This is a genomic window from Williamsia sp. CHRR-6, from assembly GCF_018474015.1.
In the GTDB taxonomy this organism is placed as follows: domain Bacteria; phylum Actinomycetota; class Actinomycetes; order Mycobacteriales; family Mycobacteriaceae; genus Williamsia_A.
On record NZ_JAHCSG010000001.1, the window covers coordinates 230,687 to 288,357 of the forward strand.

Below are 57,671 nucleotides of genomic sequence, written 5' to 3' on the forward strand. Positions count from 1 at the left end.
AGGGCCCCGCAGGCAGCGAACCCGGGACGCCGCGCGACACCTCGCCGCGCGCCTCCAGCGATTCGACCATCACCGCATCTGGCCGACCCGCAACGCCGACCGGATCGACAGCCGCTGCATCGTGGGCAGCATTGTCGCGGCCGATCTCGACCTGCTCGGTCATTGTCGCTTCGCCGACCGCGACTTCGGCTGGACCAGACGCGATCCCGACCAGTCACCGAGGTTGATGGCCGAGGTCTGTGTGAGGCCCGCGGTGGGCGCGGCCTCGGCGATCTCGGCGGGATCGACGTAACCGGGGATGCCGGTCTTCGGCGACAACACCCACACGTATCCGTCGTCGGCGAGCGGCCCAATCGCATCCATCAACGCGTCGACGAGATCGCCGTCGCCTTCCCGCCACCACAGCAACGCCACGTCGATGACGTCATCGGAGTCCGGGTCGAGCATCTCGGCCCCGATGGTGTCCTCGATGTCTGCTCGCAGGTCGTCGTCGGTGTCGTCGTCCCACCCCAGTTCCTGCACAACCATGCCTGAAGCGAATCCGAGCTTCTCGGCGCGATTACCATCTGCGGCGGCAACCAACGCGTGCGACCTCCTGTTGTCGTGCGGCCCGCGCGCGATGACCCTCGAGTCGCGTTGCCGTCGATTACAAGACAACAGCCAACAAGGCCAAGTTGCAAGCCGAGTCCGCACCGCGACCCCCGCGAGACATCGGCGATGTCGGACCGACACCCGGGCGGCGAGAGCCTGCGGGCCCGAACACGGCTCCGCCGCAGCAACGACAGTCGGCTCAGCCGCAGCAACAACAGACGGCTCAGCCGCAGCAACAACAGACGGCTCAGCCGCAGCAACAACAGACGGCTCAGCCGCAGCAACAACAGACGGCTCAGCCGCCGGGTGCGGGAGCGGGTGTGGTGGACGCAGTCCGCGGCGCCGGGCGACGCGCGGCGAACGCACTACACGCGGCGACCACCGGATCGCGGGAGCGAGCCCAATTGCCCGATGCGGTGTTGAGGGCCTCGATCTTCTTGGTCCGGATCGCAGCCACCACATCTGCTCCGCGTGCGACCAACGCCTGAGCCGCGGTACGCAGCGCCTGGGTCGATTCGTCGGTGATGGCCCCGGTGATCGCAGCCCCACCCCGGCCGATCTGATCAGCCGCGCCGCGGTCGGCTCCGGCGAGTTCAGCGAAGGACTGCGTGGCGTTGAGTCGGTCGACGAAAGCGTTGTACGCCCGCAACATCGAGACCAGCTGCGTCCGCACCGTCGAGCAGAGTGCGTAGTCGGCGGCTTGGACGCGGGCCAGCTTGCGTGCCTGCTCGGTCGAGGCCGCATCGGCGCGATAGGCGCTGACCGCCACCTCGTTTCCGCGCGCAGAGCCATCGAGTTCGTCGGTACAGCCGGCCAGCGTGACCACGACCGCACACGCCGCGACCACCACGCCGACAAGCCGCACGGTGGTGCTGCGGCGTGGCGCGGACCGAGGTTTCACACGCTGCATAGTGCCCCAGCCCGACGATCAGCGACAACCGCGCAGTGGCTTCGCCGCCATTCGGTCGTCACATACGGCACGATTGGTGACGTACGTCGCGCTCGGCCGTTCACCTGTGACCGCACGCGCCGTCACCACGCACGGGCGATCACCCACTTGCCCGCGGCGGCGTCCGCGAACCGAACTCGGCATCACCCATGCCGATCACGAGAAGGAGTTGTCCACCAGTGACCCAGCAGAGCGCACCGGCCGCGCGTCCCGGCGGCGGAGACCGAGTCCGCGTCATCCGGGAAGGTGTCGCGTCCTATCTCCCCGACATCGACCCGCAGGAGACCGACGAATGGCTGGCGTCCTTCGACGGACTGCTCGAGAACGCCGGACCCGGGCGCGCGCGCTACCTGCTGTTGAGACTGCTCGAACGCGCCGGTGAGAAGCGGGTCTCCATCCCGGCGTTGACCTCGACCGACTACGTCAACACCATCCCGACCGAGAACGAACCGTGGTTCCCCGGCGACGAGGACGTCGAACGGCGGTTCCGAGCGTTCATCCGGTGGAATGCCGCGATCATGGTCCACCGCGCGCAGCGACCCGGTGTCGGTGTCGGCGGCCACATCTCCACCTACGCGTCCTCGGCCGCGCTCTACGAGGTCGGCTTCAACCACTTCTTCCGCGGACAGGATCACCCCGGCGGCGGCGATCAGATCTTCATCCAGGGCCATGCCTCCCCCGGCATCTACGCCCGCGCATTTCTTGAGGGCCGGATCGACGAGGCCCGGATGGACGGTTTCCGACAAGAACACAGCCACGCCGGCGACGGGGGTGGGTTGCCGTCGTACCCACACCCGCGGTTGATGCCGGACTTCTGGCAGTTCCCCACCGTCTCGATGGGGCTCGGGCCGATGAACGCCATCTATCAGGCGCGGTTCAACAACTACCTCCACGATCGCGGCATCAAAGACACCACCGATCAGCACGTGTGGGCGTTCCTGGGCGACGGAGAGATGGATGAGCCCGAGTCACGCGGCCTCGCCCACGTCGCCGCCACCGAGGGTCTGGACAACCTGACCTTCGTGGTCAACTGCAACCTGCAACGGCTTGACGGCCCGGTCCGCGGCAACGGAAAGATCATCCAGGAGCTCGAGTCCTTCTTCCGCGGCGCCGGCTGGAACGTGATCAAGGTGGTGTGGGGTCGCGAGTGGGACGCCCTGCTGCACGCCGATCGCGACGGCGCTCTGGTCAACCTGATGAACACCACTCCCGACGGCGACTTCCAGACCTACAAGGCCAACGACGGAGCGTTCGTGCGCGAGCACTTCTTCGGTCGTGACCCGCGCACCAAAGAACTGGTCCGCAACCTCACCGACGCCGACATCTGGAACCTCAAGCGCGGCGGGCACGACTACCGCAAGGTGCACGCCGCCTACGCGATGGCCATGGCGCACAAGGGACAGCCCACGGTGATCCTCGCCCACACCATCAAGGGCTACACCCTGGGCAAGCACTTCGAAGGCCGCAACGCCACCCACCAGATGAAAAAGCTGACCCTGCAGGATCTCAAGGACTTCCGCGATTCCACGCGCATTCCGATCAGCGACGCGCAGCTGGAGGAGAACCCGTACCTGCCGCCGTACTACCACCCCGGCCTCGACGCGCCCGAGATCCAGTACATGCTCGATCGGCGCGCCGCGCTCGGCGGGTTCCTGCCGCGGCGCCGCACCGTGACCCGGCCCTTGGAACCCAAGACCGACGGTGTCATCGCGGCGATGGCCAAGGGCTCAGGCAAACAGCAGGTGGCCACCACCATGGCTGTCGTGCGGGTGTTCAAGGAACTGTTGCGCGACAAGGAGATCGGGAGTCGAATCGTCCCGATCATCCCCGACGAGGCGCGCACCTTCGGCATGGACTCGTGGTTCCCGTCGCTGAAGATCTACAACCGGCACGGACAGCTCTACACCTCGGTCGACGCCGATCTGATGCTGGCCTACAAGGAGAGCGAGATCGGCCAGATCCTGCACGAGGGCATCAACGAGGCCGGATCGACGGCATCGTTCACCGCGGTGGGCACCTCCTACGCCACGCACGACGAGCCGATGATCCCGCTGTACATCTTCTACTCGATGTTCGGTTTCCAACGCACCGGCGACGGATTGTGGGCGGCGGCCGATCAGATGGCGCGCGGCTTCGTACTCGGCGCCACCGCCGGCCGGACCACCCTGACCGGCGAAGGCCTACAACACGCCGACGGCCATTCGCCACTGCTGGCGTCGACGAATCCAGCTGTGGTGGCCTACGACCCGGCCTACGCCTACGAGATCGCCCACATCGTCGTCGACGGCCTGCGTCGGATGTTCGGCCCGGACCCGGAGAACGTGTACTTCTACATCACGGTCTACAACGAGCCGATCGCCCAGCCCGCGCAACCGGCCGACCTCGACGTCGCTGGGCTGCTCAAGGGAATCTATCTGTGTCACCGGGCGCCGGCCGGCAAGACACATCGGGCGAACATCCTCGTCTCCGGGGTGACGATGAGCGATGCCAAGCGCGCCCAGGAATTGTTGGCCACCGACTTCGACGTCGCCGCCGACATCTTCTCGGTCACCTCGTGGAACGAACTCGCCCGCGACGGCATCGCTCACGAACGAGCGGTCCTGCGTCAACCCGACGGCGAGCACCCCGCACCGCATGTCACGACCGCGCTGGCCGACTCCCTGGGGCCGCTGGTCGGGGTCAGCGACTTCATGCGCGGTGTGCCCGAACAGATCCGGGCGTGGGTGCCGGGCACCTACCTGACCCTGGGTGCCGACGGGTTCGGATTCTCCGACACCCGACCGGCCGCGCGCCGCTTCTTCAACATCGACGCCGAGTCGATCGCGGTGGGCGTGCTGGTGGCACTGGCTCGGGACGGATCCATCGAACCGGCGGTGGCCGCCGAGGCCGCGCGTCGGTACCAGATCACCGACGTGCTGGCCGCACCAGAACAGACCTCAGACCCCGGCGTGGCCTGACCGGTCACGCACCGCTGATCGAGGTCCCATCAGGCGAGGTCACACACCCTCTACATTGGGTGTGTGACCGAGTCCTCCCAGGCAGCGTCCCCTCCACCGCCGTCCTCTCCAGAGCCGTCCTCTCCGGCGGTGTCCTCTCCAGAGCCGTCGACTCCGGCGGTGTCGACTCCGGGGATGGCCCCGCCGGAGTCCTCCGATCCCGCACCGTCCCCATCGGGCCAGAGCACGACCGAGGTGTTCCGGGCTCGCGGCGCCCGGGTGCCGGCGCCGGCCAACGTCCACGACGCGCTGCCCGACACGCTGTTGCGGCGCGTCAAGCAGTACAGCGGGCGATTGGCCACCGAGGCCGTGCACTCGATGCAGGAACACCTGCCCTACTTCGCCGACCTCGAGGCCGGGCAGCGCGCCAGCGTGCAGCTGGTGGTACAGACCGCAGTGGTCAACTTCGTCGAATGGCTGCAGGACCCCGAAGGCAACGTCACCTTCACCGTGCAGGCATTTCAGGTGGTGCCCCAGGACCTGACCCGACGCATCACGTTGCTGCAGTCGGTGGACATGGTCCGCGTCGCCATGGAGTTCTTCGAGAAGTGGCTACCTCTGCTGGCCCGCAACGAGGCGCAATTGCGCGCGCTGACCGAAGCGGTGTTGCGGTACGGCCGCGAGATCGGGTTCGCCGCTGCGTCTGTCTACGCCGCAGCCGCCGAAAGCCGGGGTGCGTGGGACTCGCGCCTGGAGGCACTCGTCGTCGACGCCGTGGTGCGCGGCGACACCGGACCCACATTGTTGTCGCGGGCTGCGGCCATCAACTGGGATGCAGACGCATCTGCCACCGTCGTCGTGGGATATCCGCCGCCGGAACAGAACGTGTCGGTTCCGTTGGTCATCCACACCACCGCTCGCGAACACGGCCGATCGGCACTGTCGGTCGTCCAGGGCACATATCTGGTCACCATCGTCAGCGGCGAACTGCAGAGCACCGATCCGTTCGCCGTCGAGCTGCTACGTCATTTCGCCGACGCTCCGGTGGTGTTCGGACACACCACACCCACGCTCAGCGCGGCTCACTCCAGTGCCACCGAGGCCCTCGCCGGCATCGAGGCGGTGGAGGGCTGGCCAGGTGCCCCGCGGCCGGTGCACAGCTGGGAGTTGTTGCCTGAGCGTGCGTTGCTCGGTGATCAGGCCGCAGTGCGCACGCTGAACGAGTCGTTCGTCATGCCGCTGGCCAAGGGCGGAGACACCCTCACCGCCACCCTCGACGCCTACCTCGACTCCGGCGGTTCGGTCGAGTCATGCGCTCGGGAGCTGTTCGTTCATCCAAATACCGTGCGCTATCGCCTCAAGCGCATCGCAGAGGTGACGGGTCGCGATCCGACCAATCCGCGTGACGCTTACGTGCTGCGGGTGGCATCAACGGTCGGCAGATTGGCACATGTTCGACACGAAAGGCGCACATAGGCCCCATGAGTCACACCAGTCACAGGCATTCTGGTCTCGGTTACACCGGAATCGATATGAGACTGTGCTATATCACGAGTTTCGATCCGATGACAAAGGAGACACACCCGCGCAGTCGTTTGTAGGTTCCCCACAAAACGCCGCGACAAGGTTCATCGCCCCCAACACCATCAAACGGGCACCCCAGGGTGTTCTCTTAGCGAGTGCTCAGTTTGCTAGCGCCCGGTCAGGGCTCACAGGTACCCGGAATGCTCGAGCCGTGGCTGGAGTTGCCCGGCGTCAGAGATCAGGTCGCCACGTGGTCGAAGCTGTCAGGCCTCGAGCTCGAGCGCCTCGGGACCACCGCGTCGGCCGAGGAGATCACCGACACCGCAGTCACGCAGCCGTTGGTCGTGGTCGCGGCACTGCTGGCCTACGACGAGCTGACCAAGCGGATCGGCATCCCTGAGCCCATGATTGTCGCCGGCCACTCGGTCGGCGAGTTGGCGGCCGCCGCCATCACCGGCGTCATAAGTCGCGACGAGGCCGTGACCCTGTCTGCGGTTCGCGGTCGCGAGATGGCGCGGGCATGCGCGCTCACTCCCACCACGATGGCCGCGATCCTTGGCGGCGAGGCAGACGTGGTCCTGGCCCGCCTCGACGAACTGGGGCTGATCCCGGCCAACCGCAACGCCGCCGGACAGATCGTCGCCGCCGGGCCGATCGCCGCGATCGAGGAACTCATCGCCCATCCGCCCGAGAAGGCGCGCATCCGGGCCCTGCCGGTGGCCGGCGCGTTCCACACGCGCTACATGCAGCCTGCGCAGCAGGCGGTGGCCGAGGCAGCTGCCGCGATCGTCCCGCAAGATCCGACCGCCACCCTGCTGTCCAACCTCGACGGTGTGCCGGTCGCCTCCGGCGAGGACGCTCTGGACAAGCTGGTCAACCAGGTGACTCGCCCGGTGCGCTGGGATCTGTGTTCAGCGACCATGCGCGCGGCCGAGGTCACCCACATCGTCGAGTTGGCCCCAGCGGGCACCCTCGCCGGCATCGCCAAGCGCGAGATGAAGGGCGTCCCGGCGATCACGCTCAAGACCCCCGACGATCTCGACGCCCTCTCAGAACTTGGATAGCGGCGACCGCAACGCGGTCGCCCCCGGAAGGACGAGCCCACCGGCCGTCTGTCCAAACGGTGCGTAGCCACGCACCGCTCCGGAGCTCATGTGCAGGACACGAACAAACAAGAAGGGAGCCACACAGTGGCGACTCAGGAAGAACTCATTGCCGGCATCGCGGAGATCATCGAAGAGGTCACCGGTATTGAGCCCTCCGAGGTCACGCTCGACAAGTCCTTCGTCGACGACCTGGACATCGACTCGCTGTCGATGGTCGAGATCGCGGTTCAGACCGAGGACAAGTACGGCGTGAAGATCCCCGATGAAGACCTCGCAGGTCTGCGCACCGTCGGCGACGCAGTGGCCTACATCCAGAAGCTCGAGTCCGAGAACCCGGAGGCCGCTGCAGCGATCAAGGCTCAGGTCGACAAGAAGGCTGAGTGACGTAATTGACCTCCTCGCTTCGCGAATTCTCAACTGCGGCAGGGAACTTCCCTAGCATTGTGGTGACTGGACTGGCCATCACGACGTCCGTGGGAGAGGATCTCGACTCCACCTGGAAGGGTCTGCTCGCCGGCGAGTCCGGCATCAAGGCCCTCACCGACGACTGGATCGTCGAGTACGACCTGCCGGTGCGCATCGGTGGCAAACTCGTCAAAGATCCCGCCGACGAGGTGTCTCGGGTCGAGGCACGCAGGATGAGCCACGTCGAACGCGTGGCTCATGTGCTGAGCAAGCGACTGTGGGATCAGGCCGGCGATCCCGATGTCGATCCCGACCGCCTTGCGGTCGTCATCGGCACCGGTATCGGCGGTGGCGACTCGCTCGTCGAAGCACACACGTCGATGATGAGCACCGGCAACTACCGCAAGATCTCGCCGCTGACCGTCCCGATGGCGATGCCCAACGGAGCAGCGGCAGTGGTCGGACTCAACGTCGGCGCTCGCGCGGGCGTCATCACTCCGGTCTCGGCGTGCTCGTCGGGATCGGAGGCCCTCGCCCACGCCTGGCGGCAGATCGTGCTGGGCGAGGCCGACATGGTCGTCGCCGGTGGCATCGAAGGGCTCATCGGGCCCGTACCCATCGCCAGCTTCGCGATGATGCGCGCGATGAGCACCCGAAACGACGATCCGGCCGCAGCATCACGCCCCTTCGACACCGGGCGTGACGGGTTCGTGTTCGGCGAGGCCGCGGCCATGCTGATCATCGAACGCGAAGACCACGCCCGCGCTCGCGGCGCACACATCCACGCTCGACTGTTGGGAGCGGGCATCACCTCCGATGCCTACCACCTGGTGGCTCCCGACCCCGAGGGCAAAGGCGCCGCTCGGGCCATGCAGCGCGCCCTGCAGACCGCCGGACTCGTACCGTCGGACATCACGCACGTCAACGCGCACGCGACCTCGACCTCCATCGGAGACATCGCCGAGGCGCGCGCCATCAAGTCGGCGATCGGCGACCAGGCTGCGGTCTACGCACCCAAGTCGGCGCTCGGGCACTCCATCGGCGCAGTGGGTGCACTCGAATCGGTCCTCACCGTCAAGAGCATCGAGGACGGGGTCATACCCCCCACCCTCAACCTCACCGACCAGGACCCCGAATGCGACGTCGACGTCGTTGCGGGCGAACCCCGCTACGGCGCAATCGACTACGCCATCAACAACTCATTCGGATTCGGTGGGCACAACGTTGCGCTCGCCTTTGGACGGTACTGACACCACCGCACCGTAGTTGCGTGCTCGCGGCACTCGCCGACACCCATAGGAGAAATCGATGACCACCATGGCTCCGATCACCACGGCCGAGGAATCTGCCGATCCGCGCGACCCCTTGCTGCGACTGACCAACTTCTTCGACGAAGGCTCGATGTCGCTGCTCCACCCCCGGGACAAGTCCGGAGTGCAGGCCGCTGTCGGACGCGTCAACGGAGTGCGGACCATCTCCTACTGCACCGACGGCACCGTCATGGGTGGCGCCATGGGTGTCGTCGGTTGTGCCCACATCGTCAACGCGATCGATGCCGCCATCGCCGAACAGGCACCCGTGGTCGGCATCTGGCACTCCGGGGGCGCTCGACTCGCCGAAGGTGTCGAAGCTCTCCACGCCGTTGGCAAGGTCTTCGAGGCCATGGTCCGCGCGTCGGGATACGTACCGCAGATCTCCGTGGTGGTCGGCTTCGCCGCCGGCGGCGCCGCCTACGGTCCGGCGCTGACCGACATCGTGATCATGGCTCCGGCCGGTCGCGTGTTCGTCACCGGACCCGACGTGGTCAAGAGCGTCACCGGCGAGCAGGTCGACATGGAGTCCCTCGGCGGCCCACTCACCCACGGCAAGAAGTCCGGCGTCAGCCACATCACCGCCGACTCCGAACCCGACGCCCTGTGGCGGGCTCGCCGGCTCGTCGGCACCTTCAGCCAGCAGGGCCATTTCAGTCGCCAGCACGCCGAGGCCGGCGACGCGGATCTCAAGGCGCTCCTGCCCGAATCGAATCGGCGCGCCTACGACGTCCACCCGATCGTCACCACCCTTCTCGACACCGAGCTCGCCGCCGACGGCGAGACCGAGATCTCCTCCTTCGAAGAGATCCAGGCCAAGTGGGCGCCGAACATCGTGGTCGGCTTCGGTCGGCTGTCGGGCCGCAGCGTCGGCGTCATCGCCAACAACCCCCTGCGCATGGGTGGTTGCCTCAACTCGCTGAGCGCCGAGAAGGCGTCACGCTTCGTCCGCCTGTGTGACGCCTTCGGCATCCCGATGATCGTGCTCACCGACGTCCCCGGATACCTGCCCGGCGTCGGCCAGGAATGGGACGGCGTCGTGCGCCGCGGCGCCAAACTGCTGCACGCGTTCGCCGAGTGCACGGTTCCTCGCGTCACCCTCGTCACCCGCAAGATCTACGGTGGCGCCTACATCGCGATGAACTCGCGCGCCCTCGGCGCCACCGCCGTGTTCGCTTGGCCCGGTTCGGAAGTCGCCGTCATGGGCGCCAAGGCTGCCGTGGGGATCCTGCACAAGAAGGCACTCGCCGCCGCACCCGAGGCCGAACGCGAAGCGCTGCACGATCGCCTCGCCGTAGAACACGAAGCCATCGCCGGTGGTGTGGGTCGCGCCCAGTCGATTGGCGTCGTCGACGAGATCATCGACCCTGCAAAGACCCGCAGCATCATCGCCGAAGCACTCGCCTCGGCACCCGCCCGACGTGGACGGCACAAGAACATACCTTTGTGATCTGCGCGGATCTGCCACGACGACGAATGCCCCCGGCAACCAGCCGGGGGCATTCGCGTTCTGCCACAATTCTGCGGGCTCGGGTCAGGACGGTGTGCGCGTGCTTGTGTCCGGGCTGACGAGGAGCGCAGCGACAACATGAGGGAGGCGGGAGGACGCGAGCCACGAGCGCGCAGACCCGCGCGAGAGAGGCGTCCGCGCGGACAACTCAGCCGACGCGCTGGTGCAGCCAGGTGACCTCAGCACCCGCGCCGCCCATCCGGTAGGGCTCCAACGCCTCGTCCCACGCCGTACCCAGGGCAATGTCGAGTCGACCCACCAGGCCGGCGCCATCGGATTCGGCGTCGATCATGGCGCGCAGCTGCAACTCGCCGATGATCACATCGCCGTTGGCGCTCATCGAACCCCGCCACAAACCGAGACCCGGTACGTGACAGAACCTTTCGCCGTCCACACCCTCGCTGGCGTTCTCGGTCACCTCGAAACGCAACGCCGACCACTCGCGCAGCGCGTTGGCCAACCGAGCGCCGGTGCCCACCGGACCGGTCCAGTCGACCGTGGCTCGCTGCAGACCCGGCGAGGCTTCCTGCGCGGACCATTTCAGGTTCGCGCGAGCATCGAGGGTCGACGAGAGAGCCCACTCCACGTGTGGGCACAAAGCAGTCGGCGACGAGTGCACGTAGACCACACCCGTCGTCAGATCAGCGAACTGCGACAGAGCACGCACTGTTCCCACCTCCGGTTTCGACGAGGATCGTCTTCCCCAACTACCTCGCGCGACCGATGTGGATAGCACAGACGCTGCGCTAAGTGTGCCTCATGTGGGCCGTGTTGCGCCAGTGTTTGTTGTGACGCATGAGTGGATACGCGATCAGCGGGACGCCTGGGATGCCCGGATGTCGGCGACCACCGCAGCGTTGAACTGCGACCACAGTGGCTTGGCCCACGATCCGAAGGGCCGATCGGTCAGCACCACGCAGGCGCCGCCGAGATCCGGATCGACCCACAGGAACGTACCGGCCTGACCGAAGTGACCGAAGGTCCGTGGCGAGTTGGTCGCCGCCGTCCAGTGCGGGCTCTTGTGACCGCGGATCTCGACACCGAGCCCCCAGTCGTTGGGACGATGACGTCCGAACCCGGGGACGAAACCGTCTAGGCCTGGGAAGTGAACCGACGTCGCATCGGCGAGCGTCTCACGTGCCAGCAGCCGCGGCATCAGCAGTTCGGCGGCAAAGCGGGCCAGGTCGTCGACACACGAGTACGCCCCGGCACCGGCCGTCCCGATCAGTCGAGTCGCCCCCAGCTCGAGGGGGCTACACACCGCCTCGGCCAGGTAGTCGGCGAAGCCGATCCCCGTGGCCCGTTCGAGCACCTGCGCCAACACGTCGAAACCGGAGTTGGAGTAGATCCGCTGCGTGGCCACGGCAGCCTGCGGCCCCGATCCCTCGAACGGCAGACCCGATGCGTGCGCTAGGAGGTGCTCCACCGTCGAGCCGGTCGGGCCCGCTGCGGTGTCGAGCGCCAGCGCCCCCTCCTCCACCCCGACGAGCACCGCGTAGGCAGTCAGCGGTTTGGTGACCGACGCCAACGCGAACTCCGAACCGGTGGGTCCGAACGTCTCGACCACCGCGTCCCCGACGATCACTGCCGCAGCCACGGAATCGACCGGCCAGGACGCGAGCTGATCCAACACAGTCATCCCCCGATCCCATCACGTCGCCGTCACGCGCCGCGCGCAGGAGACCTCAGATGCGATGTTCGGTCAGTGCCGAGTCCGATCCTCCGTAGGCGGCGCGCAGATCAGGTTTTCGGACCTTGCCGGTAGCCGTTCGGGGCAGTTCCGACAACACCACCACGTCCTTGGGATGTTTGAATCGAGCCAACCGCTGGTCGAGGAACACGGTGAGGTCGGCCACGCTCACCTGCTCACCGCTGGTCACCACGACTGCGATCGGCACCTCGCCCCAGGTCGGATCGGACCGGCCGATCACCGCCGCCTCCACGATCAGCGGGTGATCGGCCAGCACGTTCTCCAGCTCTGCGCAGTAGATGTTCTCCCCGCCGGAGATGATCATGTCCTTCTTCCGGTCGACCACGTAGACGAAGCCCTCGTCATCCACGCGCACCAGATCACCGGAATGGAACCAGCCGCCGTCGAACGCGGCCGCGGTGCCCTGAGGGTTGTTCCAGTACCCGAGCATCAAACCTGTTCCACGGTAGACGATCTCACCGACCTCACCGGGAGCCACATCGTTCATCTCGCTGTCGACCACGCGCGCCTCCACCGACTCGACAACCCGCCCTACCGAGCCGATCTTGCGCAGCGAGTCCACCCCTCGCAGACAACACGTCACCGGCGACATCTCGGTCTGCCCGAACATGGCCAGGTTCTCCGCATCCGGGAAAGCCTGTGCCATCGCTCGCAACACCGCGTCCGACGCCGGCGCGGCACCCCAGCTCAAGGTGCGCAACGCCAGTGTCCGCGGACGCGCGAGCTGAGCCGCACACACCAGTTGCCACTGCGCAGGGACCAGGAACACCGACGTGGTCCGATCGGCCTGCGCGGTGTCGAGGAAGACGTCGGGATCAAACGCCCCCAACGGCTGGATGAGCATCACAGCGCCCACGTGGATGCTCGGTGCGAAGCTGACGATGCCGGCGATGTGGAACATCGGCACCACACACGACGGTCGGTCCTGGGCGCCGATCGGACTCGCATGCAGCGCAGTCATGGTCTGCGACATGATGTTCGAGTACGACAGCATCGCGCCCTTGGGGCGTCCGGTGGTACCAGAGGTGTACATCAGCAGCATCACCGATTCCTCGGGGACATCGACGACCGGTGCGGGGTCGCCCACCTCGTCGGTCAGGGCCTCGAACGACTCGTGCTCGCCGAGCACGTCGGGCACCCCGGTGACGACGAGGTGCCGCACCGAACCACACCGTTGGGCCACTGCGGTGGCCAACTGCACCAGGGGCGCATCGGCCACGAGCATCTTCGCCGCGCAGTCGTCGACGATGAACGACACCTCCGCCGGGGTCATCCTGAAGTTGACCGGGACCGCGATCGCCCCGATCCGGTTGACCGCCACCACGATCTCGAGATACTCGGGCCGATTGAGCATGAGGACCACAACGCGATCACCGAAACCGATCCCGCGACGGGCCAACGCCGACGCCAACGCATCGGTGCGCCGTTCGAGTTGCGCCCACGTGGTCACCTCCCCGAGGAACGACAGCGCCGGTGCGTCCGGCGTCATCCGCGCATGGCGGCGGATGCTGGTGGTCCAGGTGTGCCGTCGCGACCGCATCGGCTCCCCTATCGGTGAGATGTCCGTGCGATCGACATGTGGTGCCACCATGGCTGATCTCCTCGACGCCGTCGGTTCGTGTCTCGATCATGCCCGCCAGTGCGATCAGACAGACACGAGTCGCCGATGTCGTTGTGGCCGCGACCAACTCGCGGGCCCAGAGGTCTGTGTCCAGCGGTATGCTCGTGAGCACTCGTCGCGGGCCGAGTGGATCGAGATGACCATGGCTGCGCTGACCGAACGATTCCCCGCCTACTGCCCACACGGCCATCGACTCGGTGCGCGACGGATGCTGGTGGGGTGGGACAACGTGTGTGACCCGCCCCAACGGATCTGGGTCTGCGTGCGCTGCAGTGCGGTGACCTACCGGGACACCGCCAGGCTCGACTTCGACCTGGACCCAGACCATGACCTCCACACTCCAGACGAGGTCTGATGTCTGGGGTCTGGGCGCGGCGTCGGAATGCCGCGCGCAACCGCCGATACGGTGCACGAGGGGTGCACGCCACAAGGCATAGTTGACCCGTGCACACCGAGGACCGACGCGAAGCGGCGACCACCGCCGCCCGTTCCGCCGGTGACTTGCCTGTACGTGGCTCGCTGGCACCGGATGCGAACACCGACGCCGCACGACCTGACCACGCGGCGGAGTCTGAGCGCACCTACCTGACGCAGCCCACCGCGCAGACCGATCCCGCCGCGCCCGGGTCGACGCACACGGCTGCGGCGTCTGCGGTGTCACGCCGAACGCGGTTCGATGGCTGGGCCCGAGGCGTCACCGGGCACTTCGATGCACGTACGGCCGCGGTGGTCCTGAGCACCAGTGGTGCGCTGCCGCTACCCCTGTTCGCGTTGGTGCAGCCCTCGCTGATCCGGCCCGGCGGGCTACCCGCACTCGGGGTCATCTGGTTGTTCACCCTGGTGGTGTTCACCACCTCGGTGCTCCTGGGCCGCCTCTCCGACCGGATGTTCAGCATCTTCGGACTCATCGGCATGGCCGGGATCGCCGGGTCGGCCTACCTCGTCGACGAACCCGCCACCTCGGGGGTCATCACCACTCTGCTGGCCGCCATCCCGGCCATCGCCGCCATGTCGTCGTCCCGCTCGGTGGTCATCGGGTTCTCCCTGTTCGCCGTCGCGCTGGCGGTCCTGGTGGCCTTCACCGCTGCCACTTCGATGGCCGGAGTGCTGGTGCGCAGCGGGGCGGGCGTGGCCAACGTGATGGTCCCGGTGTTCGTCGTCGCCGCACTACGCGGATCACTCGAGGTGACCATGCAGCGCTATGCGGTGTTAGGCAACACCGATCCGCTCACCGGGCTGCTCAACCGCCGCGGATTCCTCGAACGCAGCCCAGACGTACTCGCGACCATCGCCGGCGCCGGCGCTCAGGTGGGTTTCCTGCTGATCGACGTGGATCACTTCAAGTCCGTCAACGATCGCCTCGGCCACGCCGGCGGTGACGCCGTTCTCGTCGACACCGTGCAGGCGATCGTCTCGGCCGCACCGGCGGATGCGCTGATCGGGCGGTTCGGTGGCGAGGAGTTCGTCGTGATGTGCGCGACCAGCGGGCCGCCCGACCTCGCCGCAACGGCCGAACAGATCCGCAGCGCAGTCCCGCGCCGGTCACCGGTGACCGTCAGCATCGGCGCAGTGGCCGCAGCCCTCACCTGCGACCGCGCTGGGTCCACCAACGTGGCCGGCGTGATCGATCACCTGACACATCTCGCCGATCGTTGGGTGTACGTGGCCAAGAGCGCAGGCCGCGACCGGGTGGTGTGCCTGGGGTCCTCGCCGGTGCACGTGGTCACCGGAACCGCGACCCCCCCGCACCTACGCGTGCGCGGCTTCTCCTCGTGACACGCGCCGTGGACGAAGGCACGCGCGGACGCGCTCGGCGTCGGTGAGCATTCCCGGGGCGAGTTGCTCGGCCTCCAGGCACATCTGAGGCCAGACCCCGGGATCGGCATCGGACTCGATCTCGGTCCGATCCCACCACATCAGTCGAGTTCGGTACCGCTCATCCGGATACGCAGCCGGTGCCACGGTCTCGTCGATGCGGCCACCGGAACTCCCCCAGACCCGCAGGATGTAGTCGGCTGCCGTCGCCATCAGATACCGAGTGCCCAACAACCCCAGCGACGCCAGCGCCTGCCGGGCAAGCAGCGCCGACACCGCCGGGCCGTCGCAGACGCGGGGCGCGACCCAGGCTGTCTTCACCTCCGCCACCCCTTCGGCCAAGCGCTTGTCGACCGCGGCGACCACCGCCGACTGTGCGTGGTTGCCGGCCCACTCACCGACCGCATGTGATTGATCGACCGCGGTGTAGGGACCCTGGATCCGGACGCCGCCGCACACGCCGTCGGCGTCGAGTACGGCGTAGAAAAGCGCGGTGTCATGGCCGTCGAGGATCGCCGCGTGATCCAGCGCCACCTCTACCCCGCGAGCGCGATAGACCGCTCGTGCCCCGTCGAGGTAGTCCCGCCACAAACGAGGCTGCGACGCCGGCGTGGCGGCGATGAGTTCACATTTGCTGAGCGGATCCCGGAATCCGACCGGGAACTCCCCGGGCTCGAAATATGTCCAACCGGGAAACTGTGCTGCATTTGTGGCCACTGAGGTCATGGGGGATCTCTCTTCGTTGTGTGAACACCGGATGATGGACGTAACTGCGGTTCGGGCGGGTAATTTGCGATCATGCACAGCGAACTGTCCGCATGAAAATCGCGACGGCAGCATTTCCGACAACGGCCGTTGTCACTGATCTGATCGGGCCGATCCGAGGCGCCTCGGCAACGGCTAGTTCACTATCGTAAATCAGAGCGTCGGGTAATTCACGAGAGGAAGAATTCAATGAGGGAAACCGTGAGTGCACCATCAGACATCGAATTCGGTGAGGCCGAGATCCTCGACCCCGGTGTCGGCGCGGACGCCGAACGGATCGAATGGTTACGCCGGGACACCGGCGTGCGCAGCGTCGACACCATACGTGCTCAGCGGACGTCGCTGGCTGAGGTGCTTCCGCCCGCGACCGAGCTCCTCGACGAGCCCACCCGGTGGGTCCACTACCCGTGGCGGTCGACCCTGGTACACCTACTGGGCCCCATAGGTTTTCGTCGGTTGCGCCTTGATCGCAACCGCAACAAGATCACCCTCGCCGAGCAGGATCGGTTGGCCCTCCTCCGGGTCGGGGTGGTCGGACTCAGCGTCGGACACGTCGTGGCCCACACCCTGGCGATGGAGGGCTCAGCGGGAACCATCCGACTCGCCGACTTCGACCACCTCGACCTGTCCAACCTCAACCGGGTCCCCGGGTCGGTCTGCGACCTCGGCGTCAACAAGTCGGTGGCCGCGGCACGGCGGATCGCCGAGATCGACCCCTACATCACCGTCGAGGTCGTGCCCGGCGGCATCGACGCCGAGACGGTGGCGCGGTTCATCGATGGACTGGACCTGGTCCTCGAGGAGTGCGACTCGTTCGACGCCAAGGTGTTGGTACGCGATCAGGCACGTAGACAACGCATCCCGGTGATCATGGAGACCAGCGACGGGGGCGTGCTCGACGTCGAGAGGTTCGACCGCGAACCGCAGCGACCGCTGTTTCACGGCTTGCTCGGCGACATCGACGCATCGGCCGTGGCGGGATTGAGCACGGCTCAGAAGATGCCGCTGGCCATCGCCCTGCTCGACGCGTCCCGGGTGACCACTCGGATGGCGGCATCGGCGTTGGAGCTGGGGCGAACCATCGGCAGCTGGCCCCAGCTGGGCGGCGAGGTGGCGCTGGGCGGGGCGACGTGCGCCGCGGCGGTTCGTCGGCTGGCGCTGGGGCGCGAGCTGCCATCGGGGCGGGTACGCGTGGACCTGGACCGACTGCTCGACACCATCATCGAGCCTGCCGTCGCAGATCGGTCGACCACCTCGTCGACCGGGGAGCTCGTTGATCCGAGGAGCACCTTCGGTGAACTCGACGACATCGAGGCCGTGCTCTTCGCCGGACGCCGCGCTCCCTCGCCCGGGAACGCTCAGCGCTGGCGGATCACCGCGGTGGACAACACGATTCGCATCGCACTGGGCGACCAGCCCGCCGGACCCACCGACATCGACGACCGGGCCGGCATCGTGACGCTGGGCATGGTCGCGCACAACGTACGGGTGGCCGCAGCCGAGCGCTCGATCCTGGGCGCCGACCTGATCGCGCCCACCGCCGACGACCATCGCACACTGGTCGTCGAACTCGGTGATCGCACCGATCCGACGCTGGCGCGGCGCACCGACGCGATGCTCGCCCGTCACACCAACCGGATGCCTGGGGATGCAAGCGCCCTGTCCGATACCGAGACCGCCGCACTGCTCGGTGCCGTCGGCGACGTCGCACTGCCCAGCGGCACCATTCCCCCGGGGCTACGCGTGGTGGCCGATCCGCATGGCCTCGACAACTGCGCACAACTGTTCGCCGCCTACGAGCGGATTCGCTACCTCACCCCCGCATTGCACCGGGAGATGGTCGACGAACTGCGCTTGCCCGGCGCCACCGGCAATCCCGACACCGGGATCGCGCTACCGAGCGTCGGGTTGCCCCCGCAGATGGTGGTGATGCTCGACGTGTTGCGGCGGGCCGACGCGATGGCCGAGCTCGACGCATGGGACGCCGGGCACTCGCTGGGTGCCGCGGCCGCGGCTGCGGTGCAGTCGAGTTCGGCTCTGGTCGCTGTCGTCGGGGTAGACCACACCCCCGCCACCCTCGCGTACTGCGGCATGGTCGCTGAGGCTTTGTGGATTCGCGCCACCGAGATCGGCCTGGCCGTGTGCCCGATGAACCCGGTCTCGCTCTACGCCCGAACCGACGCCGAGCGGCGGTTGATCTCCCCAGGTCGTGCGCACGAGCTCGGCGAACTCGACCGCGCGCTCCATTCCGAACTCGGTGTGCTGGAGTCGGAGTCGGTGGCGATGATCGTCCGAATCCACCGCTCGACGGTGCGACCGCCGATCAGCCGACGACGCCGATACTGATCGATCGGACGGTCGGCGGTCGGGGGCGGGCTCGCCGGCCGGACGCCGCGCACGCACCGTCGGACAGGCCAGGTCGGGTGCGGACGGTCAGTAGGCTCCGTCGCTGCTCACCACGGCCCGGGCGGTACGCCAGAGGATGATGACGTCGGACATGATCGACCAGTTCTCCACGTAGGACAGGTCCAGGCGGACCGATTCCTCCCAGGACAGATCCGAGCGTCCCGACACCTGCCACAGCCCGGTGATACCGGGCTTGACCAGCATCCGTCGCGTCACCACGTGGTCGTAGGTCTCCACCTCTTCACGCAGCGGTGGGCGCGGCCCGACCAGGCTCATCGAACCGCCGATCACGTTGAACAGTTGCGGGAGTTCGTCGAGGCTGAAGCGGCGCATGAACTTGCCCACCGGGGTGACCCGGGGATCGTTCTGCATCTTGAACAGCACTCCGTTGCCCTCGCTGAGTTCGGCCAACTGCTGACGCTGGGCGTCGGCCCCGTCGACCATCGAACGGAACTTCCACATCCGGAACGGCTCGTTGTTGAGGCCCATCCGCTCGCCGCGATAGAACACCGGGCCCGGTGAGGTGGCCTTGACCGCGATGGCACACACCAGCAGGACCGGCGACAGCACCAGCAGGCCCACCGCGGTGACCGCGCGGTCGAAGGCCGACTTGAGGAACCGGTTCGCACCCTCATAGCTGGGCTTGTCGATGTGCAGCAGCGGCAGACCGGCCACCGGTCGCACCATCATCCGTGGACCGGCCACGTCGGTGACGCCCGGCGACACCAGCATGTCGACGTCCATTCCTTCGAGATCCCAGGACAATTCGCGCATCGCCGAGTGGCCCAACACCTCTGCGGAGGTGACCGCGACCGTGGTGGCACCGGACAGCGCCACCGCTGAGCGCGCGTCGGTGATGTCACCGAAGACCGGGACCGAGCGTCCGTCGAAGTCGATGACCTGATCGGTGTTCGGTTGCTCGGGTACGCACAGGCCGACAACCTCGTACCCCAGTTCAGGATGCGCGCCGAACCGCTCGATGAGGGTGCGGGCCGAACCGACGCTGCCGACGACCAACACGCGCTCGAGGTACCGACCCGAACAGCGCATCGCGATGAGGTGCCGACGCATGAACCAACGGGTGACGAGCAGCAGGACGGTCCCGAGCGGGAACGCGACGGCCAGGAAGCCGCGAGCGACGTTGAGGCTGAGAAGCTGATCGATGATGGCGAACACCCCGAAGGTCATCACCGACGAGGTCAGCACCCGGCTGTACTCGGTGGGGCCGCCGCCGAGCACCCGGCGATCGGAGCTCTGGGTGACGCGCAGCATCGCGAACCAGCAGACCGCGATGGCCAGAGCGACGATGATCGCGGGAAAGCTGAAGCGACCCAGACTGTGGTTGAGGTGATAGCCGAAGCGGGCCACCAGCGCGACGATCACCGCGGCGGTCACCACGATCAGGTCGACGGTGCGAGCCAGCGATGCGTATCGGTAGAGCCACGCCTGTGACCGCGGTTGGATGAACCTGGTGTCGCCGGGGATGCGCGCGTTACCTGCATGAGGAGTCGTCGAGGTTCGGCGAGGAGTGTCTCGAAAGGGGATCGCGTACACGCTTCTTCCTTCACAACTGATCGAACTCGGTGGCAGCGGGCGGAGGCTGAGATCCGCGGCTTCGGGATTCCGGACGAGACCGTGGCTGTAAATGTGAGTCCTCGGTGCGCGGTGTGATCTCTAAATCGAATTGTGGATCGGATGTGTTACCGATCGGTAGCAGCCAGGTCAGCGATACGCGACGACGGGGTGTGAAAAGGTTTAAAAGCGCAGTTCAGAAGCGTGAAGATGTGAGCGCTGCCACAGCCATGGACTGCAGCTGCAGGCGCAGTTCTGCCACCGGGATGACGCCTAGGCGTGGCGCGGAGTTGATCAACCCGAACACCGCCTGCGCTCGCACCATCGCGTGTGGCCGGTCGATGGCGACTGCGGCCATCAGAGCATCAGCCCACAGCCCGATGTAGCTGCGCTGCCGACGTCTGATCTCGGCGGCGCGCTCGTCGTCGAGCGCGCCGAGGTCTCGGTATTGCACGGTGATGAGATCTGGCTCGGTGGTGGCGAAGTCGACGTGCAGCTCGACGAGGCGATGCAGTCGTAGCACCGGGTCGGCGACGTCCACTGCGGTGGCCCCAGCGAGCAAACGGTCGGAGATGTCGATCAGCATTGCGGCCAACAGATCCTGCTTGCCCGTGAAGTGGCGATACATGGCCGGCCCACTCACACCGACGGCCGCCCCGATGTCTTCGAGCCGCACCGCGGCATATCCACCCACGGCCATCAGCCGCGCCGCCGCGGCCAACAACGCCTGGCGCCGTGCCGCTTTCGCCGCTGCCCGACCGACGCTGGCTGCAGTCGGGGCCGACTCGGGGGACTGCGGATCACTCGCCACAGTCAGGATGCGAACCGGGAGTCGCGGGTCGGGCATACGCACAGCACCAGCGCAGCGGCGAGGCCAGTGGCAGTCGCACAACCAACCTCCGGCCGCAACGACGCATCGAGGGCCCCTCGGCAAGCAGGCTCAGTCTCATCCCGATGACTGTAGTTATCGTCGGTTGCCGTCGCGGCATCTGAGCCCACTTGATGGAACGCGCCGAACAGCGTCTCAGTCAGCCGACATCGGAGCCCGATGTCGTCAGGCGTCGTAGCTGACCAACCCTCTGCCAAGAGCCGAGCAGCGTGGCTGCCGGGCGAGAACCACGCCGGGATTGTGCCCCCTGGTTCGAGTCGGATGGCACTGCGGCCCTGCGATGTCATCCCTGGGGCCATGGCGGACAGACCACGAGCGGCGATCGTCATGAGCGGGCGGGCCCACCGACACCCCGGCAGCTGCCGCCAGGAGTCGAGACATGGAAGTGTTACGAGCCGCGACAAGAAAGGACCCGATCTGGACCTATCGGGTTGAGGGGTGGGGCGGGCGGGGCTCGAACCCGCGACCAAGGGATTATGAGTCCCCGGCTCTGACCAACTGAGCTACCGCCCCAGGTTCGGCGCCACGGAGGCTCCCCCAACTGGACTCGAACCAGTAACCGTCCGATTAACAGTCGGAAGCTCTGCCAATTGAGCTATGGGGGACGGTGGATCGACAGCCACGCAACGCGTCCGGCGAACCGGGTACGACTCTAGCCCATCAGCACCGGGCTGCACCAAATCGCCGCCGCACTCCCTGTGGCTACGCGCCAACCCCCGGGGGTGTACACCGCCGACGATGGTCATAGGCCGACCGCCCCGCCCGGTACCCGACCACATCGGGCAGGATGGTCGGGACACCGACTGGCGAAGGAGCTTCACGATGGTCCGCATTCTTGCCTTCCTCGGCATCGGGTACGTGCTGGGTGCCAAGGCCGGACGCCGCCGCTACGACCAGATCTCACGCGCGTACCACGCGGTGACCGAGTCGCCCGCCACCAAGAAGGTCATCGACGTCAGCCGCCAGAAGTTGTCCGACAAGTTGAGCACCCAGCCGCAGCTGACCGAGGTGCACCACATCGACGCCGACACCACCGTCTACGCACCCCGCGATCCGCGCGACTGAACCCACCGGCACCGCCGCACACCGCCGCCGGACCGATGTCTCAGGTGACCGGCGCACCTGGATCGACCGCCTGCTCGAGCAGGCTGCGGCGGTAGGCCTCCAGGGCCACGAGATCACCGAACAGGGAGTTGTAGGCGTCAGGATCGTCGCTGGGTGACATCCGCCGCAGTCGCGACTTGATGTCGGCGATCTGCTCCCCCACCCACACCTCCTGCAGCCGCGCCAGCACGCTACCGATGTAGCGCGGTATGGCTGCTTCCCCGACGGGCATCGGCTCCACGGCCAACTCGGTCAGCAGCGACGCCAGTACCGGGTTGTCGAGCTCGCGACCGACCGCCTCCACCCAGGCTGCACCCCCGAGCCCGGCGCTGGTGCCGCCGACACCCTCGATCGCGGTGCGCACCAACGCATAGGCAGGTTCTGGGAAACATTCCACCGGCAGCGCATCGAACACCGTGCCTGCGATCGCCGGGTACTGCAGAGCCGCCTTGAGCGCTTCGCGCTGCGGCCACAGCCGCGGATCGGTCGGCGACGGCCGGGCCGCACCCGCTACCCCCGATGTGGGGCCCGACGGCGCCGATCCGGTCGCCGCGCGCGCCTGCGCCCGCGCGGCGGCACCGGTGCTGACCGCACCCGCGTTGGCCTGTTCACGAACCCGACGCAGCACCTGTCCCACATCGTCCCAGCCAACCCAGCCGGCGAGCTGTCGGGCGTATTCGTCCCGTAACGCCACGTCCTTGATGCGCGCCACCACCGGCACGGTGTCACGTAGCGCGTGCACCCGCCCCTCGGCGGTGTCGAGGTCGTGACCACCGAGAACCGCGCGAATCGCGAACTGGAACATAGGAATCCGGCGGGCCACCAGATCCCGCACAGCGGTGTCGCCACCGCGTTGGCGTAGCTCGCACGGATCCATGCCGTCGGGGGCGATGGCGACGAAAGTCTGACCGGCGATGCTCTGCTCCCCCTCGAATGCCTTGAGCGCAGCCGCTTTACCGGCAGCATCGCCGTCGAAGGTGTAGATCACCTCGCCACGGAAGTACGAGTCGTCCATCAACAATCGACGCAGCAGCGCCAGGTGGTCATCGCCGAAGGCGGTGCCACACGCGGCCACCGCCGTGGTGACGCCGGACAGGTGCATGGCCATCACGTCGGTGTAGCCCTCGACGATGACGACCTGATGCCCCTTGGCGATGCTCTTCTTGGCGTGATCGAGGCCGAACAGCACCTGAGACTTCCTGTACAGCATGGTCTCTGGGGTGTTCATGTACTTACCCATGGTGTCGTCGTCGAACAGCTTGCGCGCCCCGAAACCGATGATGTCGTTGCCCAGGTTGCGAATAGGCCAGAGCAGTCGCCGACGGAATCGGTCGATGGGCCCGCGCTGACCTTGCTTGGACAACCCGGCCGCCTCGAGTTCGGAGAACTCGAAACCCTGGCCCAGCAATGTCGTGGTCATCGCATCCCACGCCGATGGCGCATAGCCACAACCGAATTGGGTGGCAGCAGCCTGATCGAAGTCACGCTCGGTCAGGTACGCGCGCGCCGTCTGTGCCTCGGGGGTGAGCAACTGCTCGGCGTAGAACTTCTGCGCCGCGGCATTGGCCGCCACCAACCGCGCCCGGGTGCCGCGATCCCGCGCGACACTGGTGCCGCCACCCTCGTAGTTGATCTGGTAGCCGATCCGGTCGGCGAGTTGCTCCACCGCCTCGACGAACGAGATGTGTTCCTGCTTCTGCAGAAACGTGTAGACGTCGCCGCCTTCGCCGCAGCCGAAACAGTGGAAGTGACCGTGGTTGGGGCGCACGTGAAACGACGGCGACTTCTCGTCGTGGAAGGGACACAGCCCCTTCATACTGTCGGCCCCCGCCTTTCGCAGCGACACGTAGTCGCCGATGATCTCCTCGATCCGGGTGCGTTCACGGATGGCCGTGATGTCACGATCAGGAATTCGGCCGGCCACGGGCTCGAGTGTATCGCCGTGGGACGTGGCCCGAGGCCGGCGCCGGCCCCCCGGCCGAGGGTGATCAGCCCAGGTGCGCCTGGGCGCCGGAGTTCTGTCGGTCGGTGCGTTCGAGTCGACCCTCGGTCATCGATGCGATCTGGTCGACCACCACCCGCATGCGCGCACCGTCGTCGGTCGCCTCCCGCCACGCGGGTACGAACAGCGGGTCGAGCCCACCCGGAGCAGCCCGGGCCAACCATCCGGCCACCCGGTGGATGCGCTCGCGCTGACGTTCCTGGTGGGCGCGGTGGCGGCGATCGGAGAAGATGAACCGCAACGCCATCGTCTTGAGGACGGCCACCTCGGCCGCCACGGTGGGCGGCACACAGAGCCCGGCGCCGAACCGTCGGATCGGCTCGCCGTCGGTGGCCGCGCGGGTGCTGCTGATAGCCGCAGACGCGAATCGGCCCACGAGTTCGCTGGTGAGGCGCTTGAGCGCAACCGCTGAGCGCAGGGTCCCGTCGTAGGTGTCGATCGCCGAGACGATCTCCAACCCGGCCAGCCGCGCTGCGGCGTCGACGAGTTCATCGACGTCGAGACCGGAGAACTCGCGGACCCCGATCTCGGCGAGTTCGCGACGCTCGACCGGATCGGCGAGACCGCGCAGATCGATCCGACCGGCCAGCACCCCGTCCTCGACATCGTGCACCGAGTAGGCCACGTCGTCGGACCAGTCCATCACCTGCGACTCCAGGCACTGCCGCGACCCGATCGCACCGTCGCGCACCCATCTCAGCGCCGCGGCATCGTCCTCGTACGCCCCGAACTTCGACCCCGGCGCCTGCCGGGTCCACGGGTACTTCAGCATTGCGTCGAGCGACGCACGGGTGAGGTTGAGTCCCACGCTGTGGCCGTCGGCATCAAGCATCTTGGGCTCGAGGCGGGTCAGGATGCGTAGGTTCTGAGCGTTCCCCTCGAACCCGCCGATGTCGGCGGCCACCTCGTCGAGCGCACGCTCGCCGTTGTGCCCGTACGGCGGATGTCCGATGTCATGGGCAAGTCCGGCCAACTCGACGAGGTCGGGATCGCAGCCCAATCCCACGGCGATGCCCCGACCGATCTGTCCCACCTCCAGCGAATGGGTCAGACGCGTCCGTGGGGTGTCACCCTCGCGTGGACCGACGACCTGCGTCTTGTCCGCCAGTCGACGTAGCGCCGCCGAGTGCAGCACGCGAGCCCGGTCGCGGGCGAATTCGCTGCGGCTCTGGTCCTCGTCACCGGGCAGGATAGCTGCCTTCGGCGACTCGACGACCAGCCGTTCGGTGTCGTGCGCGTCATAGGTCGCTGCACCTGACGAACCGCCGGTCGGGACCCCTCGAGATGTCACCGCGTCAGTCGACGACCCAGCCGCGCGCCACGGCGAAGTCGGTGATCTTGCCTCGGATGGCGATGATCTGGGCGGCGGTGAGGGTGCCCGAAGCGTCGAGCAGCAGCTCGGTGATCTCCTCGGTGAACACCGCCGAATCCAACACAGCCGAGTCCGACGACCGCGAGGCCCGACGCGGGCGGTCGGATCGTTCCCCGCGATCTCGCTGATCGCCTCGGTCGCGGTGGTCGTCGCGGCGGCCGTCGCGCGCTCCCGCCGGAGCCGCACCGGTGACCGACACGTTGACCGCCTTGGAACCGCGATCGGTGTCCTGCACCTCGAACTCGACCTGCGCGCCCGGCTTCAGCGAGGCCTCGTCGAGGTCGGCGGCGTCGTTGATGTGCAAGAACACATCGGCCCCGCCCGAATCCGGTGCCAGGAAACCGAACCCGCGATTGGCGTCGTAATGCACGACCTTGCCTGTCACCACACCGTCACCGGACACCACAACCCACTCTCCGCGATCGTCGCATCGTGTCGGACCCCGTGCCCGGACCTGACGGCCGCTCAGACGATGATGTCAGACCACCGCTCGCAGCGACCATGGCGATCCGTGCGGCCGGGCCCCCGGCGACGCGCGCACCCGGCAGATCGGTGCCTGCACCGCCACGGTCGACGCCGACCTCAGCTGCCCAGCAACTCTCCGGCGAGATACGTGCTCACCTGGTCGAGGGCGACACGCTGCTGGGTCATCCCGTCACGCTCGCGGATGGTGACCGAGTGGTCGTCGAGGGTGTCGAAGTCCACGGTCACGCAGAACGGCGTACCGATCTCGTCCTGCCGACGGTAGCGCTTGCCGATGCCCTGGGCGTCGTCGAACTCGACGTTCCAGTGCCGACGTAGCTCCGCGGCGAGATCACGGGCCTTGGGTGAGAGTTGTTCGTTGCGCGAGAGCGGCAGCACCGCCACTTTCACCGGCGCCAACCGCCGATCGAGTTTGAGCACCGTTCGCGTGTCGGTGCCTCCCTTTGCGTTCGGGACCTGCTCATCGATGAGGGCGTCACACAGGAACGCCATCAGCGAGCGGGTCAGACCGGCCGCCGGTTCGATCACATACGGGGTGTAGCGCTCACCGGAGGCCTGATCGAAGAACGAGAGATCCTCGCCGGAATGTCTGGAATGGGTGGACAGATCGAAATCGGTGCGATTGGCCACCCCCTCGAGCTCACCCCACGGGTTGCCCGAGAAGCCGAACTTGTACTCCACGTCCACCGTCCGCTTGGAGTAGTGCGACAGCTTCTCCTGGGCGTGTTCGTAGAGGCGCAGGTTGTCGGGGTCGATGCCGAGATCGATGTACCACTGCAGTCGGTTGTCGATCCAGTACTGATGCCAGGTCTCGTCTTCTCCGGGTTTGACGAAGAACTCCATCTCCATCTGCTCGAACTCACGGGTGCGGAAGATGAAGTTGCCCGGGGTGATCTCGTTGCGGAAGCTCTTGCCGATCTGACCGATCCCGAACGGCGGTTTCTTACGCGCGGTGGTCATCACGTTCTTGAAGTTGACGAAGATCCCCTGCGCAGTCTCCGGACGCAGGTAGTGCAGACCCTCGGAGTCGTCGACCGGACCGAGGTAGGTCTTGAGCATCCCCGAGAACGCCTTGGGCTCGGTCCACTGACCGGGGTCGCCGGTCTCGGGGTCGCGGATGTCGGCGAGTCCGTTCTCCGGCGGGTGACCATGCTTGATCTCGTAGGCCTCGATGAGATGGTCTGCGCGGTAACGCTTGTGGGTGATCAGCGACTCGACCAACGGATCGGTGAACGTCTCCACGTGGCCCGAGGCCTCCCACACCTGACGCGGGAGGATGACCGACGAGTCCAGCCCGACGACGTCGTCACGGGAGGTGACCATCGATCGCCACCACTGCTTTTTGATGTTGTCCTTCAGCTCCACCCCGAGCGGGCCGTAGTCCCACGCCGACCGAGTGCCGCCGTAGATCTCGCCGCAGGGGAAGACCAGGCCGCGACGTTTGCAGAGGTTGACGACGGCGTCGATTCGACTCGGTGATCCGGCCACGGCTGGGTGTGCTCCATCATGTCGGTGGGGACGGGGGACGATCAGGCGCCCGCAACCGCCGAACGATCGGCGTTCACCTGAGCGTTGTGACAGCCTAACCGGCCGCATCGCGGCACCGATTCCGAGCGTCAGAACAGAGCGTGCGCTTGACATGCCCTTTCGTGCATATGAAAATGGTTGCAATTAAGCGGCGGTACGCGGTTGCATTGACCTACGAGCACCTCGAACGCCGCACCAGCACCACCGCACCAGCACCACCGGACCCAGAACAGGCCAGGAGCACCACACCGTGAAGACCGAGTCATCGTGAGCACCGAGATCCCCACCCCTGCCGATCAGTCGGGCCCACCCGCCGAGGGGCCGATGGAGCTGTCGGCTCCGGCGGTTCCGTCGCCTGACCGCGATGCACTCGACGATGCCGGTGATCTGCTGCGTGCGCTCGCCGCTCCGGTCCGGATCGCGATCGTGTTGCAGTTGCTACAGCACGACCGGTGCGTCCATGAGCTCGTCGGGGCCCTCGGTGTCACCCAACCGCTGATCAGCCAGCACCTCCGGGTGCTCAAGGCCGCCGGGGTGGTCCATGGGCAGCGCAACGGCCGCGAGATCATGTACCGACTCGTCGATGACCATCTCGCGCACATCGTCACCGACGCCGTCACGCACGTGACGGAATCACGCACCAACACAACAGTTTCCGGCGAAGCATGAGCACCACCGCGGGTTCTCAGCGGTCGGCCTCCCCGTCGGTCGACACCCGGCCGCGCCCCGACGAATCAGACTCAGATGAGCGTCCGACCCCGATGGTCACCGGTGTGCGCGCAACGCGGCAACGTCATGCGATCACCGCGCTGCTGAACTCGGTTGACGAGTTCCGCTCGGCCCAAGAACTGCACGACAACCTGAAGGCCGACGGCGAGTCGATCGGCCTGACGACGGTGTATCGCAACCTGCAGGCGCTGGCCGATGCGGGCGAGATCGATGTGCTGCGAACCGATTCCGGTGAATCGCGGTACCGTCGCTGCTCGGCCGGTCATCACCACCACCTCGTGTGTCGCGAGTGTGGCACCACCGTCGAGGTGCAGGCCGATGTGGTGGAGCGCTGGGCCGCCCAGGTGGCTGAGCAGAACGGTTTCCGAGATGTCGCCCACACTGTCGAGGTGTTCGGGCGTTGCGCGCAGTGCCTGAACTGATCAGGCACACACTGCGGCGGGATGGCACGGTTGGCGTGTCGACCAGCGGCACCACACCTGTTCCGTGTCCGGATTGCGCAGTATGCCGGAGCATCAAGGCTTTTCGCGCGCGCTGCACATGAAACTTATCGATCGATAGTTTACAGTGAGGTGCAAATCGTAACGTCTGTGATCCTGGCGAGGAGGTACCGTGTCCGGACTGATCAGTACCGATGTACGCCGGATCGCCACCGCTGAACCGGTAAGCCCGCCGGAACGAGTCTCGAAGCTGGCCACACCGCTGACCACACCGTCACGAGTCGATGACATCGAGTCGCGACTGGTCACCGCGATCGCCCTCGGGGAGTATCTACCCGGCTCTCGCCTGCCGGCCGAGCGGGAGCTCGCGGCCGCCTTGGGGACCGGTCGAGAAAGCGTCCGCCAGGCCCTGGCCCGACTGGTCGAGCGTGGCTTGTTGCGGACCCAGCGCGGCCGCGGCGGCGGCTCGTTCGTGCAGGACACAATTCCCACCGCATCAGCCGACATCGTGGCTCGCGAACTGTCTGATCGTTGGGAATCGTTGCGGGAGAACGTGATCGCGGTCAGCCTGTTGCAGGGCACCGTAGCCGAGGCGGCCGCAGACAACCGCACCGAGGCGGACATGGCGGTTATGCGCGCGCACGTCATCGCCTATCGCGATGCTCCGACGGGTATCGCCTCACAGCAGGCCGATTCTCGGCTACACCTGTCCATCATGGCGGCGGCACACAATTCTGCTCTGCGAGATGTCCTGCTGCAGTTGGAATCCCGCGTTTCTCTTGCCGCGCCCACGCACATCTGGGGCGACTTAGAGACCATGTCGGTGATGGAACCCCGCGCGGCCCGCGAGCACGATGCACTGGTCGAGGCGATCTGCGCGGGGCGTCGCGCTGATGCCGGCGCCATCGCGCGCGCGCACGCGCTCATCGACATCGAGGTCATCGAAGACATACGTCGGCGCGCCGGGAACTGAATCGGCGCCCGAGCGCGATCAGTCGGTGATCCGGCGCGACAGCTCGACCCCGGACGAGAGCACCAGGTGCATCATCGTCAGCAGCGCACCATCACTGAGCGTGCCGGCCGGAAACGTGTAGTGCAGCAACACATCCGTCGTCACGCCGGTGGAGGCGCGCTTCACTGAACCGAAGTTGAGGCCGCCCGACATCCGTTCGATGTCGGCGCGCAGCACGTCGGTGTTGGGAAGGTCCCACGCCAGCACCTGCGTCACCGACAGGACGTCGAGACCCTCGGCGAGCTTCATCGCGGCGACCGCGGCGCGAGAGTTCTCATAGGACAGGGTCAGCGTCGCGGCGCCGGCGTCCCGTGTCACCTCGGCGATGGTGCCCAGCAGGTCGGCGACCCGATCGATCAGGTCGGTCGCGGAATCGCTCACGCGCGGACCTCCGGTTGGCCCAGTCCCCCGAACCTGCGGTCCCGCGAGGCATATTCGACGCACGCCGCCCACAGGTCGCGGCGATCGAAGTCGGGGAACAGCTTCTCCTGATACACCATCTCCGCATACGCCGACTGCCAGAGCAGGAAGTTCGAGATCCGCTGTTCTCCCGACGGCCGCAGGAACAGATCCACGTCGGGCATGTCGGGCTCGTCGAGGTACCGCGCGAACGACGCCTCGGTGATGCGTTCGGGATCGAGCTGTCCGGCCGCCGCCCGGCGGGCGATCTCCCTTGCCGCATCGGCGATCTCGGCCCGACCGCCGTAGTTCACACACATCGTCAACGTCATGACGGTGTTGTCCTTCGTCAGCTCTTCGGCCACCTCGAGCTCGGTGATCACGCTGCGCCACAGGCGTGGTCGTCGACCGGCCCACCGCACGCGGACGCCCATCTCGTTCATCTCGTCGCGACGCCGCCGGATCACGTCCCGGTTGAATCCCATCAGGAACTTCACCTCATCGGGGCTCCGCGACCAGTTCTCGGTGGAGAACGCGTACGCCGAGAGCCAGGTGACCCCGAGTTCGATGCAGCCGCACACGGTGTCCATCAGGACCGCCTCGCCGCGCCGGTGGCCCTCCGTGCGCGGCAGGCCGCGGTCGGTGGCCCACCGACCGTTACCGTCCATGACCAGCGCGACATGTCGCGGGATCAGTTCGGGCTGCAGCAGTGGCGCAGTGGCCCCAGACGGATGCGGGTCGGGCGGACGAATCACCCGAACTGGCTTCTCAGCCGAAGGCGCTGATCGCCGGCGTGCTCTCACGCTTGTCCTCTCCCGACCGGTGCGGCGCCTCCCGCTCGATCAGCGGCAGCGTCCGCAGTTGGCGTTCCAGATGCCACTGCAGGTGCGCGGCGGTCAATCCGCTGGCTTGCCGACGCAGCCCGGGGGCGGCATCGGCGGTGTGTTCCCACTGACCACGGTAGAGCGCATCCATCAGGTCCAGCACACCCGGGGACGGAGTGGCTGAACCGGGTGGGCGACAGTGCAGACACACCGCTCCCCCGGCCGCGACGTGGAACGCCCGGTGGGGGCCGGGGACACCGCAACGAGCGCAGCTGTCCAACGCAGGCATCCATCCGGCAAAGTCCATGGCGCGCAGCAAGAAAGCGTCGAGGATCAGCTCGCGGGGACGCTGCGCTGCCGCGATCGCCCGCAGTCCACCGACGGTCAACCGGTGCAGTCGATCCGCCGGTGCCCGTTCCTCGCCGGCCAACCGTTCGGCGGTCTCCAGGATGGCGCAGGCACTCGTGTAGCGGCCGTAGTCGGCGACGATGGCCGACGCGAACGAGTCGATGCTGTCGGCGGCGGTGATCACGTCGAGGTTGCGACCGGGATAGAGCAGCACGTCCACGTGCGCGAACGGCTCGACCCGCGCTCCGAACTTCGAGCGGGTACGCCGCACACCTTTGGCCACCGCACGCACCAACCCGTGCTCGCGGGTGAGCAGGGTGATGATGCGATCAGCCTCCCCCAGCTTGTGCTGACGGAGGACCACAGCCTGATCCCGGTACACCCTCACACGGGACAGTCTTTCACCGTTGCTCTCGGCGCCCTCTCACCAACACGGTGTGGGATCACCCACGGGGTGCACTCGGCAACCGGCGATGCCAGCCCTTGCGGTCGTAGAAGACACTCACCGCGTACCCGGCCACCAGCCCGATCACCAGGTACACCCCGGTCTCCCACAGCGTGCGCCCCAGCCCGGAGGCAAAACTGCCGTCGAAGTAGAGGACCGACCGCACGCCCAGATAGATCGGCCGCATCGGCGCCACCTCCGAGATCCAGGTGAAGATCTTGGGTGAGGCCTCCAGCGGCACCGCCCCACCCGAGGACGGAAGGCCGAGCACCACAAAGAACACCAGGTTGATCAACAGCCCCGCCGTACCGAACACCGCCATCATCGTGGCCGCCAGGATCCCGACTGCGGTGATGACGAAGGTGGACAGCATCCACAGCTCGAACGGCCGGGGGTTGTCCATCCCGACGAGGTCGAGCACCAGAAGATACAACGCCGATTGCAGCATCGCGATGACGAACATCAGCCACCACCGGATGGCCAACCCACCCAGGCGGTTCAACGGTGGACGCGGACGCATCAGGTAGAGGGGCCCGTACTCAGCCGGGATGAACCCCAGCAACCCATCGGTCAACGACTGCACGATCATCGCCCCGGTGAAGCCTGCCAGCACCAGCAGCAGCGTGACGTACAACGCGCTCAGTCCGTTCGCGGCGCCATCGGGCAGTGGATCGGACTCGGTGGCCTTCATGACGACCGGCGTCGACAGCGCCAGCTGGGAGGCGCCGGTGAACGGTACCCGGGCCTGATCGAGGCGGCTGCGCGCCTGATCGATCAGCTGTGCCCCCAGCCGTTCGTTCAGCGTCACCGCCACCCGGTCGATGAACGTGGTCGCGATGGACGAGGCGTAGGCACCCGATCGGCGATTGGTAAAGGCGTCGATGGTGGGCCGCTGGGGAGCCGTGGTGGCCACCGTCGAGCCCGCGAGATCGATCACCGACTGCGAGAAATTCGCCGGGATCACCAGCATCGCGTACGACCGGCCGGTGTCCAACCGGTCGAGGGCAGGACCGCGATCGCTGCGACGCAACTCGATCCCGCGCCCCTTGGCGCCGTCGACGATCCCCTGGGCCACCTGATCGCCAAACCGTACCGGGGGCTTGCCGAGCTCGGTGACCGCGCCGTTGTCTTCCACGACCAGATCGATCCGGAAGTCGTGGAGGTTCTTCTGGGGCGCCACGATGCCTCCGACGTAGAGACCGGCCAGCAGGCACATCACCCCGGCGACCACGGCGACCGGAGCCAACCAGAACAACGGTGAGCGCACCGTGGCCCAGGGCCGATCCTGTGCCGCACCCGATGAGCCCGAGTCCGCCGAGCCCACGCCGACCGAGTCCGCACCTGCCGAGTCCGGGCCAGCTGAGTCCGGGCCAGCTGAGTCTGGGGCAGCTGAGTCTGGGGCAGCCGAGCCCGGCCGTGAAGGCGGGTCCTCATCCTTACCGTTCGTACCCGACTCGTGGTCGATCGATGACACGATGCGCTCCTCAGTCCCCTGAAACACCTACCGCCGCCGGTGATCCGGTTGCGGCTCCTCCTGCCCGGCAGCAGCCGCGTGGAACCGACCGCGCCCCCTAGAACCCCATCCGACGCAACTGCTTGGGGTCGCGCTGCCAGTCCTTGGCCACCTTCACGTGCAGATCGAGATACACCCGGCAGCCGAGCAATCGCTCGATCTGACTGCGGGCGGCGGTACCCACCTGCTTGAGCCGAGCACCCTTCTTCCCGATGATGATGCCCTTCTGGCTGTCACGTTCGACGAACAGGATGGCATGCACGTCGACCAGGGGCGCACGATCGTCGTGCTCATCACGATCACGTGGGATGACCTCCTCGATCACAACCGCGAGCGAGTGCGGGAGTTCATCACGCACACCCTCCAAAGCGGCTTCCCGGATGAACTCGGCCATCAGCACCTGTTCGGGTTCGTCGGTGAGCTCGCCGTCGGGATAGAACATCGGCCCCGGCTCGGCCATCGACACCAACACATCGGTCAAGATCTCGAGCTGCTGACCCGATGAGGCCGAGACCGGCACCACATCACGATCGGGACCGAGCAACGTCGACAACGCCAGCAGTTGCGCAGCGACACGATCCGGTGTGACCCGATCGATCTTGGTGACGATGCCCAGCACCGGGGTGCGCGCAGCCATCCGGGTGACCTGGTCGAGAATCCAGCGGTCACCGGGACCGATGGCCTCATCGGCGGGGATGCACAACCCGATCACGTCGACCTCGGAGTAGGTGTCGCGAACCAGGTCGTTGAGACGCTGCCCGAGCAGTGTCCGCGGTCGGTGCAGACCTGGGGTGTCGACGAGGATCAGTTGCGCATCGGGGCGATTGACGATGCCCCGGATCGTGTGTCGGGTGGTCTGAGGACGGTTGGAGGTGATCGCGATCTTCTCACCCACCAACGAGTTGGTCAGCGTCGACTTACCGGTGTTGGGCCGTCCGACGAAACAGACGAAACCAGAACGGAACTCGACGTCGGGGGCGGGTTGGTTCACGCGCCGCCGCCGCGGGCGAAGGCGATCCGCACCCGACCGGCCGGATCGGTGATGTAGGCAGTCGCTGAACTGTCGAACTCGCCCACCGCATCGAGCCCCGCATCGTCGACCTCGCCGCCGAGGACCACTGCGGCCTCCATGCCTGCGGCACCACTGGAGACCGCCATCGCCACCGCCACCTGCAACGCCGAGAGCTGTAGGGAGGGAAGGTTCACCCCGGTGGAGGCGTAGGTGCGTCCGTCGCCGTCACGCACCGCCGCAGCATCCGGGGCGCCGGCTCGCGCCATCGCGCCGCGCGCCAACACGACAAGCTTGGCGTCCTCGCCGGCGAGTTCGTCGGCGACCGAAACCGCCCGCCAACCGTCGGGCGGGGTGATGGAGGCGAGGTCGGTCATGAGGTCCCTTCACTGCTTCGGTGGCGAACCCGATCACGATCACGATCGCCGAGATCTGTTGCGGCGCCGGTGTCGTCGTCACCGTCGTCGGAGGGAAGTCGTTCCACCACGACGGTGGTGATGCGCAGGCGCCCCTGCCGGTTGGGTCCACCCTCGGCGACGAGTCCGATCCCGTGCGAGGTCACCCGCGCTCCGGGCAGCGGCACCCGGCCGAGTTCGAGAGCCAGCAGACCGCCGACGGTGTCGACGTCGTCGACGTCGATCTCGATGCCGAACAGTTCGCCGATGTCGTCGACCGGCAGTCGCGCCGACACCCGATACCGACCGTCACCGAGGTCCTGCACCGGCGAGGTCTCGTCACCGTCGTACTCGTCGTTGATCTCCCCGACGATCTCCTCGAGAACGTCTTCGATCGTCACCAGACCGGCGATACCGCCGTATTCGTCCACCAACAGCGCCATGTGATTACGGGTGCGCTGCATGTCGGCCAGCACCCGGTCCAGAGATTTGGAATCGGGGATGAACTCGGCCGGGCGCATCAACTCCGACACCGCGACCACCGCGCAGCGATCCGACTGACCGGCCGGTGTGATGAGTTGCTCGACGATGTCTTTCAGATACACCACGCCGAGCATGTCGTCGGGGTTCTCGCCGATCACCGGGATCCGGGAGTGCCCAGAGCGCACGGCGAGGCTGGCGGCCTGGGCGACCGACTTGTCCGACTCGATCCAGATGATCTCAGGTCGAGGCACCATCACCTCCCGAGCGATGGTGTCACCGAGGTCGAACACCGACTGGATCATCCGCCGCTCGTCGGCGTCCACCACGCCGCGGGCCTCGGCCATGTCCACCAGTTCGCGCAGCTCAACCTCAGATGCGAACGGGCCGTTGCGGAATCCCTTACCAGGCGTGATCGCGTTGCCGAGCAGGATGAGCAGCCGAGTGATCGGACGGACCAGGAAACCCAGCGCCTGCAACGCGCCGGCCGAGGCCAGGGCGATCGAGTAGGCGTGCTGGCGGCCGAGGGTACGCGGCCCCACCCCGACCATCACGTAGCTGACCACCGCCATGACCACGATCACCGCGACGATGGCCCACCCGGTGGCGAGCCGATCCAGCGCCACCACCGCGACCATCGTGGTGGCGCCGATCTCGCAGACGATGCGCATCAGCGTGGTCAGACCGATGTATGTGGCCCGATGCACCAGCACCTGACGCAACCGGGCCGCGCCTGCCCGCTGTTCGCGGATCATGTCGTCCACCCGCGCCACCGACACGGTGAGCAAGGCGGTGTCGATGGCAGCGAACAACCCGCCCAGCGGGATGAGAGCCAGGGCGGTCAGCACCAGGGCGACGTCGTCGGACACCGATCACCGCTCCGAGGTGGCACCGGGTTCGTCGCTGGTGAACCCGATCGTGTTGAGCAGGGACGCATCTCGCGCCTGCTGTCGCTGAGCCTGCCCTTGCGCGCGCAGGTGGTCGTACCACCGCTCGATGATCCGCCCCTGTAGGCCGAACATCTCCTTCTCCTCGTCGGGTTCGGCGTGGTCGAACCCCAGTAGATGCAACACCCCGTGCACGGTCAACACCACCAGCTCGTGTTCCACCGGGTGCCCGGCCGTGGCGGCCTGGGTGGCGGCGAACTCAGGGCAGATCACGATGTCACCCAGCATGGCCGGGCCCGGATCGGGTGCGTCGGGACGTCCACCCGGGGTGAGCTCGTCCATGGGGAAGCTCATCACGTCGGTGGGTCCGGGCAGATCCATCCACCGCATGTGGAGTTCGGCCATCGTCTCGGTGTCGACCAGCGCCATCGACAGCTCGGCTCCGGGATGGACGTCCATCGCGGCCAGCGCGAAGTCGGCGACGTCGACCAGGGTGCGTTCGGGCACCTCGATCCCGGACTCGTTGGAGATCTCGATGCTCATCGGCGCGGACTCCGGCGCCGATCGCCGCGGCGTGGGTTCACGATCGGCGGCCGTTCCCAGCGGCGCGACGATCGGCTCGGTTACCCACGAACCCACGCGACTCCGCGTCCCGCCCGTAGGCGTCGACAATGTCGGCCACCAGCCGGTGACGCACCACATCAGCGCTGGTCAACGTGGCGAAATGGATGTCGTCGATGCCGTCGAGGATGCGGGCGGCCGCACGGAGTCCGCTCTCGGCCCCGCCCGGCAGGTCGACCTGCGTCACGTCACCGGTGACGACCACCTTGGACCCGAATCCCAACCGGGTCAGGAACATCTTCATCTGTTCACCCGTGGTGTTCTGCGCCTCGTCGAGGATGATGAACGCGTCGTTGAGGGTGCGGCCACGCATGTAGGCCAGAGGGGCAACCTCGATCACGCCTGCGGCCATCAACTTCGGGATCGCGTCGGGATCCATCATGTCGTGCAGCGCATCGTGCAGCGGCCGCAGGTAGGGGTCGATCTTGTCGTGCAGGGTGCCCGGCAGGAAGCCAAGCCGCTCACCGGCCTCCACGGCCGGGCGGGTCAGGATGATGCGGCTGACCGCCTTGGCCTGCAGCGACTGCACCGCTTTGGCCATGGCCAGATACGTCTTGCCGGTACCTGCGGGCCCCATACCGAACACGATGGTGTTGGTGTCGATGGCGTCGACGTAGCGCTTCTGGTTCAGCGTCTTGGGTCGGATCGTCTTGCCACGACGGGAGATGATGTCGAGACTGAGCACTTCGGCCGGGGACTCGCCGGATCCGTCGGTCAACATCGACACGCTGCGCCCGACCAGGTCCGGGGTGAGCGCGGTCCCACGCTTGACCACCGAGATCAGTTCGGCCAGAACACGTTCGGCGGTGGCCACGTCGGTACCCGAACCAGTGAGGGTCACCCGGTTGCCGCGTACGTGGATGTCGGCTCCGAGAGCGGCCTCGATCGCGCGCAGATTCGCATCCCGCGTGCCCAACAGCCCGAAGATGACATCCTGGGAGACCTCCATCGTGGACTCCACCCGAGCGGGGCGTCCTGCTGCGTCGGCGTCGGTCACGTGGTGGATCGCTCCTCGTCGGGTCGGACACGAACCGCGAACGCGGTGTCGGGTCGAGTATCGGCATCGAGGTCGGTCGTGACCCCGATCGCATCGCACCTGCAGTCTACTGCCCCTCGATCGACGGGCTCGTGGAGTTTCCTGCTCAGACCGCACCCTCCCCCGCCGACGACCGGTTCTCAGATGCCCAGCCGGCGCAGGGTCTCGCGATGACCTCGGCTGTTGGGGTCGACGAACGCATCGTGTCCCTCACCGGCGACGATCACCATCTCCGCCGACTGACCCCGGGCCCGTACCGACTCGACGTAGGCGCTGCTGACCCGATGGTCGATCGCGTCGTCGAGTTCCCCGTGGATCGCCACCACATGCGCGTCGAACACCCGTGCGCGGATCGGGGACGCGTCTCGATACCGATGCGGAGTGTCGGCATAGGGCGCTCCGATGAAGCGTTCGAGCGCCAGATGACCGCGCTGACCCGCGGCCTCGAGATCGGTGGCGGCCGCCTGCAGGATCACCGTCCGCACCCGGGTGGTCTGGGTCCGGGCACCCAGACGAGCAACGGCCCACAGTGCGAGTTGCCCTCCAGCGGAGTGCCCCACCACCGCGACGTCGTCCCAGGCGACTCGCTGGGCGAGCTCGACCGGCAGCGCGCACCGGACCGAGGTGTCGAGGGCCGACAACGCGTTGGCGACGTCGTATCCCGTGCGGGGCCACCCACCCCCGTGCTCGCCCACGCGTCGGTATTCCACGTTCCACACGACCGCGCCGCGAGCGGCCAGATCGCGCGCGACCGGTGTCTCGACCACCAGCGCGAACTCGGTGGACCAGTACCCACCGTGTACGACGACCACCAGCGGGACGGGGCGACCCTCGGCCGCCGAAGCCGGATCGGCCACCGGGAGGTAGAGATGACCGAACTGAGATCGACTGTCCCCGTAGCTGATCCGCTGTCGGATCATCTCAGCGGTCCCGTCCGCGGGCCCATCGATCGGTGAGGACGCCGATGGCGCCCAGCGCGACCGCCGCTGCCGTGGAGGTCCGCAGCACCTCCGGTCCCAGCGCCACCGGGATCCCACCGAGAGCGCGGAAGTCCTCGAGCTCGCCGGGATCGATCCCACCCTCCGGGCCCACGATCAACACCACCTCGTTCGCTGCGTTCAGCGGCAGATCAGCCAACGACCGCGCCCCGTCCTCGTGCAGCACCGCCACCACTCCGCCACCTCCGACCACGTCACTGACCAGCGACCGCACCGACGCCGTGCCGGCCGGACCTTCGACGAGTGGAACACACGGACGGCGGCTCTGCTTGGCTGCGGTGCGAGCGACCATGCGCCACTTGGCGATCCCTTTCTCGGCACGCGGACCCACCCAGCGGGTGACACACCGCGCGCTCTGCCAGGCCACGATCCGATCGACGCCGGCCTCGGTGGCCAGCTCCACCACCAACTCCGATCGCTCCGATTTCGGCAGGGCCTGCACCAGGGTCACCCTCGGCGTCGGTGCTGCGACGGTGGTGTGATCGAGTGCCCGGAGTACCAGCCGGTCCTTGCCCGAGGTGTCGGTCACCTCGCAGGTCGCCACCGTCCCCAACCCGTCGGAGGCCAGCACCTGATCCCCCACCCGGATGCGGGTGACGGTGAGGGCGTGGTGACCTTCGACGCCGGTGAGCTCGGCGGTCTGTCCGACGGATGGGACGGAGTCGATCCAGAACAGCGGCGGGGTCATGGCGTGGGCGAAGGTCCTGGTCGGGGGCCTGGTCGGACGTCAGCGCCCGGCGAAGGCGTTGCGCAACCGCGAGAACAGGCCGCCGTGGGTAGCCGTCGAACTGTCGACCAGTTCGAGCCGTTCGTTCGGCGACACCTCGCGATAGGCCTTGAGTTTTTGGACCTGCTTGTGATCGAGCTTGGTCGGCACCACCACATCGAGGTGCACGTGCAGGGATCCCCGCACACCGGTGTGCAGGTGGGGCATTCCCTGGCCCTTGATCTTGACGATCTGCCCAGGCTGCGTGCCGGGTTCGACGGTGACGGTGGCGGTACCGCCCAGCACGGTGTCCACATCGATCGACGACCCCAGCGCGGCATCGACCATGGGGACCCGCACCGTGCAGTGCAGGTCGTCGCCGTCGCGCATGAACACGTCGTGCTGTTGCTGCACCACCTCGACGTAGAGGTCACCGGCCGGCCCGCCACCGGGACCCACCTCGCCTTGGCCTTGCAGACGCACCCGCATGCCCTCACCGACGCCGGCCGGGATCTTGACGGTCATGGTGCGACGTGACCGCACGCGGCCGTCGCCGGCACATTTGCGGCATGGGTCCGGGATGGTCTGCCCGGTACCCGCACACTGGGGACACGGGCGCGACGTCATCACCTGGCCGAGGAACGAGCGCTGCACCGACTGGATCTCGCCGGCGCCTTTGCAGATGTCACAGTTGACCGGCTTGCTGCCCTCGTGGCCGCCCGAACCCTTGCAGGTGTCACACAACACCGCGGTGTCGACGGTGACCTCTTTGGCCACCCCGGCCGCACACTCGTCGAGGTCGAGCTGCATCCGCAGCAACGCGTCGGAACCGGGCTGCACACGACCGCGGGGTCCCCGCGACCCGCCGGCGGCACCGGCACCGAAGAACGCCTCGAACACATCGCCCAGGCCGCCGCCACCGAAGCCGCCGAACCCGCCCCCAGATCCGGCTGTGGCCATCGGGTCGCCCCCGGCGTCGACGATGCGCCGCTTCTCGGGATCGCTGAGCACCTCGTAGGCGGTCGACACCTCGGCGAACCGCTGTTGCGCGGCCTCATCGGGGTTGACGTCGGGGTGGAGTTCGCGCGCGAGCTTGCGGTAGGCGCGCTTGATCTCCGTCTCGCTCGCCCCGGGTTCGACACCTAGGGTCCGGTAGTAGTCACGTGCCACGGCGCAGCAATGTCCTTCGCTCGATGTCGGAGAGGGCGTCACCGACGCGGTCTCCGGTCGGGGCCGATGAGGTGGCCTCCGCTGGTGTTACGACTCAACAGTTCTCAGACGCGGCCCGACACGAGGTGTCGGGCCGCTTCAACGTTCGGCGAGCACCTCGCCGACATATCGGGCAACGGCCGCGACCGAGGCGATTGTTCCCGGGTAGTCCATCCGCGTGGGCCCGACCACCCCCAGACCACCGAAGACCGTTCCCGGAGCACCGTACCCGGTGGACACGACCGCAGCGCCACGCAGGTTCTCGGTGCGGGTCTCCTCACCGATGCGTACCGTCACCGTGCCCGGCAGCTGAGCCGCCGCCAACAGCTTGAGGACCACCACCTGCTCCTCGAGCGCTTCGAGCACCGAGTCCATCGACCCCGACACCGGTGAGAAGTCGGCAGCCGAGCGCGCCAGGTTGGAGGTGCCGCCCAAGACCAGACGGTCGTCGGAGCGCTCGACGAGAGTTTCCACGAGGACCGTGGCGACGTTGATGACCGCGGCGCGGATGTCCTCCGGCGCTGACGTGGCCAGCTCGGCCACCGCCTGTGAGGCGACCTCGAGGCGCTGACCGTGCAGGGCCGCAGAGAACATGTCGCGCAACCGTGCAACCTCGTCGTCGCTCAACTCAGCGGAGAGCTCGACCATCCGCTGCTCCACCCGACCGGAGTCGGTGATGACCACCAGCAGCAGCCGCGAAGCACTGAGGGTGACCACCTCGAGGTGGCGCACCGTGGCCGAGGACAGCGTCGGGTATTGGATGATCGCCACCTGGCGGGTGAGTTGGGCCAGCAGCCGCACCGAACGCCGCAGCACGTCGTCGAGGTCGATCCCGGAGTCGAGGAAGCTCAGGATGGCGCGACGCTCGACCGAAGAGAGCGGCTTGACCTCGGAGATCCGATCGACGAACAGCCGATATCCCTTGTCGGTGGGCACCCGCCCGGAGCTGGTGTGCGGCTGGGCGATGTACCCCTCGGCCTCCAACACGGCCATGTCGTTGCGGATGGTCGCACTGGACACTCCCAGCTGGTGGCGCTCGACGAGCGCTTTCGAGCCGATCGGTTCCTGGGTCGCCACGTAGTCGGTGACGATGGCCCGCAGGACCTCGAATCGACGTTCATCGGTGCTGGACACGTAGTTCACCTCCATCGTCTCGTGTGCGCTGCCCCGGGGCGCCAGCTCGCCGTTGCGCCCGGGCGCGCCCCTCGAGTTTACGGAGGTTGCGGGCCTGAAGGTGTGACCGCGACCCCACTGCGGTGTCGGGTCGCTCTAAGGTGGGCGGGGTCGGGGCAGGTCGTCGTCACGCCGAGGGGGGCCACGTGTTTGTCGAGGGTGAACTGTGATCTTCAAAGGTGTTCGAAACGGTAAGCCGTACCCCGAGCACGGGCTGACCATGCGCGAGTGGGCGCAGATACCGCCACGACAGTTTCGCCTGGACCAGTTGACCACGGTCACCACGGCCCTCGCGTTGGACAAGTTGTTGTCCGAGGACTCGACGTTCTACGGCGACCTGTTCGCCCATGCGGTTCGCTGGCAGGGCGAAACGTACCTCGAAGACGGCCTGCACCGCGCGGTCCGATCTGCCCTGCGCAACCGGCACGTCATCCACGCCCGGCTGCTCGATCTCGACTCCCGCGGTGCCCCCGACGCGACCTCTGCTGCGACGAGCGGGGACACCGCATGCAACTCGGATGTTCCCGGGGCGGACCTCGTGGACTCCGAGGTCGACGGCGAATCGGGCCACGACCTGTCCCGACCTGACGACATCGACTCTGCCGCCGATCAGCCCACCGAGCCGATCCTGCTGCCCGCCGAGGTGGGCGTCGACGCCGCGCCGCCCACCGGTACCGATCCGTCCGACGACGCAACGCTCAGCGCGCCGTCAACACCTGCCGAACCACCGCATCGGCCAGCAGACGTCCACGGTTGGACAGCACCACCCGATCTCCCCGACGCACGGTGAGACCGGCGGCCGCGGTCTGATCGACCTGCGCGCGCTCGGCATCGTCGAGTTCGTCCAGGGCCAGCCCGGTTCGCCGCCGCAACGCGAGCATGACGCGTTCGGTGTGCTGTTCGTCGACGGTCAACTCCTCGATGGCCGCGACCGGCGACGACCCGGCGGCCAGGGTGGTCGCGTATCGGGCGGGATGCCTGAGGTTCGACCACCGCACCCCGTTGACATGTGAGTGCGCCCCCGGTCCCACACCCCACCAGTCAGCACTGTCCCAGTAGCCCAGGTTGTGTCGGCACTGCGCCGACTCGTCCCCGCCGCGCGCCCAGTTCGACACCTCGTACCAGGGCAGCCCCGCTGCGGCGAGCCGTGCGTCGATCGCCTCGTAGCGGTCGGCCAGCACGTCGTCGTCGGGGGCGGGCAGCTCGCCGCGCCGCACCCGGCGGGCCAGGGCCGTGCCGTCCTCGACGATCAGCGCATAGGCCGAGACATGGTCGACACCGGCCGCCAGCACCGCGTCGAGGCTGGCGTCGAGGTCGGCGTCGGTCTCACCGGGGGTTCCGTAGATGAGGTCGAGGTTGACGTGGTCGAAGCCCGCTGCCGCCGCCTCGGTGGCGGCCTGTACCGCGCGGCCCGGGGTGTGTACCCGGTCCAGGGTGGCCAGCACGTGCGGGGCCGCCGACTGCATGCCCAGCGACACCCGGGTGAACCCGGCGTCGCGCAGACCGTCGAAGAACGCCGGTGAGGTCGACTCAGGGTTCGACTCGGTGGTGATCTCGGCGTCGGATGCGAGGTCGAGATGTCGGCGCACCGTGTCCAGCACGGTCCGCAACCCAGATGCACCGAGCAACGAAGGTGTGCCACCGCCGACGAACACCGTGCGCACCGGCCTGCGGGGGGTCAGCATCCGCGCCGCGAGTGCCAGCTCGCGTTCGATCGCCGCAAACCACTGCTCAGGCGCAGAGTCAGTGCCCAACTCGCCTGCGGTGTAGGTGTTGAAGTCGCAGTAGCCGCAGCGCGTGGCGCAGAACGGGACGTGGACGTAGAGCCCCAGCTCGGTGTCGGGATCGATCCGCCCGGCGATCGGGGGTACCGGGCCCGCCGGCGACTCTGCTGCTGTGCTCACACTCTGATCATCCTCTGCCCGGCGGGGTCGACCGTCGTCAACCGTCGGGTGGGAATCACGTGGGTCCGACCGCGGTTGTCCCTTCACGGCATCTCCGGTGTGTGCGGGTACCCGCACGCACTGGACCGGAGGTGATTTCGCTCACCGTGAGCGAAAGTTATCGCAAGTAGACGAGGCGAACCGACACGTGGCACGATGACAAACGTGATCTCCCCCGGTGTGTGGCTGTCGCAGCGACGCCACATCGACCTCAAGCGTGTCTGCAGCGCATTCTGTCGTAGCTGACCGCCCCGACGTCCGTCGAGGCCCCGACCCGTCGAGGCCTCGCACCGACCAGGGGTGCGGTTTCCACGTTTGCGCCCCACGTATGGATCACCACACGCACCGGGGCCGGTGCGCATCACCACGACCGCCGCCGGCTCCATCCGACCCAGGAGCCACCACCTGATGACGTCGACACCCGACGCACCCACCACCGCCGCCGACTCGACTCGCGCGCCTCGCCGTCCCCGGCCGGCCAAGCGACGCGCCGAAGGCCAGTGGAAGCTCGGTTACCGCGAACCGCTGAACCCCAACGAGCAGGTCAAGAAGGACGACAACCCGCTCAATGTGCGAGAGCGCATCGAAAACATCTACGCCAAGCAAGGTTTCGACTCCATCGACAAGCAGGACCTACGTGGGCGCATGCGGTGGTGGGGCCTATACACCCAGCGCGCGCAAGGCTACGACGGCACCTTCACCGGCGACGAGAACATCGATCTGCTCGAGGACAGTCACTTCATGATGCGGGTGCGCTGCGACAAGGGCGCCCTGACCGCCGAACAGCTGCGGACCATCGGTGCGATCTCGACCGAGTTCGCCCGCGACACCGCCGACCTCTCCGACCGCGAGAACGTCCAGTACCACTGGATCCGGATCGAAGACGTCCCCACCATCTGGCAGCGGCTCGAAGCCGTCGGCCTGAGCACCACCGAAGCGTGCGGCGACTGCCCGCGTGTGGTGCTCGGCTCACCACTGGCCGGCGACGCCGTCGACGAGGTCCTGGATCCGACGCCGGCCATCGACGAGATCGTCCGCCGCCATGTGGGTGACCGCGAACTGTCCAACCTGCCACGCAAGTTCAAGACCGCCATCTCGGGTCTGCAGGACGTGGCCCACGAGATCAACGACATCGCGTTCATCGGGGTGAACCATCCCGAGCACGGGCCGGGACTGGACCTGTGGGTCGGCGGCGGCCTGTCGACCAACCCCATGCTGGCCCAACGGGTGGGTGCGTGGGTGCCGCTGGCGGAGGTACCGCAGGTGTGGCAGGCGGTGGCCACCTTGTTCCGCGACTACGGGTATCGACGGCTACGGGCCAAGGCCCGGCTGAAATTCCTCGTCAAGGATTGGGGCATCGAGAAGTTCCGTCAGGTCCTGGAGGACGAGTACCTGGGTCGGAAACTGATCGACGGACCCGCACCCACACCGCTGAGCGAGCCGCGTGATCACGTCGGGGTGCAGCGACTCAAGAACGGACTCAACGCGGTCGGGTTCGCGGCGATCGCCGGCCGCGTGTCGGGGACCGCCCTGACTGCGGTGGCCGACGCCGCCGCCCGCGTGGGGTCCGACCGGATCCGTTTCACGCCGTATCAGAAGCTCGTCGTCCTCGACGTGGCCGACGACGACGTCGACTCGCTGATCGACGAGCTGGCCGCGCATGGTCTCGACGGACGTCCCTCGCGATGGCGCCGCAACCTCATCGCCTGTTCGGGCATCGAGTTCTGCAAGCTGTCCTTCACCGAGACACGCAAGCGCTCACAGCAATTGGTGCCCGAGCTCGAACAGCGGCTGGCCGACATCAACGCTCGACTCGATGTCCCCATCACCATCAACATCAATGGCTGCCCCAACTCATGCGCTCGGGCCCAGATCGCCGACATCGGCTTCAAGGGTCAGCTCGTGGAGGACGACAACGGTGACCATGTCGAGGGATTTCAGGTCCACCTGGGCGGCACTCTGGGCGCGGACGCGGGTTTCGGGCGCAAGCTGCGCCAACACAAGGTGCGCACCGAGGAGCTCGGCGACTACATCGACCGAGTGGTCCGCAACTTCGTCGACCAACGCCAACCCGCAGAACGGTTTGCCGAGTGGACGATCCGGGCACAGGAGGAACATCTGCGATGAACAGTGCCACCAGGCTGGAATCACACCAGCGTGAACTCGTCGAGGCAGGCAACGCCGAACTCGGACCCGACGCGACCGCCGAGGCCCTGCTGCAGTGGACGGCCCGTACGTTCGGCAACGATCTCGTCGTCGCCTCCAACATGCAAGACGCCGCTCTGGTCGCACTGGCCGCGACCACCATGGGGCCACTGTTGCCGGCCGGCGAGAAGCTCAAGGTGCTCTTCCTCGACACCGGGTACCACTTCGCCGAGACGATCGGTACCCGCGACGCCGTAGAGCTGACCTACCAGGTGGAGATCATCAATGTGACCCCCGAACACACTGTGGCCCAACAGGATGAACTGGTGGGGCGCGATCTGTTCGCCTCCGATCCCGGTGAGTGCTGCCGCCTGCGCAAGGTGGTCCCGCTGCAGCGTCAACTGTCCGAGCACAGCGCCTGGGTGACCGGGATCCGTCGGGTAGAGGCGCCCACCCGCGCCAACGCCCCGCTGATCTCCTACGACGAGGCGTTCGGGCTGGTGAAGGTCAACCCGATCGCCGCGTGGAGCGATGAACAGCTGCGCGACTACATCGACACCAACGGAATTCTGGAGAACCCGTTGGTCGACGAGGGCTACACATCCATCGGGTGCGCACCGTGCACCAGCAAGCCGGCCCCCGGGGCCGATCCGCGCAGTGGCCGGTGGGCCGGGCGCGCCAAGACCGAATGCGGGTTGCACCAGTCATGACCATCGAACAGACCGGATCACGTTCTCCGGCAACAACGTCTGACGACGAGTACACCACACTCGATGCGTTGGAGTCCGAGGCCATCCACATCTTCCGCGAGGTGGCAGGCGAATTCGAACGCCCCGTCATCCTGTTCTCCGGCGGTAAGGACTCCACCGTGCTGCTGCACGTGGCGATCAAGGCGTTCTGGCCCGCTCCGATCCCGTTCTCGCTGTTGCACGTCGACACCGGCCACAACCTGCCCGAGGTGCTGGCGTTCCGAGACGAAGTGGTCGCCCGCCACAACCTGCGTCTGCACGTGGCCAGCGTCGAGGAGTACCTTGCCGACGGGCGTCTCACCGAACGCCCCGACGGAGTACGCAACCCTCTGCAGACCGTGCCCCTGCTCGACGCGATCACCGCCAACCGATTCGACGCGGTGTTCGGCGGGGGCCGTCGAGACGAGGAGCGTTCGCGGGCCAAGGAGCGGATCTTCTCGTTGCGCAACGCATTCGGGCAGTGGGACCCCAAACGTCAACGGCCCGAGCTGTGGAACCTCTACAACGGCAGACACGCACCCGGCGAACACGTACGTGTGTTCCCGCTGTCGAACTGGACCGAGCTCGACGTGTGGCGTTACATCGCCCGCGAGCAGGTGCTGCTGCCGTCGATCTACTACGCCCACGACCGCGACGTGTTCGAGCGTGACGGCATGCTGATGACCCCGGGACCGTGGGGCGGACCACGCGAGGGTGAGACGCTACAACGACTCTCGGTTCGATACCGCACGGTCGGCGATGGCTCCACCACCGGCGCGGTGCGCTCGGACGCCGCCGACAACGCCGCCGTCCTGGCCGAGGTGGCCGCGTCCCGACTCACCGAGCGTGGGGCCACCCGCGGCGACGACCGGGTCAGCGAGGCCGCCATGGAAGACCGCAAGCGTGAAGGATATTTCTGATGAGCACCCCCGACGTCGGACTGCACTCCGACCTGTTGCGCATCGCCACCGCGGGCAGCGTCGACGACGGCAAGTCCACCCTGGTGGGGCGGCTGCTCTACGACACGAAATCTGTTCTGGCCGATCAGATCGACGCCGTGACACGGGCCTCGGTCGACCGCGGACTGGCCGGACCCGACCTGTCGCTGCTGGTCGACGGGCTGCGCGCCGAGCGTGAACAGGGCATCACCATCGACGTCGCCTACCGCTACTTCGCCACGCCCGCACGGTCGTTCGTGTTGGCCGACACCCCCGGCCACGTCCAGTACACCCGCAACACCGTCTCCGGCGCGTCCACGGCGGGCCTGGTGATCCTGCTGGTCGATGCCCGCACCGGCGTGGTGGCCCAGACCCGTCGGCACGCCGCGGTGATGGCACTGCTCGGGGTGCCGCAGCTGGTGTTGGCCGTCAACAAGATCGACCTGGTCGACGACGCCGCCGCTGTGTTCGCCGAGATCAGCGCCGAGTTCGCCGCGTTGACGACCACTCTGGGTTGGAGCGCCGATCAGGTGCAGGCCATCCCGGTATCAGCCCTGCACGGCGACAATGTCGCCGTGCGATCGGCGACGACCGCCTTCTACGATGGGCCCACTCTCATCGAGCATCTCGAGTCGGTGCCCAACGTCGCCGATCGCGCACCGGTGGGCTTTCGCTTCCCGGTGCAGTACGTGATCCGTCCGCGCACCCCCGAGTACCCCGACTACCGCGGATACGCCGGACAGATCGCCGCCGGCCGCGTCACCGTGGGCGATCAGGTCACGGTACTGCCGTCGGGGATCTCCACCACCGTCGCCGGGATCGACACCGCCGACGGTGCACTGCAGACCGCCCACACCGGTCGCAGCGTGACCATCCTGCTCACCGACGACATCGACATCTCCCGCGGAGACCTCATCGCCGCCAGTTCTGATGCGCCCCAACCGATCTCGGCGTTCACAGCCACCGTCTGCTGGCTGGGTGACAAGCCGCTTCGCCCCGGGGCTCGACTACTGCTCAAGCACGGGACCACCACCACCGCCGCCATCGTCGGCGCCGTGGACACCGTCTTCGACGAGCAGGCGCTGGGTCTGGTCGACGGCCCAGACGTGCTGGAGCTCAACCAGATCGGGCGAATCTCGGTGCAGACCGCCTCCCCGATCGCAGCCGACGACTACCTGGTCAACCGCGAGACCGGCAGCTTTCTGCTCATCGATCCCCAGGGCGGCAACACCGTGGCCGCCGGACTGGTCGGCGATGCCTTGGCCCCCTTGGATCTCGCAGCGCTCGCCTGAGAACCCACCTGAGAGAACCGTGTAGAACGCAGCGAAAGCCTCAGCGAATCGCACCGGTGATTCTTGGGCTCGTTTCAGGTGCCGTGCCCACCATGGGGGCATGTACCCCAACTCCTCCGATCACCCGACCCATCCGTACCAGCCGCAGATGTCCAGCCCGGAGCACTTGCCGCCAGCCCAGGCGCCCACCCCCGAGCGACGACGGATCAGCCCGGCTGTGGCTGCTGCGGTGGTCGCCGCAGGACTGCTCGGCGGCGGCGTGGGCGCAGGTGCCGTGGCCGTCTGGGATCAACAGCGCGACACCACCACTGCGTCGCCGTTGACCTCGGCCCCAGCTGATGCGCGGACCGTCGACGCCACGCCCGGCTCGGTGACCTATGCCGCCAAGGTGGCCTCAGGGTTCACCGCCGACATCAAAGTCAGCGGCGCTGCGGGCAGTTCGGTCGGCAGCGGGATCATCCTGACCTCTGACGGTTACACCCTCACCAACAACCACGTGGTCGACGGCGTGGGCGAGGGCGGTCGCATCCAGGTCACCCTCCCCGACGGCTCGACGCACCGGGCCACCATCACCGGTGTCGCGCCGTCCTATGACCTTGCGGTCATCAAGATCGACGGGGTGGACAATCTGCGCGCCGCCACGTTGGGGCAGTCGTCCAGCCTGCAGGTCGGCCAGCAGGTGGTTGCCGTGGGCAGCCCCGAGAATCTCTCCAACACAGTGACATCGGGCATCATCAGCGCACTCAACCGCACTGTGACCGCAGGCGACGACTCCGGTCGACAGGTGGCCGTCTACAACGGCCTACAGACCGACACGCCCATCAACCCCGGCAATTCCGGTGGGCCGCTGGTGAATCTGGCCGGCCAGGTGGTGGGAGTCAACTCCGCCGTCGACACCGGCCAGGCGGCCAGCGGCGGAGTGCAGGCGTTCGGTCTGGGATTCTCCATCCCCGTCGACACGGCCAAACGCGTCGCCGAGCAATTGATGCAAGACGGTACGGCTACCAAACCCGTTCTGGGCGTGTCCGGTTCACTGGACACTGCGTCTGAGAACAGTGGCGCGCGGGTCCAGGTCACCAGCACCGGCGCGGCAGCCAAGGCCGGGATCAGATCCGGCGAGGTGATCACGTCGATCGACGGCACTCCCGTGGGCAGTTACGCCGACCTGATGGCGCAGGTGTTGCGGCACACCGAAGGCGAACAGATCCCGGTGGCCGTCACATCCGCAACCGGCGCCACCCGCACGGTCACCGTGACACTGGACGGCGCAACCGACACCGCGACCACCACCGTGGGGTCCCTCGCCCCCTGAGGTGTGGTCAGGGCAGCACGCGCGGCCCCAACCCGGGCACCTCAGCCCTGGATTCCGGCGATCACCGGAATCCGGGTGGCCCGAACGTAGACCTCATCTCCCTCACCGACTCCGAGTGCGGCGGCGTCACCGCGGGTGATCTGGGCGTGGAAGTCGTCTCCGGTTGCCGCGTTGGACAATTCGACTCGCACCTCGAACCCGAGGTTCACGACCCGACGCACGGTGGCCTTGAGCACCCCGGTCTCGGCCGAAGCCTGATCGGCGGTGGCCAACGCCATATCCGGTGTTCGTCCGACCCGGATGTCGTGGGGGCGCACCAGGGATCCGTTGAGACGCGCCACCGAGCCCAGAAACGACATCACGAACTCGTTGGCCGGGCGGTCGTAGAGGTCATCAGGGCTGCCGACCTGCTCAATCCGTCCACGGTTGAGCACGGCGATGCGGTCGGCGATGTCGAGCGCCTCCTGCTGGTCGTGGGTGACCAGCACCGTGGTCACATGTACCTCGTCGTGCAGGCGCCGCAACCACTTCCGCAGATCCTCGCGCACCTTTGCGTCCAACGCGCCGAACGGTTCGTCGAGCAGCAGCACCTTGGGGTCGACGGCCAGCGCACGGGCCAAGGCCATCCGCTGGCGTTGGCCGCCGGACAGTTGCGCGGGGTAGCGGTTCTGGAATCCGGCCAACCCGACCACCTCGAGCAGTTCGTCGACGCGCGCCGACACCTCGGCCTTGGGTCGTTTGCGGATGGTCAGCCCGAACGCCACGTTGTCGCGCACCGACATGTGCTTGAACGCGGCGTAGTGCTGGAAGACGAAGCCGATGTCGCGCTGCTGCGGCGAAACGTGGGTGACGTTGTCCCCGTTGATCACCACGCTGCCCGAGTCGAGGTGATCGAGGCCGGCGATAGCGCGAAGCAGCGTCGACTTCCCCGATCCAGACGGCCCCAGAAGTGCCGTCAACGATCCCGCAGGGATCTCCAGCGACACGTCATCGAGAGCGACGAAGTCGCCGTAGCGCTTGTTGGCACCGGTGACCGAGATCGTCATGGGGGTTCCTTCTCGTGGTGAGTCGACCGCCGTGGCGGTCCGGCGACAGACGGCGTCCTCACACGGAGGGCCGGTGACCGAATTTAACACCGGCAGAACTGCGACGATGCCGCCGAACCGGAGACCGGTGGCGGGCCCGGTCACCGCCTCAGCGAGTGAGCAGCCACGCGACCAAGACCAGTAGGAGCAGCCCGATCAAGGCAGTGGTCACCTTCGATCGTGGCATCCTCATCGCCTGTCCCCCGCAGAACGGGGTGTCGAGACTCGCTCGACGATCCGCATGACCCCGTTGACCAGCGCGTTCAGCGCGATCGCGGCCACGATGGCCGACGGGATCAACACCGCCAGCGACACCAGCAGCTGCGGCACGAACGACAAACCGGTCAGCCACGCCTCGACGCCGTCCCACCACGTCCGGATCCCGTTCACTCTCCCACCCTAGCCCGCAGCTTAAATTCACCGTGATCCCAAATCCGGGCACCGGAGGTCTCGACCCGGCATCGACACCGCGCAGCTGTGGCGCATTCGCCCACCCACCAACCATCATTGAGCCATGACCCCTCCCCCCGCCGACGACACCTACACCTCGGCCGCCCCAGACACTGCGTCGACCACAGCCGCGACCGGCGGTGCCGTGACGTCGATCGATCCGGGGGCCGACCCGACGGCGACGTTGCGTCCGTCGTTCAATCCGATGTCGGCGGAGGCGAATTCGTTCCTGCCCGCCACCACCACCCACAATGCGTTCCCCCCGATCGACGACTACGCATTCCTGTCCGACTGTGAGACGAACTGCCTCATCGCGCGCAACGGGGCGGTGGAGTGGATGTGTGTCCCGCGCCCGGATTCACCGAGCGTCTTCGGCGCGATCCTCGACCGCTCGGCCGGCCACTTCAAGCTGGCGCCGTACGGGGTCAACGTGCCCGTCGATCGCCGCTACCTACCGGGCTCGCTGATGGTGGAGACCACCTGGCAGACCGACACCGGCTGGATCATCGTGCGAGATGCACTGGTGATGGGCAAGTGGCACGACAACGACGTCCGGTCGCGGACACATCGGCGTACCCCTACCGACTGGGACGCCGAGCACATGCTGCTGCGCACCGTGCGATGTGTCAGCGGGACAGTGGAACTGATGATGAGCTGCGAGCCGGCATTCGACTACCACCGAGGCAGCACCATCTGGGAGTACTCCGGGCCGGCCTACGGCGAAGCGGTGGCCACCGCCACCGACACCACACATCCGGCGCCGACGCTGAAGTTGACCACCAACCTCAAGCTCGGGCTCGAAGGCAGGGAGGCGCGGGCGCGTACGCGGCTGAACGAGGGCGACGACCGCTTCATCGCACTGAGCTGGTCGGCTCAGCCGGCCCCACAGAACTGGGACGAGGCCGCGGCGAAGATGTGGTCCACCGCCGAGTCGTGGCGCCAGTGGATCAACGTCGGCACGTTCCCCGACCACCCGTGGCGCAGCTTCCTGCAGCGCAGCGCGCTCACCCTCAAGGGCCTCACCTACTCCCCGACCGGCGCCCTCCTGGCCGCAGCCACCACCTCGCTACCGGAAACCCCCGGGGGCGAACGTAACTGGGACTACCGATACGCGTGGGTTCGGGATTCGACTTTCGCGCTGTGGGGGCTCTACACGTTGGGCCTCGACCGAGAGGCCGACGACTTCTTCTCCTTCATCGCCGACATGTCCGGGGTGACCTCAGGCACCCAGCACCCACTGCAGGTGATGTACGGGGTGGGAGGCGAACGGTCGCTGGAGGAACAGGAACTCTCGCATCTGTCCGGCTACGACGGAGCGCGCCCGGTGCGGATCGGCAACGGCGCCTACAACCAACGCCAGCACGACATCTGGGGCACCATGCTCGACTCGGTGTACCTCAACACCAAGTCCACCGAATCTATCCCCGAGACCCTGTGGCCGGTGCTCAAGGCCCAGGTCGAGGAGGCGATCACCCACTGGCGTGACCCCGACCGCGGCATCTGGGAGGTGCGCGGCGAACCGCAACACTTCACCTCGTCGAAGGTGATGTGCTGGATCGCACTGGATCGTGGTGTGCGCCTTGCCCGTATGCACGGTGAGGCGCAGTATGCCGACAAGTGGCGTGCCATCGCCGACGACATCAAAGACGACATCCTCACCCACGGCGTCAACGAGCGCGGGGTGTTCACCCAGCGCTACGGCAGCGACGCCCTGGATGCCTCCCTTTTGCTGGTGCCACTGCTGCGCTTCCTACCGCCCAACGACGAACGGGTCCGCAAGACCGTGTTGGCCATCGCCGACGAACTCACCGACAACGGCCTCGTGCTGCGCTACCGGGTGCAGGAGACCGACGACGGATTGGCAGGCGAGGAGGGCACTTTCACGATCTGCTCGTTCTGGTTGGTCTCGGCCCTGGTGGAGATCGGCGAACTCAATCGCGCCAAGCATCTGTGCCAACGGCTGCTGAACTACGCCAGTCCTCTCAAGCTCTACGCCGAGGAGATCGACGCCAGGACCGGCCGCCACCTGGGCAACTTCCCCCAAGCCTTCACCCACCTTGCGCTGATCAACGCTGTGACCCACGTGATCCGCGCCGAAGAGGCGATCTCCCACGTGCGCAAGGCATCCGAACACGGCTGACAGGTCAGGCAGCCACGATCACGGCGCGTCGATCCCGCCGGGTTGATCAACGCAGGCGCCACGGCTCGTACGCTCTCGGGTCACCGATCGGTTCGAGATGGATGGTGACATGCATGTGCTCGAGCGCGCCGAGAAGGTCGTGCTCGACGCGCTCGACAAGGTCGTGGCCCTGCTGCACCGTCCACTCCCCGGGCACCAGCATGTGGAGTTGGACGAACCGTTCGTGACCGGACTCCCGCGTCCGGATGTCATGGAAATCAACATCATCGGCCCGGTATCGGTCGAGCACCGCCTCGATCGCCGCGCGTTCGGCGTCGGGTAGTGCGGTGTCCATCAGGCCGGCACTCGACCGCCACACCAGCCGACCGCCGACGGCGAGGATGTTCACCGCGACCGCCATCGCGATCACCGCATCCAGCCACAGCCATCCCGTCAGCGCCACCAAGATCACCCCCACCACCACCCCGGCCGTGGTCCATACGTCGGTGAGCAGATGGGCACCGTCGGCCTCGAGGGTGTGGGATCGATGCGCGCGACCCACCCGCACCAGCAGCACCCCGACGGCCCCATTGAGCGCTGTGGCCACCACTGCGATCCCCAGACCCATTCCGACAGCATCCAATTCGGCCGGGTGCAGCAGCCTGTTGACTGCGGCCACCATGATCAGGCCCGCCGCGACGACGATCATCACGCCCTCGAACACCGCGGAGAAGTACTCGGCCTTGGTGTGGCCAAAATTGTGATCGTCGTCGGCGGGTTTGGCAGCCACCCGCAGCGCGATGAACGCACCGACCGCGGCCACGACGTTCACCAGGGACTCAGCGGCATCCGACAGCAAGCCCACCGAACCGGACACCTGCCACGCAACGACTTTCAGCGCGATGACAACGACCGATGCGACGATGCTGATCAGGGCGTAGCGAGACAGGTCGGCCCGGGCGTGCGCGTTCACGTAATCATCCTGCCCCACCCGAATGCTCGTGATGCATGCCTTCGGCGGCGCCGGAGAACCACGCTCAATGCGGCGAGTACGACCACGGCGTGGTGGTGGTCACCTATGTCGACTGCGACGCACTGAGATCAGTACGCACGAGCACTGCCTCGACCGGATCGGGTTCGAATCCGAATCGAGCGAGGTGATCCTCGATTCCCGCCCACTCATCATGGGCGTAGGTCTTCCACTCCAGTTCGTACCCGCCGGTGTCGGCCAGCCGCGCCTCTCGCTCGATCACAGCGGCCAGATCGGCGACGTGCAGCGAGACGGCGACGATCCGACACTCGGATCGGTCCGCCGACCACTCGCGCACCACGTCTGCGTCGTCGCTCCATTCACCTGACGCGCGCCGCCCCTCGTCGAGAACACTCAGCTCCTCGATCCCGGGACCGCTCGATCCGAGCATCTCAGCCGGTCGAGACCTCGAGCCCCCGTCGCCGCAGCAGCGGCTCGATGCGAGCCTTGCGGCCGAGCAGTTTCTGGTGTGCAGCAATGGGATCCACGCTGTCACCACGCGACAGGGTGGCGTCGGCGAATTGCGCGCCGTTGGTTCGGGTGAGACCACCGTTGTCCAGAAACCACTGCTCGGTCTCGGCGTCGAGCACCTCTGACCAGATGTAGGAGTAATAGCCAGCCGCATACCCGCCACCAAAGATGTGGTTGAAGTAGGCGGTGCGGTAGCGCGGCGGGATCAGCTCGGAATACACCCCGGCGTCCCGCAGCGCCTGCTCCTCGAACGCCTCGATGTCACTCACCTCGTCGTCGGCGGTCAGGCGATGCCACGCCAGATCGAGCACCGAGGCGGCGAGGTATTCGATGGTGGCGTAGGCGGTTTCGACCGCGGTCGCCTCACGGCCAGCCTGTGCCAACTCGGCCGGGATGGGATCACCGGTGCGATGGTGGCGGGCGTAGTTGGCCAACACCTCAGGGTGCAGAGCCCACATCTCGTTGACCTGCGAGGGGAACTCGACGAAGTCACGGGGCACCGAGGTACCCGACTGCGAGGGGTAACGAACCGCCGAGAGCAGACCGTGCAGCGTGTGACCGAACTCGTGGAACAGGGTGGTGAGCTGATCGAAATCGAGCAGACAGGGTTGTCCCGGTTGGGGTTTGGTCACGTTCAACACGTTGACGATGATGGGGCGGGTGGCCAGCAGGTCGGACTGGTCGACGATGTTGTTCATCCAGGCCCCGCCCCGCTTGCTGGGCCGGGCGTAGAAGTCACCGAGGTACAGGCCGATCGAGGTCCCGTTGGCGTCAAACACCTCCCAGGTCCGCACGTCGGGATGGTAGGACGGCAGCTCGGTGCGCTCCCGGAACGACAACCCGTAGAGGACGTGCGCAGCGTGGAACACGCCGTCGTGCAACACAGTGTTCAACTCGCAGTAGTCGGCGAAGTCGTCGATCGGGACCGATGACTGCGACCTGCGCAACGCAGCCAACCAGTACTGCATGTCCCATGCTTCGATGTCGCCGCCCGCCAACTTGCGCAGGCGGGTCAGCTCCCGTCCCCCAGCCCGCATGGCGGCCACTGACAGGTCGGCGAGCATCGACTCCACGGCGGCGGCATCTGGGGCGGTCTGCTCGGCGAGTACGTATTCGGCGTGATCGCGATATCCGAGCAACTGCGCCCGCTGCGCACGAAGCGTCACGATCTCGAGAACAATTGCGCGGGTGTCGAACTCGTTGCCGCGCAGACACCTGCCCACCGACGCCTCGAACAGCCGCCGCCTGGTGATGGAATTCGTGAGTGCTGCCAGGGCGGACTGTCCGGTCGGCAGCCCCAGCGTCAACAGATAGCCCCGCTCATGACCTGCGTCGACCGCCGCAGCCTTCGCGGCTGCGATGGCGGCCTCGCCCAGACCGTCGAGGTCGGCCACGTCGTCGATCAGCACTGCCGCAGCGTTGCTCTCGCCCAGCACCTTCTGCGAGAACGAGGTGGTCAGCACCGACAGGCGTGCCGAAATCTCCCGCATCTGTTGCTGACCGTCGTCGTCCAGAGCAGCGCCCGCGCGTACCGAGTCACGAAAAGTCCTCTCCAGCAGCCGCATCGACGGTTCATCGAGCCCGAGTGCGGCGCGGTCGTCGTGCAGACGCCGGATCCTGGCGAACAAGGCGGGGTTCAATGCGACCGCATCGTTGTGCGCTGCAAGCTTGGCGGCCAACTCTTGGGCGATGGCATCTCGCTCGGGGTTGGAGTCGGGCCCGATGAGGTTGTAGAAGATGCCCGCCGCCTGCGACAACGCCTGACCCGAGCGCTCGAGTGCCTCGATGGTGTTGGTGAAGGTCGGCTCCTGGGGGCTGCCTGCGATGGCGTCGACCTCACGTAGGTGCTCAGCCATCGCCTCGGTGAACGCAGGCAGGAAGTCCGAGTCTGAAATGGCCCCGAAATCGGGCAGACCGTGCAGCAGGGGACTCGGCGCGAGAACAGGATTCGTCGACATCAGTCCATCGTATCGACCGATCTCACCGGCGCCGGTCGGGATCGAGTGACGCTACTTGCCCTTCGGCTTGTCGCTGGCGGCGTCGGCTGACAGCGCGGCGACGAAGGCCTCCTGCGGCACCTCCACCCGACCGATGGTCTTCATCCGCTTCTTGCCTTCCTTCTGCTTTTCCAACAGCTTGCGCTTGCGGCTGATGTCGCCGCCGTAGCACTTGGCCAGCACGTCCTTGCGGATGGCCCGGATGTTCTCGCGCGCAATGATTTTCGAGCCGATCGCCGCCTGCACCGGTACCTCGAACTGCTGGCGGGGGATGAGTTCTTTGAGTTTGGTGGTCATCTTGTTGCCGTAGGCGAACGCAGCGTCCTTGTGCACGATCGC

52 protein-coding genes, 2 tRNA genes and 1 pseudogene (2 of these 55 running past the window's edge) are annotated in these 57,671 nt (G+C 67.0%); 20 read left to right on the plus strand and 35 right to left on the minus strand.

Annotated elements, in window-relative coordinates; genetic code table 11:
- The 3 genes from KIK15_RS01005 to KIK15_RS01015 all read right to left on the minus strand — a co-directional run.
- Positions 1 to 70, minus strand: the start of a protein-coding gene (locus tag KIK15_RS01005) for a peroxiredoxin (RefSeq protein WP_214243174.1). It extends 458 nt beyond the left edge of the window; only the first 70 of its 528 coding nucleotides appear in the window; its start codon is at positions 68 to 70; the stop codon falls past the left edge of the window.
- An 89-nt stretch (positions 71 to 159) separates the two neighbouring features.
- The gene (locus KIK15_RS01010; RefSeq protein ID WP_214242313.1) at positions 160 to 582 is read right to left on the minus strand and encodes a DUF3052 domain-containing protein; all 423 of its coding nucleotides are present in this window, start codon (positions 580 to 582) and stop codon (positions 160 to 162) included.
- A 304-nt stretch (positions 583 to 886) separates the two neighbouring features.
- The gene (locus KIK15_RS01015; RefSeq protein WP_214242314.1) at positions 887 to 1,492 is read right to left on the minus strand and encodes a hypothetical protein; all 606 of its coding nucleotides are present in this window, start codon (positions 1,490 to 1,492) and stop codon (positions 887 to 889) included.
- 197 nt (positions 1,493 to 1,689) lie between these two features.
- Between KIK15_RS01015 and aceE the strand changes: the two genes are divergently transcribed.
- From aceE to KIK15_RS01045, 6 genes are all read left to right on the plus strand, one after another.
- On the plus strand, positions 1,690 to 4,497 hold the full coding sequence (gene aceE / locus KIK15_RS01020) for a pyruvate dehydrogenase (acetyl-transferring), homodimeric type (protein ID WP_214242315.1): 2,808 nt from the start codon (positions 1,690 to 1,692) through the stop codon (positions 4,495 to 4,497).
- Positions 4,498 to 4,671: 174 nt separating this feature from the next.
- Positions 4,672 to 5,952 (plus strand): CdaR family transcriptional regulator, encoded by a 1,281-nt coding sequence (locus tag KIK15_RS01025; protein ID WP_214243175.1) that lies wholly within the window; start codon positions 4,672 to 4,674, stop codon positions 5,950 to 5,952.
- 203 nt (positions 5,953 to 6,155) lie between these two features.
- Positions 6,156 to 7,064, plus strand: coding sequence for an ACP S-malonyltransferase (locus KIK15_RS01030; protein ID WP_214242316.1), 909 nt, complete (start codon positions 6,156 to 6,158; stop codon positions 7,062 to 7,064).
- 126 nt (positions 7,065 to 7,190) lie between these two features.
- Positions 7,191 to 7,490, plus strand: a complete 300-nt coding sequence (acpM, locus tag KIK15_RS01035) for a meromycolate extension acyl carrier protein AcpM (protein ID WP_214242317.1) — start codon at positions 7,191 to 7,193, stop codon at positions 7,488 to 7,490.
- Positions 7,491 to 7,495: 5 nt separating this feature from the next.
- The gene (locus KIK15_RS01040) at positions 7,496 to 8,761 is read left to right on the plus strand and encodes a KasA/KasB family beta-ketoacyl-ACP synthase (RefSeq protein WP_214242318.1); all 1,266 of its coding nucleotides are present in this window, start codon (positions 7,496 to 7,498) and stop codon (positions 8,759 to 8,761) included.
- Between the two features lie 58 nt (positions 8,762 to 8,819).
- Positions 8,820 to 10,271 (plus strand): acyl-CoA carboxylase subunit beta, encoded by a 1,452-nt coding sequence (locus tag KIK15_RS01045; RefSeq protein ID WP_214242319.1) that lies wholly within the window; start codon positions 8,820 to 8,822, stop codon positions 10,269 to 10,271.
- 208 nt (positions 10,272 to 10,479) lie between these two features.
- On the opposite strand, the gene KIK15_RS01050 is transcribed toward KIK15_RS01045, so the two are convergent.
- The 3 genes from KIK15_RS01050 to KIK15_RS01060 form a co-directional block, all read right to left on the minus strand.
- Positions 10,480 to 10,998, minus strand: coding sequence for a DUF3145 domain-containing protein (locus KIK15_RS01050; RefSeq protein WP_214242320.1), 519 nt, complete (start codon positions 10,996 to 10,998; stop codon positions 10,480 to 10,482).
- 144 nt (positions 10,999 to 11,142) lie between these two features.
- Complete coding sequence (locus tag KIK15_RS01055) at positions 11,143 to 11,970, minus strand: serine hydrolase (RefSeq protein ID WP_214242321.1); 828 nt, start codon at positions 11,968 to 11,970, stop codon at positions 11,143 to 11,145.
- A 46-nt stretch (positions 11,971 to 12,016) separates the two neighbouring features.
- Positions 12,017 to 13,633 carry a long-chain-fatty-acid--CoA ligase gene (locus tag KIK15_RS01060; protein ID WP_214242322.1) on the minus strand — a complete coding sequence of 539 codons (1,617 nt, stop codon included), beginning with the start codon at positions 13,631 to 13,633 and terminating at the stop codon, positions 12,017 to 12,019.
- A gap of 172 nt (positions 13,634 to 13,805) precedes the next feature.
- Between KIK15_RS01060 and KIK15_RS01065 the strand changes: the two genes are divergently transcribed.
- Both KIK15_RS01065 and KIK15_RS18660 read left to right on the plus strand, forming a co-directional pair.
- Complete coding sequence (locus KIK15_RS01065) at positions 13,806 to 14,018, plus strand: hypothetical protein (protein ID WP_214242323.1); 213 nt, start codon at positions 13,806 to 13,808, stop codon at positions 14,016 to 14,018.
- 89 nt (positions 14,019 to 14,107) lie between these two features.
- The gene (locus KIK15_RS18660; protein ID WP_214242324.1) at positions 14,108 to 15,439 is read left to right on the plus strand and encodes a diguanylate cyclase; all 1,332 of its coding nucleotides are present in this window, start codon (positions 14,108 to 14,110) and stop codon (positions 15,437 to 15,439) included.
- Here KIK15_RS18660 and KIK15_RS18525 read toward each other — a convergent pair.
- Positions 15,413 to 16,204: a hypothetical protein gene (locus KIK15_RS18525; protein WP_214242325.1), complete on the minus strand. Its 792-nt coding sequence runs from the start codon at positions 16,202 to 16,204 to the stop codon at positions 15,413 to 15,415. The genes KIK15_RS18660 and KIK15_RS18525 overlap by 27 nt on opposite strands.
- Positions 16,205 to 16,444: 240 nt before the next feature.
- Between KIK15_RS18525 and KIK15_RS01080 the strand changes: the two genes are divergently transcribed.
- Positions 16,445 to 18,589 carry an Rv1355c family protein gene (locus tag KIK15_RS01080; protein ID WP_307851678.1) on the plus strand — a complete coding sequence of 715 codons (2,145 nt, stop codon included), beginning with the start codon at positions 16,445 to 16,447 and terminating at the stop codon, positions 18,587 to 18,589.
- Between the two features lie 87 nt (positions 18,590 to 18,676).
- Here KIK15_RS01080 and KIK15_RS01085 read toward each other — a convergent pair whose 3' ends face one another.
- The 4 genes from KIK15_RS01085 to KIK15_RS01100 all read right to left on the minus strand — a co-directional run bounded on the left by KIK15_RS01085 (position 18,677) and on the right by KIK15_RS01100 (position 21,715).
- Positions 18,677 to 20,203 carry a sugar transferase gene (locus KIK15_RS01085; RefSeq protein WP_307851679.1) on the minus strand — a complete coding sequence of 509 codons (1,527 nt, stop codon included), beginning with the start codon at positions 20,201 to 20,203 and terminating at the stop codon, positions 18,677 to 18,679.
- A gap of 214 nt (positions 20,204 to 20,417) precedes the next feature.
- Positions 20,418 to 21,032: a TetR/AcrR family transcriptional regulator gene (locus KIK15_RS01090; RefSeq protein ID WP_307851680.1), complete on the minus strand. Its 615-nt coding sequence runs from the start codon at positions 21,030 to 21,032 to the stop codon at positions 20,418 to 20,420.
- A 517-nt stretch (positions 21,033 to 21,549) separates the two neighbouring features.
- Positions 21,550 to 21,623: transfer RNA gene (locus KIK15_RS01095), tRNA-Ile, on the minus strand.
- A gap of 19 nt (positions 21,624 to 21,642) precedes the next feature.
- Positions 21,643 to 21,715 (minus strand) — tRNA-Asn (locus KIK15_RS01100).
- A gap of 217 nt (positions 21,716 to 21,932) precedes the next feature.
- Here KIK15_RS01100 and KIK15_RS01105 point away from each other — a divergent pair.
- Positions 21,933 to 22,175 (plus strand): hypothetical protein, encoded by a 243-nt coding sequence (locus KIK15_RS01105; protein ID WP_214242328.1) that lies wholly within the window; start codon positions 21,933 to 21,935, stop codon positions 22,173 to 22,175.
- Positions 22,176 to 22,215: 40 nt separating this feature from the next.
- Here the strand turns inward: KIK15_RS01105 and dnaG are convergent, their stop codons facing one another.
- The 4 genes from dnaG to KIK15_RS01125 all read right to left on the minus strand — a co-directional run bounded on the left by dnaG (position 22,216) and on the right by KIK15_RS01125 (position 27,559).
- Positions 22,216 to 24,138 (minus strand): DNA primase, encoded by a 1,923-nt coding sequence (gene dnaG / locus KIK15_RS01110; protein ID WP_214242329.1) that lies wholly within the window; start codon positions 24,136 to 24,138, stop codon positions 22,216 to 22,218.
- Positions 24,139 to 24,202: 64 nt separating this feature from the next.
- Positions 24,203 to 25,507 (minus strand): deoxyguanosinetriphosphate triphosphohydrolase, encoded by a 1,305-nt coding sequence (locus tag KIK15_RS01115; RefSeq protein WP_214242330.1) that lies wholly within the window; start codon positions 25,505 to 25,507, stop codon positions 24,203 to 24,205.
- Between the two features lie 4 nt (positions 25,508 to 25,511).
- Positions 25,512 to 25,991: a cold-shock protein gene (locus KIK15_RS01120; protein ID WP_214242331.1), complete on the minus strand. Its 480-nt coding sequence runs from the start codon at positions 25,989 to 25,991 to the stop codon at positions 25,512 to 25,514.
- A gap of 179 nt (positions 25,992 to 26,170) precedes the next feature.
- A complete protein-coding gene (locus tag KIK15_RS01125) occupies positions 26,171 to 27,559 on the minus strand; it encodes a glycine--tRNA ligase (RefSeq protein ID WP_307851681.1) in 1,389 nt (462 codons plus the stop codon).
- Between the two features lie 363 nt (positions 27,560 to 27,922).
- On the opposite strand from KIK15_RS01125, the gene KIK15_RS01130 reads away from it, so the two are divergent.
- The 3 genes from KIK15_RS01130 to KIK15_RS01140 all read left to right on the plus strand — a co-directional run bounded on the left by KIK15_RS01130 (position 27,923) and on the right by KIK15_RS01140 (position 29,740).
- A complete protein-coding gene (locus tag KIK15_RS01130) occupies positions 27,923 to 28,267 on the plus strand; it encodes a helix-turn-helix transcriptional regulator (RefSeq protein WP_214243177.1) in 345 nt (114 codons plus the stop codon).
- Between the two features lie 92 nt (positions 28,268 to 28,359).
- Complete coding sequence (locus KIK15_RS01135; RefSeq protein WP_214243178.1) at positions 28,360 to 28,749, plus strand: Fur family transcriptional regulator; 390 nt, start codon at positions 28,360 to 28,362, stop codon at positions 28,747 to 28,749.
- Positions 28,750 to 28,939: 190 nt separating this feature from the next.
- Positions 28,940 to 29,740, plus strand: coding sequence for a GntR family transcriptional regulator (locus KIK15_RS01140; protein WP_307851682.1), 801 nt, complete (start codon positions 28,940 to 28,942; stop codon positions 29,738 to 29,740).
- A gap of 18 nt (positions 29,741 to 29,758) precedes the next feature.
- Here KIK15_RS01140 and KIK15_RS01145 read toward each other — a convergent pair whose 3' ends face one another.
- From KIK15_RS01145 to hrcA, 13 genes are all read right to left on the minus strand, one after another.
- On the minus strand, positions 29,759 to 30,160 hold the full coding sequence (locus KIK15_RS01145) for a hypothetical protein (RefSeq protein WP_214242333.1): 402 nt from the start codon (positions 30,158 to 30,160) through the stop codon (positions 29,759 to 29,761).
- Positions 30,157 to 30,981 carry an isoprenyl transferase gene (locus KIK15_RS01150; RefSeq protein WP_214242334.1) on the minus strand — a complete coding sequence of 275 codons (825 nt, stop codon included), beginning with the start codon at positions 30,979 to 30,981 and terminating at the stop codon, positions 30,157 to 30,159. The genes KIK15_RS01145 and KIK15_RS01150 overlap by 4 nt, the downstream gene beginning before the upstream one ends.
- Positions 30,947 to 31,738, minus strand: a complete 792-nt coding sequence (gene recO / locus KIK15_RS01155) for a DNA repair protein RecO (RefSeq protein ID WP_214242335.1) — start codon at positions 31,736 to 31,738, stop codon at positions 30,947 to 30,949. Before recO ends, KIK15_RS01150 begins: the two co-directional genes overlap by 35 nt.
- Before the next feature lie 55 nt (positions 31,739 to 31,793).
- A complete protein-coding gene (locus KIK15_RS01160) occupies positions 31,794 to 33,119 on the minus strand; it encodes a YhgE/Pip domain-containing protein (protein WP_214242336.1) in 1,326 nt (441 codons plus the stop codon).
- A gap of 247 nt (positions 33,120 to 33,366) precedes the next feature.
- Complete coding sequence (era, locus tag KIK15_RS01165; RefSeq protein ID WP_214242337.1) at positions 33,367 to 34,299, minus strand: GTPase Era; 933 nt, start codon at positions 34,297 to 34,299, stop codon at positions 33,367 to 33,369.
- On the minus strand, positions 34,296 to 34,694 hold the full coding sequence (locus KIK15_RS01170) for a cytidine deaminase (RefSeq protein WP_214242338.1): 399 nt from the start codon (positions 34,692 to 34,694) through the stop codon (positions 34,296 to 34,298). Before KIK15_RS01170 ends, era begins: the two co-directional genes overlap by 4 nt.
- Positions 34,691 to 36,061, minus strand: a complete 1,371-nt coding sequence (locus tag KIK15_RS01175; protein ID WP_214242339.1) for a hemolysin family protein — start codon at positions 36,059 to 36,061, stop codon at positions 34,691 to 34,693. The genes KIK15_RS01170 and KIK15_RS01175 overlap by 4 nt, the downstream gene beginning before the upstream one ends.
- A 3-nt stretch (positions 36,062 to 36,064) precedes the next feature.
- A complete protein-coding gene (ybeY, locus tag KIK15_RS01180) occupies positions 36,065 to 36,622 on the minus strand; it encodes an rRNA maturation RNase YbeY (protein WP_214242340.1) in 558 nt (185 codons plus the stop codon).
- Between the two features lie 37 nt (positions 36,623 to 36,659).
- Positions 36,660 to 37,649, minus strand: coding sequence for a PhoH family protein (locus KIK15_RS01185; protein ID WP_214243180.1), 990 nt, complete (start codon positions 37,647 to 37,649; stop codon positions 36,660 to 36,662).
- 227 nt (positions 37,650 to 37,876) lie between these two features.
- Entirely contained in the window at positions 37,877 to 38,656 is a 780-nt protein-coding gene (locus KIK15_RS01190) for a S9 family peptidase (protein WP_214242341.1), read from the minus strand.
- 1 nt (position 38,657) lies between these two features.
- Entirely contained in the window at positions 38,658 to 39,422 is a 765-nt protein-coding gene (locus tag KIK15_RS01195) for a 16S rRNA (uracil(1498)-N(3))-methyltransferase (RefSeq protein WP_214242342.1), read from the minus strand.
- Between the two features lie 39 nt (positions 39,423 to 39,461).
- Positions 39,462 to 40,610 carry a molecular chaperone DnaJ gene (dnaJ, locus tag KIK15_RS01200; protein WP_214242343.1) on the minus strand — a complete coding sequence of 383 codons (1,149 nt, stop codon included), beginning with the start codon at positions 40,608 to 40,610 and terminating at the stop codon, positions 39,462 to 39,464.
- A gap of 138 nt (positions 40,611 to 40,748) precedes the next feature.
- Positions 40,749 to 41,783: a heat-inducible transcriptional repressor HrcA gene (gene hrcA, locus KIK15_RS01205; RefSeq protein WP_214242344.1), complete on the minus strand. Its 1,035-nt coding sequence runs from the start codon at positions 41,781 to 41,783 to the stop codon at positions 40,749 to 40,751.
- A gap of 205 nt (positions 41,784 to 41,988) precedes the next feature.
- Between hrcA and KIK15_RS01210 the strand changes: the two are divergent.
- Positions 41,989 to 42,282, plus strand: a pseudogene (locus tag KIK15_RS01210) (type II toxin-antitoxin system VapB family antitoxin); the annotation flags it as partial.
- Positions 42,283 to 42,520: 238 nt separating this feature from the next.
- Here the strand turns inward: KIK15_RS01210 and hemW are convergent.
- Entirely contained in the window at positions 42,521 to 43,726 is a 1,206-nt protein-coding gene (hemW, locus tag KIK15_RS01215; RefSeq protein WP_214242345.1) for a radical SAM family heme chaperone HemW, read from the minus strand.
- A gap of 447 nt (positions 43,727 to 44,173) precedes the next feature.
- On the opposite strand from hemW, the gene KIK15_RS01220 reads away from it, so the two are divergent.
- From KIK15_RS01220 to KIK15_RS01240, 5 genes are all read left to right on the plus strand, one after another.
- A complete protein-coding gene (locus tag KIK15_RS01220; RefSeq protein ID WP_214242346.1) occupies positions 44,174 to 45,892 on the plus strand; it encodes a nitrite/sulfite reductase in 1,719 nt (572 codons plus the stop codon).
- Positions 45,889 to 46,620 carry a phosphoadenylyl-sulfate reductase gene (locus KIK15_RS01225; RefSeq protein ID WP_214242347.1) on the plus strand — a complete coding sequence of 244 codons (732 nt, stop codon included), beginning with the start codon at positions 45,889 to 45,891 and terminating at the stop codon, positions 46,618 to 46,620. Before KIK15_RS01220 ends, KIK15_RS01225 begins: the two co-directional genes overlap by 4 nt.
- A complete protein-coding gene (cysD, locus tag KIK15_RS01230) occupies positions 46,617 to 47,558 on the plus strand; it encodes a sulfate adenylyltransferase subunit CysD (protein ID WP_214242348.1) in 942 nt (313 codons plus the stop codon). The genes KIK15_RS01225 and cysD overlap by 4 nt, the downstream gene beginning before the upstream one ends.
- Positions 47,558 to 48,868 carry a sulfate adenylyltransferase subunit 1 gene (locus KIK15_RS01235; protein WP_214242349.1) on the plus strand — a complete coding sequence of 437 codons (1,311 nt, stop codon included), beginning with the start codon at positions 47,558 to 47,560 and terminating at the stop codon, positions 48,866 to 48,868. Before cysD ends, KIK15_RS01235 begins: the two co-directional genes overlap by 1 nt.
- Positions 48,869 to 48,968: 100 nt before the next feature.
- A complete protein-coding gene (locus KIK15_RS01240; RefSeq protein WP_214242350.1) occupies positions 48,969 to 50,180 on the plus strand; it encodes a S1C family serine protease in 1,212 nt (403 codons plus the stop codon).
- A gap of 41 nt (positions 50,181 to 50,221) precedes the next feature.
- On the opposite strand, the gene KIK15_RS01245 is transcribed toward KIK15_RS01240, so the two are convergent.
- The gene (locus KIK15_RS01245) at positions 50,222 to 51,226 is read right to left on the minus strand and encodes a sulfate/molybdate ABC transporter ATP-binding protein (protein WP_214242351.1); all 1,005 of its coding nucleotides are present in this window, start codon (positions 51,224 to 51,226) and stop codon (positions 50,222 to 50,224) included.
- 228 nt (positions 51,227 to 51,454) lie between these two features.
- Complete coding sequence (locus KIK15_RS01250; RefSeq protein WP_214242352.1) at positions 51,455 to 51,655, minus strand: hypothetical protein; 201 nt, start codon at positions 51,653 to 51,655, stop codon at positions 51,455 to 51,457.
- 265 nt (positions 51,656 to 51,920) lie between these two features.
- On the opposite strand from KIK15_RS01250, the gene KIK15_RS01255 reads away from it, so the two are divergent.
- Entirely contained in the window at positions 51,921 to 53,855 is a 1,935-nt protein-coding gene (locus tag KIK15_RS01255) for a glycoside hydrolase family 15 protein (RefSeq protein WP_214243181.1), read from the plus strand.
- 46 nt (positions 53,856 to 53,901) lie between these two features.
- Here the strand turns inward: KIK15_RS01255 and KIK15_RS01260 are convergent, their stop codons facing one another.
- The 4 genes from KIK15_RS01260 to lepA all read right to left on the minus strand — a co-directional run.
- On the minus strand, positions 53,902 to 54,807 hold the full coding sequence (locus tag KIK15_RS01260; protein WP_214242353.1) for a cation diffusion facilitator family transporter: 906 nt from the start codon (positions 54,805 to 54,807) through the stop codon (positions 53,902 to 53,904).
- A gap of 103 nt (positions 54,808 to 54,910) precedes the next feature.
- Positions 54,911 to 55,255: a hypothetical protein gene (locus tag KIK15_RS01265; protein WP_214242354.1), complete on the minus strand. Its 345-nt coding sequence runs from the start codon at positions 55,253 to 55,255 to the stop codon at positions 54,911 to 54,913.
- 1 nt (position 55,256) lies between these two features.
- Positions 55,257 to 57,293, minus strand: coding sequence for a M3 family metallopeptidase (locus tag KIK15_RS01270; protein WP_214242355.1), 2,037 nt, complete (start codon positions 57,291 to 57,293; stop codon positions 55,257 to 55,259).
- A 51-nt stretch (positions 57,294 to 57,344) separates the two neighbouring features.
- Positions 57,345 to 57,671: the final stretch of a translation elongation factor 4 gene (gene lepA / locus KIK15_RS01275; protein ID WP_214242356.1), read on the minus strand. 1,542 nt of this gene lie beyond the right edge of the window; only the last 327 of its 1,869 coding nucleotides appear in the window; the start codon falls outside the window, past its right edge; its stop codon occupies positions 57,345 to 57,347.

Coding starts and splice junctions, on each gene's coding strand:
- aceE (WP_214242315.1), top strand. CDS start 1,690: ATGCCGATCACGAGAAGGAGTTGTCCACCAGTGACCCAGCAGAGCGCA.
- KIK15_RS01025 (WP_214243175.1), top strand. CDS start 4,672: ATGGCCCCGCCGGAGTCCTCCGATCCCGCACCGTCCCCATCGGGCCAG.
- KIK15_RS01045 (WP_214242319.1), top strand. CDS start 8,820: ATGACCACCATGGCTCCGATCACCACGGCCGAGGAATCTGCCGATCCG.
- KIK15_RS01055 (WP_214242321.1), bottom strand. CDS start 11,970: ATGACTGTGTTGGATCAGCTCGCGTCCTGGCCGGTCGATTCCGTGGCT.
- KIK15_RS01060 (WP_214242322.1), bottom strand. CDS start 13,633: ATGGTGGCACCACATGTCGATCGCACGGACATCTCACCGATAGGGGAG.
- KIK15_RS01065 (WP_214242323.1), top strand. CDS start 13,806: ATGGCTGCGCTGACCGAACGATTCCCCGCCTACTGCCCACACGGCCAT.
- KIK15_RS18525 (WP_214242325.1), bottom strand. CDS start 16,204: ATGACCTCAGTGGCCACAAATGCAGCACAGTTTCCCGGTTGGACATAT.
- KIK15_RS01105 (WP_214242328.1), top strand. CDS start 21,933: ATGGTCCGCATTCTTGCCTTCCTCGGCATCGGGTACGTGCTGGGTGCC.
- KIK15_RS01130 (WP_214243177.1), top strand. CDS start 27,923: ATGGAGCTGTCGGCTCCGGCGGTTCCGTCGCCTGACCGCGATGCACTC.
- KIK15_RS01135 (WP_214243178.1), top strand. CDS start 28,360: ATGGTCACCGGTGTGCGCGCAACGCGGCAACGTCATGCGATCACCGCG.
- KIK15_RS01170 (WP_214242338.1), bottom strand. CDS start 34,694: ATGACCGACCTCGCCTCCATCACCCCGCCCGACGGTTGGCGGGCGGTT.
- ybeY (WP_214242340.1), bottom strand. CDS start 36,622: ATGAGCATCGAGATCTCCAACGAGTCCGGGATCGAGGTGCCCGAACGC.
- KIK15_RS01185 (WP_214243180.1), bottom strand. CDS start 37,649: ATGGAGGTCTCCCAGGATGTCATCTTCGGGCTGTTGGGCACGCGGGAT.
- KIK15_RS01190 (WP_214242341.1), bottom strand. CDS start 38,656: ATGATCCGACAGCGGATCAGCTACGGGGACAGTCGATCTCAGTTCGGT.
- KIK15_RS01195 (WP_214242342.1), bottom strand. CDS start 39,422: ATGACCCCGCCGCTGTTCTGGATCGACTCCGTCCCATCCGTCGGACAG.
- KIK15_RS01220 (WP_214242346.1), top strand. CDS start 44,174: ATGACGTCGACACCCGACGCACCCACCACCGCCGCCGACTCGACTCGC.
- KIK15_RS01225 (WP_214242347.1), top strand. CDS start 45,889: ATGAACAGTGCCACCAGGCTGGAATCACACCAGCGTGAACTCGTCGAG.
- cysD (WP_214242348.1), top strand. CDS start 46,617: ATGACCATCGAACAGACCGGATCACGTTCTCCGGCAACAACGTCTGAC.
- KIK15_RS01235 (WP_214242349.1), top strand. CDS start 47,558: ATGAGCACCCCCGACGTCGGACTGCACTCCGACCTGTTGCGCATCGCC.
- KIK15_RS01240 (WP_214242350.1), top strand. CDS start 48,969: ATGTACCCCAACTCCTCCGATCACCCGACCCATCCGTACCAGCCGCAG.
- KIK15_RS01245 (WP_214242351.1), bottom strand. CDS start 51,226: ATGACGATCTCGGTCACCGGTGCCAACAAGCGCTACGGCGACTTCGTC.
- KIK15_RS01255 (WP_214243181.1), top strand. CDS start 51,921: ATGTCGGCGGAGGCGAATTCGTTCCTGCCCGCCACCACCACCCACAAT.
- KIK15_RS01265 (WP_214242354.1), bottom strand. CDS start 55,255: ATGCTCGGATCGAGCGGTCCCGGGATCGAGGAGCTGAGTGTTCTCGAC.
- KIK15_RS01270 (WP_214242355.1), bottom strand. CDS start 57,293: ATGTCGACGAATCCTGTTCTCGCGCCGAGTCCCCTGCTGCACGGTCTG.